The organism is Methylobacterium thuringiense (assembly GCF_022179645.1).
In the GTDB taxonomy this organism is placed as follows: domain Bacteria; phylum Pseudomonadota; class Alphaproteobacteria; order Rhizobiales; family Beijerinckiaceae; genus Methylobacterium; species Methylobacterium thuringiense.
Genome location: NZ_BPRA01000017.1, coordinates 57,298 through 111,918, shown reverse-complemented (window position 1 = coordinate 111,918; position 54,621 = coordinate 57,298). Strand labels below are relative to the sequence as shown.

Here is a 54,621-nt window from a genome sequence, read left to right as displayed (position 1 = left end):
ACCGTGACGTCGTTGTCGACGCCGCGCAGGTCGGCGGGATCGATCAGGACCTGGATGCCCGACATGTAGGACGGCGTGAGCATCCCGAGCACGGCGATGGCCACCGCGACCATGAACAGGCCGGACAGGACGATGAAGCCCGTGCCGCGCCACAGCCGCCGCCCGAGCGCGGACAGGCTCAAGCCGGGCGAGGTCGCCTCGGGCATCACCATCCGCACCGGTTCGCCGCGCAATGGACTGGCGAAATCGAACATCTCACTCATGCCTCGGTTCGACCCGCACCGCCTCGGTCAGGGACGGTCGGCGTGTCGGCGCTTGTTTCGTCTCGTAGCGGGATGTCCCGTGACGGAACATCCGCTCAACGAATGGGAAACCATCCGCAATGCGGGTGCCAAGACGATCTTCTCACTGAGCTGCAACATATCCCCGTGAATATGGCTCGCAGGTTGACGTGGCGAGCTGCGAAAGCCTCAATCGCGAGTAACGTTAATAATCCCCCTCGACGAAGATTCACGTCTTGGTCCGGCCGAGCTTTACAGGCCGGACGGAGACTGCCGGCGGATATCGTTTATGCCGGTTTTTCAGCGATCGCGCCGGTCATGCGCCGGTAAGATTTCGACAGTCCGGCGCGTTCCGGATCTGCGTCCAGGCGTCGCTACGGGCGGTTCAGGCCGGCGGAACGATTGCTGCCGGGTCGCCGCCATAGGCCGACGCGCCCTCTCCGAGGAACCTGTGGAAGCGGATGGCATCCGCCGCCGCGAGCGCGTTCCAGCGGGCGACGTTCCCGCGCGAGGCGGCGGCCGCAGACGCGAGGCTCCCGTCGCGGGCGAATCCGATGAGCGCACGCGCCGACCCCTCGGGGTCCTCCGGGCGGATGAACAGGCCGGAGCGGCCGAGCACCTCGGCGAAGACCGGACCCGTCGGCGCTACCACGGGCAGGCCGCCATGCTGGATTTCGAGCAGCGGCAGCCCCAGCCCTTCGGCCTTGGCGGTCGAGAGCAGGAGGTGGCAGCGGCCGGCGAGGCTGCGCAACCCGGAATCGTCGAGATAGCCGTGCAGCGTCAGGAAGGCGGGCGGCGCATCGAGGAAGGTCTGCCGGCCCCAGCCGACGCGGCCGACGATGTGCAGTTCGGCCGGAATGCCGGCGGCGACGAGCGCCGCGGTCAGCGCGACGGCGGCCCCATAATCCTTGCGCGGCTCGATCGTGCCGATCGCCAGCAGGCGCAGGGGTTCGCCCGCCACGTAGGCGGCCGGCCCGGCGAGGCCGGCGAGGCCGAAGACGTCGCGCACCGCCGGCCGCAGCAACGCCACCAGGGCATCGCGGCGGCAGAGCCTGCGCAGATCCTCCCCGGTGGTCTGCGAATTCACCAGGAAGGTCCGGCCGAGGCGCATGGCGAGGGCGAAGCTCGGCGCCATGTAGGCGCGGGCGCGCCAGTTCAGGTCCTGCGGCCGGGTCAGCAGGAAGGTGTCGTGAATGTAGGTGACGCAGCGGCGTCCGAGCGCCAACGCCAGCGGCCCCGGCGGGAAGCCAGGAAACACGAACAGGGCCGAGCGGTCGGCGAGCCCGCGCGCCGGCACGGCGATGTGCTGGTCGAGCATCATCCGCAGGAGGCTCGGGCTGCGCAGGGCCCGGACCTCGTGCGGCGCCAGCCGTTCGGGTGCGAACAGGTCGAGAGCGACCCGCTCGATGCCGGTGACATGCCCGCGCATGTTGGTCTGATCGATGTAGACGCGGCGGCGCAGGGCGGGACGCTCCGTCATCGCGAAACCGTTCGGCGGGAGGCGCTGCGGCGCAGGAGCGTGGCGGCGTAGAGGGCGCGGCGCATCCAGAGCGGCATGCCGCGGCCGAACACGGCCTGTTTGGCCCGCCGCAGGGTGCGGACGATCGGGCGCGAAGGCGCGGCCACCAGTCCGGTCGCACCGGCATGGCGGTCCTTCGCGAAGGCGAAGCGATCGAGCATGGCCGGCCGGAACGTCAGCCGGGCGCGCGGCGCGACCGAGGGTATGCCGGCCCATCCGGCGAAGGCCTCGTGCAGCGAGATGGCCGCGGCGGCGTGACTGAACCGGCTCTCCAGCACGATCCGCGCGAAGGCGCCGAGCCGGCGGCGGCGGGGTGCGTCGGCGATCAACGCCTCAAGGCCCTCGGCGAGCGTGCCCGTGCGCGGGTCGACGAGGAGGCCCGTGACGCCGTCGATCACCGCCGAGGTGAGGCCGGTGGCCCGGTAGGCCACCGTCGGCGTCCCGCACAGGCCCGCTTCGATCGGCGTCTGCCCGAGGGTCTCGAGCCGGCTCGCCGTCAGGTAGACGTCGCAGGCGGCGTACCATTGCGCGAGGATCTCCTCGTCGCCGATCGGGCCGGGCGCGTGGAGGTTGGCGAGGCCGAACACGCTCGGGTCGTCGAGGCGCCCGACCGCGACGAAGCCGATGCCGGGCCGGGCGACCCGCGCCATGGTGGCGACGAGGTCGTCGAAACCCTTGTCGGGCGCATCCGCGATCACGGCGGCGAACAGTACGAGGATGTCGGTCTCGGGCAGGCCGAGCTGCCGCCGCAGGGCTGCGCGGTCGCGGGGGCGAAACACGCCGGTCGGGAAGGCCAGTTGAACGGGTGCGATCGTGGTTCGGTCCGGCGCAAGCGCGCGGGCACGAGCCTCCGTCCAGTCCGAATTGGCCAGCAGCAGCGGGGCGGCGGACCCGGTGAGGAGCCGGCGCTTCCCGGCATGGGCGGCGGCGATGCGGGCCGGGTCGAGCTGCGGATATTCGGTCGGCGTCGGGCAGCGCGCGTTGCAGCCGGTGGCGATCACCGCGCAATCCTTGGGATGCGCGCAGCGTCCGGTCAGCGCGAAGAGGTCGTGCAGCGCGAGCGCCGTCGGCACTTCCGCCGCGAGGCGTTCGATCACGCCGCCGACGCGGGTCGCGCCGTGGAGGTTGCCCGCGAGCACGAGGTCGTGCCGTCCCGCCAGGATCGCGGACTCGGTCCGCGGGAAGGCGTCGGTCCATTCCGCCGCCGCGGGCGGGGATTCGTCGGCGAGCCGGACATGGGTGATGCGGTGGCCTGCCAGATCGAGCGCTTCGGCGAGCCGGCGATGGGCGATGCCGGCACCGCCGCCGTAGCCGAGATCGGTCAGCGAAACGACGGACAGGCCTGCGACCGCGGTCTCGCCCGCCGGGTCGCGCCGGAGCAGGACCGGCCGCCCGATCCGCGACAGCCGGATGTCGGCAGCCGCGAGGCTCTGCCAGAGTACGGCCGAGGAAGGCGGAGGGTTCGTCTCGGTAAGCGCGAGGCGCAGCATCGCCTTGCGGGAGACCAGGATGTCGCCGCAGCCGGACCGGCCGCCTGCCTCCGACAGCGGTGCCGCCGGGTTGCCGAGCACGTCGAGGCCGTGGACGCCGCGGTCGAACAGCACGCGGAGCCCCGCGACGGCGCCCGCGCCCGTCAGCACCGCTTCGAGGCAGAGGGCGGCCAGCGCGCTGGGCGCGAGCAGGTCGCCGGCCGCGATCCAGAGCAGGAAATCCGTGTTCGAATCGGTACAGGCGATGCCGAGCGCTTTGCCGGCTTGCGATGCGTCCCGGCAGAGGACGTGGCGCAGGCGCGGATAGGCTTGGGCCGCCACCGAGGCGAGCGTCGCAGCGTCGTCGGATTCTCCCGCCCCCGGCAGGATGACGACGACGATCTGCGGCCAGGGCCGTCCGTCCGGAAGCGTGTCGGGCAAGGGTGGACGCGGGCCGAGGGCGCCGGGCCAGTCGGCGATGCCGTGATCGTCCTGAGACTGGATTGGCCCGTGGCTCATGCCGGCTCGGTTCTCGGACGCGGTCATCGGGAACCGCGCGGCAGGCCTCCGCCGCCATGACGTCTGGCTGGGACCATGCCGGGAGAACCGTAAAGAAAAGCCGTCATATCAATGGTTGCAGGCTTCGACTCTTCGGGTCCTTCGCCGTTGGCAAGCAGGAATGCGCGTCCGGGCGCGCCGCAGAGCGCTCGGGCTTCTCGTCTTCATGCATTCCCGTTCCGACCATGCCCTCGGTGCGTCCCTCTTCGACGGCGGCACGGTCTCGGCCGGCAAGACGCTGACCGCCGACCTCGATCGCTTCGGCATCGCAGTGGCAAAGTCATCGTCGTGGCGAGATACGAGTACGCACACGCTGTGATGCATCCGATGCCTGGCCTGAGGTCGTGCGGCTGCTACGGGCCGACCGCTCCTGACAAAAATCTTTTGTCGCCCGACGGGTCCGTTTGATTGAATTATATCGCCTTTCCTGTTCAATTGGCTTTTAGAACAAGACCAATTTGGGTAGGAAAACATGTCGAGTCCCGAGCCTTGGAGCGCTTCGCGCGCGGCTGGGATCGTCGCCGAGCATAAGCACCTCGAAGGCGCGACGCTCCCGATCCTGCATGCCTTGCAGGAGGAATTTGGCTACGTCGACGAGGCCGCGGTGCCGATCATCGCCGACGCGCTGAACCTCTCGCGCGCCGAAGTGCATGGCTGCATCACATTCTACCACGACTTCCGCAAGGCGCCGGCCGGACGCCAGCAGGTGAAGCTCTGCCGCGCCGAGGCCTGTCAGGCCATGGGCTCGGAGCGGCTACATGGCGAGATCCTGCAGCGTCTCGGCATCGACTGGCACGGCACCACCGCCGACGGCGAGGTCACGGTCGAGCCGGTTTACTGCCTCGGTCTCTGCTCCAACGGCCCTGCCGCGATGATCGGCGAGGAGCCCCTCGTGCGCCTCAGCGCCGACAGCCTGGACGCCGCTTTGAAGGAGTCCCGGGCATGAGCATCAAGATCTTCGTCCCCAAGGACGCCGTCGCCCTCGGCCTCGGCGCCAACCGCGTCGCCCGCGCGATCTTTTCCGGCGCCGAACAGCGCGGTCTCGACGTCGAGATCGTCCGCACCGGCACCCGCGGCCTGCTCTGGCTCGAGCCGATGGTCGAGGTCGCGACGGCCGAGGGCCGCATCGCCTACGGCCCGGTGACCTATGCCGACGTCGAAGGCCTGCTCGATGCCGGCCTGCATGAGGGCGGCGCGCATGCGCTGCGCCTCGGCAACCCGGAAGAGATCCCCTTCCTCAAGCGCCAGCACCGCCTGACCTTCCACCGCTGCGGCGTGGTCGATCCGGTCTCCGTCGAGGATTACCGGGCGCATGGCGGCTATCGCGGCCTCGAAGCCGCGCTGAAGCTCGGACCGGCGAAAGTCGTCGAGCAGGTCAAGGATTCGGGGCTCCGCGGACGCGGCGGCGCCGGTTTCCCGGCCGGCATCAAGTGGAACACGGTGATGCTCGCCGAGAACGAGCGCAAATACGTGGTCTGCAACGCGGACGAAGGCGATTCCGGTACCTTCGCCGACCGCATCATGATGGAGGGCGACCCCTTCAACCTGATCGAGGGCATGACCATCGCCGCCGTCGCCGTCGGCGCGACCCGCGGCTACATCTATTGCCGTTCGGAATACCCGCAGGCGTTCCGCACCATGCGCGACGCCATCGCCAACGGCGTCAAGGCGGGCACCCTCGGCGAGAACATCCTGGGCTCCGGCAAGACCTTCCACCTGGAGGTTCGCCTCGGAGCCGGCGCTTACATTTGCGGCGAGGAGACCTCGCTGCTGGAGAGCCTGGAGGGCCGCCGCGGGCTCGTGCGCGCCAAGCCGCCGATCCCGGCCCTCAAGGGCTTCATGGGCAAGCCGACGCTGGTCAACAACGTCATGACCTTCACGGCGGTGCCGTGGATCCTGGAGCACGGCGCCAAGGCCTATGCCGAGTACGGCATGGGCCGCTCGCTCGGCACGCTGCCGATCCAGCTCGCCGGCAACATCAAGCAGGGTGGCCTGATCGAGTACGCCTTCGGCATCACGATCCGCGAGATCATCGAGGATTTCGGTGGCGGTACCTTCTCCGGCCGGCCGGTGCGGGCGGTGCAGGTCGGCGGCCCCCTCGGCGCCTACTTCCCCGACAACCTGCTCGATACGCCGCTGGACTACGAGAAGATGGCGGCGGCCAAGGGCCTCGTCGGGCATGGCGGCATCGTCGTGTTTGACGACACCGTCGACATGGCCAAACAAGCGCGCTTCGCCTTCGAGTTCTGCGCCACCGAATCCTGTGGCAAGTGCACGCCCTGCCGCATCGGTGCGACGCGCGGCGTCGAGACCATGGACAAGGTCATCGCGGGCAACCGCCCGGAGGCCAACATCGAGCTGGTCAAGGATCTCTGCGAGATCATGACCGACGGATCGCTCTGCGCCATGGGCGGGTTGACCCCCATGCCGGTGATGAGCGCGATCACGCATTTCCCCGAAGATTTTACGCGCGGCAGCCAGCTGCCCGTCGCGGCCGAGTGAGGAAGCAGCCATGAGCCTCATCAAGGAAATCGACTACGGCACGCCGATCCGCGTCAGCGAGAAGACGGTGAGCCTGACCATCGACGGCGAGACCGTCACCGTGCCCGCGGGCACCTCGGTGATGTCGGCTGCGATGCACATGGGCACCAAGATCCCGAAGCTCTGCGCGACGGATTCGCTGGAGCCGTTCGGCTCCTGCCGGATGTGCCTCGTCGAGATCGAGGGCCGCCGCGGAACCCCCGCCTCCTGCACCACGCCGGCCGAGGACGGCATGGTCGTGAAGACGCAGACGGACAAGCTGCACCGCCTGCGCAAGGGCGTAATGGAGCTCTACATCTCCGACCACCCGCTCGACTGCCTGTCCTGCGCGGCCAACGGCGATTGCGAGTTGCAGGACACGGCGGGCCAAGTCGGCCTGCGCGGCGTCCGCTACGGCTACGACGGCGAGAACCACGTCAAGCCGACCTCGGAAAAGTACCTGCCGAAGGACGAGTCGAACCCGTACTTCACCTACGATCCCTCGAAGTGCATCGTCTGCAACCGCTGCGTCCGCGCCTGCGAGGAGACGCAGGGCACCTTCGCGCTGACCATCTCCGGCCGCGGCTTCGACAGCCGCGTGGCGGCGGGTCCGACGAACTTCATGCAGTCCGAATGCGTGTCCTGCGGCGCCTGCGTCCAGGCCTGCCCGACCGCGACCCTGCAGGAGAAGTCGGTCCACGAGTTCGGCCAGCCCGACCACTCAGCCGTGACCACCTGCGCCTATTGCGGCGTCGGCTGCTCGTTCAAGGCCGAGATGCAGGGCGACAAGGTCATCCGCATGGTGCCGTTCAAGGACGGCAAGGCCAACGAGGGCCATAGCTGCGTCAAGGGCCGCTTCGCCTACGGCTACTCGACCCACAAGGACCGCATCACCAAGCCGATGATCCGCGACAAGATCACGGATCCCTGGCAGGAAGTCTCGTGGGAGGTCGCGATCGACCGCGCCGCCTCCGAGTTCAAGCGCATCCAGGCGAAGTACGGCAAGGACTCGGTCGGCGGCATCACCTCGTCGCGCTGCACCAACGAGGAGGCCTACCTCGTCCAGAAGCTCGTGCGCGCCGCCTTCGGCAACAACAACGTCGACACCTGCGCCCGCGTCTGCCATTCGCCGACCGGCTACGGCCTGATGTCGACGCTCGGCACCTCGGCTGGCACGCAGGACTTCAAGTCCGTCGAGAAGTCCGACGTGATCCTCGTCATCGGCGCGAACCCGACCGACGGCCACCCGGTTTTCGCCTCGCGCATGAAGAAGCGCATCCGCGAGGGCGCCCGGCTCATCGTCGCAGATCCGCGCAAGATCGACCTCGTGAAGTCGCCGCACATCAAGGCCGACTACCACCTGCCGCTGAAGCCCGGCTCCAACGTCGCCTTCATCAACGCCTTCGCCCACGTCATCGTCACCGAGGGCCTGATCGACGAGGCTTACGTCCGCGAGCGCTGCGACCTCGCCGAGTTCGAATCCTGGGCCCGCTTCATCGCCGAGGAGCGCAACTCGCCGGAATCGGCCGAGGCGTTCACTGGCGTCAACCCGGCGGATCTGCGCGCCGCGGCGCGCCTCTACGCCACCGGCGGCAACGGTGCGATCTATTACGGTCTCGGCGTCACCGAGCACAGCCAGGGCTCGACCATGGTCATGGGCATGGCCAACATCGCCATGGCCACCGGCAACATCGGCATGGTCGGCGCCGGCGTGAACCCGCTGCGCGGGCAGAACAACGTTCAGGGCTCCTGCGACATGGGCTCCTTCCCGCACGAGTTGCCCGGCTACCGCCACGTCTCGGACGATTCCACCCGCGAGAGCTTCGAGGCCCTGTGGGGCGCAAAGCTCGACAACGCGCCGGGCCTGCGCATCACCAACATGCTCGACGAGGCCGTCGATGGCGCCTTCAAGGGCATGTACATCCAGGGCGAGGACATCGCGCAGTCGGACCCCGACACGCATCACGTCACCTCCGGCCTCATGGCCATGGAGTGCATCGTGATCCAGGATCTGTTCCTGAACGAGACCGCGAAATACGCCCACGTCTTCCTGCCGGGCGCCTCGTTCCTCGAGAAGGACGGCACCTTCACCAACGCCGAGCGCCGGATCTCCCGCGTGCGCAAGGTCATGGCGCCCAAGGGCGGCTACGGCGACTGGGAGGGCACGGTGCTGCTCTCCAACGCGCTGGGCTACAAGATGGAGTACAACCACCCCTCCGAGATCATGGACGAGATCGCGGCGCTGACCCCGAGCTTCGCCGGCGTCAGCTTCGCCAAGCTCGACGAACTCGGCTCCATCCAGTGGCCGTGCAACGACAAGGCGCCCCAGGGCACCCCGATGATGCACGTCGACAGGTTCGTGCGCGGCAAGGGCCGCTTCATGATCACGGAATACGTCGCCACCGAGGAGCGCACGGGGGCGAAGTTCCCGCTGATCCTGACCACCGGCCGTATCCTGTCGCAGTATAATGTCGGCGCGCAGACCCGCCGCACGGAGAACTCGCGCTGGCACGAGGAGGACGTGCTGGAGATCCATCCGTTCGACGCGGAGGTGCGCGGCATCGTCAACGACGATCTCGTCGCCCTGGAGAGCCGCTCAGGCGACATCGCGCTCAGGGCCAAGATCACCGAGCGCATGCAGCCGGGCGTGGTCTACACGACCTTCCACCACGCCAAGACCGGCGCCAACGTGATCACCACCGACTTCTCGGACTGGGCCACCAATTGCCCCGAGTACAAGGTGACCGCGGTCCAGGTCCGCCGCACCAACCGCCCGTCCGATTGGCAGGCGCGGTTCTACGAGGAGGATTTCTCGTTGACGCGCATCGCCGAAGCCCAGCAGGCGGCGGAGTAAGCCCCGGCGATGAGTGCGCTCACCAACGACGAAAAGCTCGTCCGCATGGCGAACCAGATCGCCACGTTCTTCCGGACCTATCCGGAGGACGAGGCGGTCGCGGGCATCCACAAGCACCTCGTCGCCTTCTGGGCGCCGAAGATGATCCGCGCGCTCACGGCGTATTTGCCGGCGGGGGGCGACAAGGTCGATCCGCTGGTGGTCAAGGCACTTTCGGAGGAGCCGAAATCCGAGAGCCCGGTGCGGCCCGCCACGCGCGATCCGCAGCTCGTCGGCGAGGGCGCCAGCGACGCGGGCTGAACCCCGACGCTCAACAGCCCGCGCCGAGCGGCCTGTTGAGCGCACCACGGCATCGCTCTACCACCGTCGGGTCCGCGCCTGCGGGCGGGCCGGCGCGGTGGATGGGGTGATCGAAAAGCTGGACTACCTGCTCGCCCTCTCCCGCGAAGAGCATTTCGGGCGGGCTGCGGAAGCCTGCAACGTCACGCAGCAGACCCTGTCCGCCGGCGTGAAGCAGCTGGAGAACCGCTTCGGCGTGCAGCTCGTGCTGCGCGGCTCGCGCTTCCAGGGCTTTACGCCGGAGGGTGAGCGGGTGCTGGCCTGGGCCCGCCGCATCGTCGCCGACGCCCGCGCCATGCACGAGGACGTCTCGTCCCTGAAGCGCGGACTGACCGGCAACCTGCGCATCGCCGCGGTTCCGACCGCGCTGCCGATGGTCGCCGCGCTGACGACGCCCTACCGCAAGCGCCATCCCGGCGTGCGCTTCACCATCGAATCGACGACCTCGGCCGACATCTTCCAACTGCTCGACGATCTCGAGGCCGATGCCGGCCTGACCTATCTCGACAACGAGCCGACAGGCCGGGTGATCTCGGTCCCGCTCTATACCGAGCATTATCGTCTGCTCACGGCGGCCGGCGGCCCCTACGACGACCGCGACTCGATCACCTGGGCGGAGGCCGGGCGCATGCCGCTCTGCCTGCTGACGCCGAACATGCAGAACCGGCGCATCATCGACCAGCAGCTCCGTGCCGCGGGGGGCGAGCCGGCCCCGACCCTCGAGTCGAACTCGATGATCGTGCTGATGACCCATGTGCGCACCCTGCAATGGGCGAGCATCATGCCGGCGATCCTCGCCGACGCCCTGGGGCCGACGGAGGGTGTGCGCTCGATCCCGATCGTCGAGCCGGATCTGACGCATGTGATCGGCCTCGTCGCGCCGCGCCGGGATCCGGCGACGCCGATGGTGACGGCCCTCGTCGCCGTAGCGCGAGCCATCGCGGGCACCCTCGACGGCACCGGATCCAGCGGCGTGCGCCGGGCCGGAATCAAGCGGAGCTGACATCCGCAAATCCGGCTCGGACCGGGATTGTGTCGGCCGCGAACCGTTTGCCGGCCGGGGTGGCGTCGATCGGTGGTCTGCCGGATAAGCCCGTGCAGACGCGCGTGTCGCGCCCGACCCTCCAAGAAGGACTCGATTGCCGCCTATGAAGGCTTCCACGCTGTTTCTCGGGTTCACCCTCGTGGCGCTGGCCGCGGCCCTCGCCGGTTTGTGGCAGGCCTTCGGTCCCCGCTCCGCGACGACGCAGGCCGCCTTGCCGCCTCCCGCCGTCGAGACACCGGCCCGCCGGCCGAAGCCGATGGAGCCGACGCTCGCCGAGCCGACGGAGGCCGGCGTGCGCTCGGTCTATCCGGGCGGCCGGCCGACGGCGGCGGCTCGGCCCCAATCGCCCGAGAGTGCGCCCCCGCCCGCGATGAGCGGGCCGGCACCCGTGGACACCGCACCCGCGCCGGCCGCGCCGGCACTGGAGCGTTCCGCCGCGCTTCCGCCGCCCAGTCCCGACACGCCCGCCGAGGCGCCGCTCGAGACACCGGGAGCCGGCGAAGGTGTCGACTTGAACACCGCGCCGGTGGAGGCGCTCAACGCGCTCGGCGCTGGGATGATCGGAAAGACGATCATCGCCAACCGGCCCTATGCCGCCCCCGAGGACCTGCTCACGCGGCGCGTGCTCAAGCGCCAGGACTACGAGACCATCAAGCCGAACGTCGTCGTGCGATAGGGAGGCTGCCGGGCGCTTGCCCCGGCGGCACGGGTCGCTCAGTGCAGGGCGACCGAGGGACGAGGCGCTTCGGCTCCCGGCACCGACGGATCGGCGGCGGCCGACAGCCCCAGCGCATCGGCCGCCCGATGAATGCGCAGCTCCGCTTCCGTGGCGCGGGCTTCGAGCATCTCGGCCAGCCGTTCGCCGGCCTCGACCTGCTCGCGCAGGGAGCGGATCGTCTCGGCTGATGCCTGCGCGGTCTCCTCGGCCTCGTCCAGCTCGGTCTGCAGGGCTGCGTTCTCGTCGGACAGCGCGTCGAGCATCAGGCTCATCCGCTCCGCCCGGCTCTCGGCCTGCGCCGTGCGCGCGTTGGCGGCGCCGACGCGCTCGACGACCATCGTCAGCAGCCCGAGCAGCTCCTGCATCCTGGCCTTCATCGAGGAATCTCCCGCAGCCGTTGCACCCCGCCGCACGCGACACCCTCCATGGCATGCGCGATCGTGCTCGGCCAAGCTTCTGCCTTCGAAATCCCGTATTGCCGTCGATGCGGGTTGCGCTGCGGTCACGAATGGCTAAGCTTCTTTTGCGCTCCGGCGCTTTCGACCACCGATTCGACGGGGAGAGCCCCATGCTCGACGGGACGTGTCCGAAGCAGGACCGCGCCGACCCGGCGCTTCGCGACCCTGGGGGCTGATGCCTCAGCCAGGTTCGCAACCGGCCTTCTGGCTGAATCGTGTTCTCGAAACGCCGGATGAAACCCGGCGCTCGGAAACGCATTGACGCTCACACCCTGAATCCGTCCGCGGGTTCTCGTCGGGTCGCGCATGCGCCCCGGCCTTCATGAGCGAGGTGTTCGCGTTTCCGGCATGCCGGGCCGCGAGCGCAGAAGACTGTGTGCAACGATCCGTCCGGCTGCCGTCGACGTCATCAGGACGTCGCTGGCGGCAGGTGTGTGTCGGGTCCGGGCACGATCTGCCGGCGCCGGCCGGGTTACGACCCGCTGCGCAACCGTATCCGCGTCCCACCCCCTTGAGACTTCCCGAACGAAGGAGCCAGCATGCCCCTGCATTCCCGACGTCTTCTGAACAAGGCTGCCGTCGCCATCGAAGGCCGCATCTCGATCAAGCAAAATCCGGACCGCGATTGGCCGCGCGACCATGCCCGCCTCCGCGTTCTCGAACGGAACGGCAACCTGCGCTGGGTCGGCACCCAGGCCGGGCCGCATCTCGGCGGCACCTTCGCAACCTGGCAGATCACCGACGAGGGCCGCCATCGCGTCGCCGCCTGGGAGCCGCCGGTCCTCGAGATCGGATGATCGGGACCTGACGGAGCGGACGATCGCGGATTACCCCACGACCGTCCTCTTCGCCGGCCCTGAGACATCGCCTCGAAATGAGCGAATTCACCCGGCACCGTCGGCGCGAGTCGGTGGAGATGTCTTCATGCGGATGACGATCGGTGTGGCGGTGCTGCTCGCGGGCTGCGCCGGCGTCTCGGCGCAGGACGTGGATACGAGCCCCCGCCCGTCGGGCGGCCTGTCGCCGCTGCGGGCCGCGCCCTCGGCCCTGCCGCGGGCGAACGAAGACGCGCTCAACCGGCAGGTCGCCATGGACAGGCGCATGGATGCACGCACCAAGCGCGTGATCGGATCGGTCTGCCTGGGCTGCGGCGGCGCCGAGCGCCGGACGCACGGCAGGTCCGGCAACGGGGCGACAGACCCGGCGGCGGGCGAGGCCCCGGTCGCCGATCCGGCGGAGGCTCCGCTGGATTAGGCCGCACTCGCCGTGTCGGGGGCTTTCATTCCGGCCGGTGACGAGCGGAATAGTGCCGTGCAGGCCGTGTCGCGGTGCATGCTCAGGATCGAGGCGCGGTCGATGTCGGGATTGGCGGCGAGCACGCGGCGCACATCCTCGACGACCTTCTGGTAACGCACCGGATCGTAGTCCTTCTCCAGCGGGCTGACGGCAATATAGGCCTCGACGACGAGGATGCGTTCGCAGCGGTCGTGATCGAGTTCGACTGCGATCCAGGCGGATTTGATGAGACGGTTGGCGGCGAGCATGGGCGTTCCTCCATGGCTGGAGCGCTTTCCGGCGACGGAGCTGCCGGTTCGTCGGCAGAAAGCGCGGCTCCCGTGGCCGCTTCTGTGGCGGCGTGTCGGGCAAGCATGAACCCTGCCGGATCAGGTGCCAAGGGTCATGCCCGGACCGATCACTGATTTCAGGGCCGTTCTGTTCTTGAGGCTGCCGGGCCTGGCCGGTCGAGACAGTGCGGAACCGTTCGAGGACAAGTCCGTTGCAGATCGCGAGCGTTGCCGGAGCGGGTCCGCCGGATGGTCGAGCTGGGTCTTGTCTGGGTCGTGCTCGCGGGCGTCTATCTCGTCCTCGCCGGTAGCCTGAATGTGAACGAGGTCGGCGCGGCCGTCCTCTGCGGGGGCCTCGGGGCGATCTGGGTCTGGCAGATCGGCCGTTGCGGCGATCATCACCTCGCGATCCGCGCCGCTTCCATGCCCCCGCTCTCGGTGGTGCTGGCCGTCGCGCTGGCCGGCTACGACCTCTCGCGCGGCCATCTGCCGAGGGCCTTGCTGAAGCTCGGCGGCGCTACGGCCAGTCCGTTCCGCCTGCTCACGTGGCCCATAGCGGGCTCATCGGCGACTACGTCACCTGGATCGTCGTCGGCCTCGCCCTGCTCGCCGGCCGGCTCGCCCTGGCCTGAGCCTGCTCACGAGAGCGGCCCGGCTCCGAGGCGACGGAGCGGGCCGAGTGGATGCGGGGACGAGCCCTGACGACGTCAGTGCACCTGGTCAGTGCGCCTGGGCGGTCCGCATCGGCGCGAAGGTGACCACGTTGTCGTTGCTCGAAGGCTCGGGGGCCGGCTTGCCGGGCTCGTCCTTCGCGGCCTGATTGTGGCCGATCCAGCGCACGACCTTCTCGTCGCTGTGCCGGACGAGGCGGCGGCTGCGCTGCCGTGCCGCCCACGCGGGCAATGTCTCCAGATATCGCATCGGTCCCAACCCCATCACCGTCGATGATCCGTCAAAGCATGCGAAATTGCGTGTTTCATCACCCAGATGGGGGATGCGGCGACGTCCCGGACGTGCGTCGACGCGCGATGCGCGAGAATGGGGTGTGGTGTGACCACGATGCCGACGCCGTGTGCCACCGCCGGGCGCGCGCCCGCGATTCCCGATCCGAGCCGGTCGGCTGCGACGCGGCGGCGCAATTCGTCGGCTTCGGCGCCGGGCGCAGGGCCGCCGGAAACATTCGGGAATCATTCGCGGCGTAGCTTGACCATTACGAAGCGCCCCGAGATCCCCCCAGTCGGGTCGCGGAGTGGTCGGCGGACCTGACGGGGCTTTTCAGCTCCGCCGGTCCGTCGGCTCCGCCTTCCGCGACGTGCCTGCAGTCCGATCCGGCCACGCACACGTGTGCTGCTCCCCGTCGCCGCGTCCGAGGGAGCCGTTCGCCCCGGCCGCAGACCGATCCCGGCGCAAAGCCTTAGAATCGTTCCATGAAATTCCTGTTGCGGGGTGCCCGAGCGGGCTGGTACCGCACGATCCACGCTGGCGTGGATGCCGACGGATCGCCCGAGCCGGAGACCTGCCGTCGATCCGCAGGAGCTTCGCCGGCGGTGCCGGTCGGCCTGTGGTGGAGCCGATGGGCACAGGACGGAGAACGGGGCGGGGATACCGTGCGGGCGTCGCAGGCCGCGTGCTGCTCGCCATCGTCGGCGGCTATGCGCTCGCGGCGCTCGCCACCGCCGTCCTCTCGCTGACACTGCCGCTCGAACCGGCCGAGGCCGTGACCGCGGCGACGCTGCTCAGCTTCACCGTGATGGCCGTCGTCGTGCTGTTCGTCTTCGCCGCCCGGTCGCTGCGGGTCGCGACCCTGTGGCTCGCGCTGCCGGTCGGCGCGTTGAGCCTGGGGCTCTGGGTCCTCATGCGGGCGGGAGCCTCGGTATGAGGAACGGCCTGCGCCAATCGATGGCGTGGCTGCACAGCTGGGCCGGACTCGTGGCCGGCTGGGTGCTGTTCTGCATCTTCATGACCGGCACGGCCACTTACTATCGGGCCGACGTCTCGCGCTGGATGCGGCCCGAACTGCCGGTCGTCCAGCAGGTCCCGACGCCGGACGACCTCGCCCGCGCGGCCGAGACGGCGGTCGCCCATCTCAAGGGTGCGGCCCCGAACGCCATCGCCTGGTACGTCACCCTGCCGAGCGCCGCCGACCCGGCCGTGGCACTGATGTGGTTCACGGATTTCGCGCTGCCGCCGGGGACGGCCCGGCTCGACCCCGCGACGGGCGGCCCTCCCGCCGTTCGGGAAACCTTCGGCGGCGACTTCTTCTACCGCTTCCACTTCGAGCTGAACCTGCCCTCGACGATTGGGCGCTGGATCGCCGGCATCTGCGCCATGATCGGGCTCGTGACGCTCCTGTCCGGCATCATCACGCACCGACGGATCTTCGCGGATTTCTTCACCTTCCGGCGGCACGCGAAATCGGCGCAGCGCAGCTGGCTCGATGCGCACAACGTCGCCGGTGTAGTCGCGATCCCGTTCCACCTGATGATCACCTACACCGGCATCGCGACGCTGGCGCTGATGTACATGCCCTGGGGCGTCCTCACCGCCTACAAGGGCGACGCGATGCGCTTCTATGGGGAGACGGGCCAGATCACCGCTCCCCTGGCCCCGGCCGGCAAGCCCGGCACGCTCGCCCCCGTCGGCCCGATGGTCCGCCAGGCGCTCGAGCGCGTCTCCGAGCCCCTCGAAATGGTCATCGTCGAGATGCCGGGGGATGCCAAGTCCAAGGTCGTCGCGGTGTTCGAGGAGCCGCACGGGCTCTCCCACCAGCATCCGCAGGTGGCGTTCGCGGGCGCGACCGGCACGCTGCTGCAGGTGCTGAACCCGAACCTCAAGCCGGCGTCCAAGACCTTCACCACCATGGTCGGCCTGCACGAGGCGCATTTCGCCGGGCCGGCCCTGCGCGTGCTGTTCTTCCTCTGCGGCCTGACAGGCGCGGCGATGGTGGGCACCGGGCTGGTGCTGTGGAGCGTCGCGCGGCTGCCGACGCCCGGCGCGGCGCCGTTCTTCGGCCTGCGGCTGGTGCGGGTGCTCAATCTCGGCACCGTCGCCGGCCTGCCCGCCGCGGTCGCCGCCTACTTTCTCGCCAACCGCCTGCTGCCGGTGGGGCTCGGCGCGCGGGCCGATTGGGAAGTCGGCGTGTTCTTCGCGGTCTGGATCCTGGCGGCCGTCTATGCGGCCTTGCGTCCGCAGGCCTCTGTCTGGCGGGAGATGCTGGCCGCCTGTGCCGCCCTGTTCCTTGCGGTGCCGGTGGTGAACGGCCTCGCGACCGGACGCCATCCGCTGGCGAGCGTAGCCGCGGGCGATGCCCTCTATCTCTGGTTCGACGCGGCGATGCTCGCCCTCGCCGGCCTGTTCGCCATCGCGGCCTACAAGGCCCACGGCGTCGAAGCCCCGGGACGGCGGCGCCCTCAGGCCGTCGCTCCCCTCCGAAGAAACGCCCTGGAACAGGCCTGAGACCAGCATGACGCCGATCGTCCTCCTCGCGAATCTCGCGCTGAGCTTCGCCGCGCTCGCCGCGCTCTGCCTGAGCATGAACCGCCACCACGCCGCGGCGTTCACGGCCAAACCCTCACGGCGCACGATGCTCGGGCTAAGGGCAGCGGGCTGGGCCGGCATCGCCCTGTGCTTCGCCGTCGCGGTCATGGCGGAGGGCTGGAATTTCGGTCCGGTGCAGTGGCTCGGCTCGCTCTCCGGCGGGGCGCTCCTCGTTGTGGCGCTCGCATCGTACCGCCCATCCTGGATCCGCCCGGCCGCGCTGCTCGCCCTGCCGCTGGCGCTCGTGGCTGCTTTCACTCTGTGAGACCGGGCGGCGAAGAGCGTCGCTCATCGCCGTCTGCCCGCACGACGGCGCGGCGGCGGCCGTCCGCCGGACGCATCGGTCGGGATCGATGCACATTGGTAGGACACGATCGTTGCTGCACCGCACTTGACCCGACCCGGTCGTACGGGTCACCAGAGACGATGCTCAAGCTCGCGCGCCTGATGTGCTGGACGCTCGTCGCTGCGCTCGTCTTCGTGACGCTGGCGCCGATCGGCCTGCGCCCCGTCGTCACCCAGGATGCGGACATCGAGCGGGCTCTGGCCTATGCGCTGCTCGGTTTTCTGCTGGCCCTGGCCTATCCGCGGCACTGGCTGCTCGCCTTCTGCGCCGGAATCGGCATCGCGGCCGGGCTGGAATTCGGCCAGGTCTTCACCGCGAGCCGCCACGGTCGCCTCGCCGACTTTGTCGTGAAGGCCGCGGCGGCCGGCATCGGCGTGGTCGCCGCGCAGGGGCTGCTCGCGCTGCGGTCCCGCTGGACGCGCCGGCGGGTCTGCCCAGGCGAGTAGACTCGCCCGGCCATCGTCCTCAGACTCCGTAGAAATCCCGGTACCAACGCACGAAGGCCGGCAGGCCGACCTCGATCGGGGTTTCCGGCACCGTGCCGACCAGGGCCTGCAGCAGCTCGGTGCTCGCCCGCGTGGCGGAGACGTCGCCCGGCGGCAGGGGTAGGGAGATTCGCTGCGCCGTCCGGCCGAGGGCCGCTTCGAGGGTATCGATCATCCGGTCGAGCCGCACCGGCCGGCCGCCGCCGACGTTGACGAGGCGATAAGGGGCCACCGGGCTCAGCGTATCCGCCGCACAGACCGGAGCGCCCGCGCCGGGCTGTGCCGGGATGCGGTCCATCACCCGGATCAGCGCTTCGACGAGGTCGTCGATATAGGTGAAGTCCCGCGTCGCCGAGCCGCCGGAGAACACTTCGATCGGCTCTCCCGCCAGGATTTTTTTCGTGAACAGGAACAGGGCCATGTCCGGCCGGCCCCACGGCCCGTAGACCGTGAAGAATCGCAAAGCCGTCGTCGGAACTCCGAAAAGGTGGGCGTAGGAATGCGCCATCGCCTCGGTGGCGAGCTTGGTGGCGGCGTAGAACGAGACCGGCGTGACGGCCCGGTCGGTCTCCCGAGACGGCGACTGCGCGTCGCCGCCGTAGGCGGAACTCGTCGAGGCCAGCAGCAGGTGGCGCACCGGATGCGCCCGCACGGCCTCCAGCAGGTTCGCGGTGCCGACCAGGTTGGATTCAACGTAGGAGCGCGGGTTCTCGATGCTGTAGCGGACGCCGGCCTGCGCCGCGAGATGGACGACGATCTCGGGGCGGGTGCGTGCCACCGTGTCGAGCAGCGCGCCCGGGGTTTCGAGCCGCGCCTCCACGGCTTCGAAGCTGGGGGAGGCGGCGAGTTCGGCGTGGCGCGCGCGCTTCAGGCCGACGTCGTAATAGTCCGAAAACGCGTCGAAGCCTGTCACGGCATGGCCGTCGCCCAGAAGGCGGCGGCTCAGGGCGTGGCCGATGAATCCGGCCGAGCCGGTGACGAGGACGCGTGTCATGCCGTTCCGCCGGTGAGAAGGAGCGCTCTCTTCCCTCACGCGGCGGCGAAACGCAAAGTCCCGGGCGTCAGAACACGTGGCGCAGGATGAAGAACAAGCCGCCGGCCAGCGTGATCGCGGCGGGCAACGTCAGCACCCAGGCGAGCGCCATGTTGCGCACCGTCGAGGCCTGCAGGCCGGAGCCGTTGGCCGCCATGGTGCCGGCCACGCCGCTCGACAGGATGTGCGTCGTGGAGACCGGCAGGCCGTAGACCTCGGCGAGCCCGATGGTGCCGGCGGCGACGAGCTCGGCCGAGGCGCCCTGGGCGTAGGTGAGGTGGGTCTTGCCGATCTTTTCGCCGACGGTGACCACGATGCGCTTCCAGCCGACCATGGTGCCGAGGCCGAGCGCCAGCGCCACGCAGACCTTCACCCAGGACGGGATGAAGCGGGTGCCCTCGTTGAGCAGGTTCGCGTAGGTCTTGAGGGTGCCCTTGTCCGCGTCCGACAGGGTGGCGCCGGAGGCCGGGAGCAGGCGCACCGCGTCCGACGCGAGGTACATGTCGTTGCGCACGTTCGAGGTCGCCGCCGCCGGGACCTGGCGGATCGAGCCGTAATTCTTCACCGAGGCCGCGATGTCGTTGGAGAGTGTCGCGAGGGCGGCGAAGACGTCCGGCGTGTTCAGGTGCTTGGTCTTCAACGCGTCGCCTACGACCTTGCGCGCCGCGGCGGCGTCGGTGGAGGCGGACAGGCCATCGGCGTGGCTCGCGAACACCGCGCTCGCGCCCTGCGACTTCTCGATGAAGGCCGGGGTGGTCTCGTCCGACATGGTGCGGTTGAGGGCGTAGGCGGTGGGCGCCGCGCCGATCAGGATCAGCATGATCAGGCCCATGCCCTTCTGGCCGTCGTTGCCGCCGTGGAAGAACGAGACCAACGTGCAGGTCAGGATCAGCAGGCCGCGGATCAGGAGCGGCGGCGGCGCTTCGCCCTTCGGCGCCTCGTAGAGCGTCTTGTTCCGCACGGTGTATTTCAGGGCGAGAAGCAGCAGGGCGGCGGCCACGAAGCCGATCAGCGGCGAGAACAGCAGCGCCTGGAACACCTTGAAGGCCTGGGCCCAGTCGACGCCCGAGGTGCCGTCGCCGCCGCCCATCAGCTGGTTGGCGAGGCCGACGCCGAGCACCGAACCGATCAGGGCGTGCGAGGACGAGTTCGGCAGGCCGAGCGCCCAGGTGCCGAGGTTCCACAGGATCGCGGCGATGAGCAGCGAGAAGATCATCGCATATCCCGCCCCCGAGCCAACCTGGAGGATCAGCTCCACCGGCAGCAGCGTGACGATGGCGTAGGCCACAGCGCCGCTCGACAGCATCACGCCGAGGAAGTTGAAGGTGCCGGACCAAACCACCGCGACGAGCGGCGGCATCGAGTGTGTGTAGATCACGGTCGCGACCGCGTTGGCGGTATCGTGAAACCCGTTCACGAACTCGAAGCCGAGCGCGATCAGCAGGGCGAGGCCGAGGAGCGCGAAGGCCCCGACGGCAAGCGGCGATTCGCCGACCGCGTTCATGTCGGCGATGAGGCTGACGACGGCGTAACCGAGCCCGGCGATCAGAATCAGCAGGAAGACGATGACGCCGCCGGGATGGATGCCATGATCCAGGCGCGGCCCGCCTTTGCTCTGAGCGGGTTGGCGCGCGTGGGATGACCCGGCGGCGATGGCGTCCGACATGATGGGCAGTGTCCGTCCGAAGTGATGCCGGTGGCCTACAGCCGCCGCATATCAGTTCGGTGACGAAAGCCGCCTGTGCTGCACTTCGGCGGGGATGAAAAGCGCGTGTGATTCGCATTCGCAGAACAGTTGACGGTTAAGCATCGGCACGGGCCGATCCGCCCGTCAGCCATGCGCCTGCTGCGGAGCATGATCGCCAAGTCTTTGTGTGCACCGCACGCTTAAGCAGTCGGGACTTGTTTCCCGGAGCAAGAACCCCAGCTATAACAGCATCATGACACCTGTGCGCCCGGTTTGGCGCGGTTTCGGTTTTTCGGCGTTCCCCTGGAGCGTCGAAGAATCCCGTAACCGGCTTGGGGCAGGACAGGCGAATCTCTACGCGCCACCGGGACGGGTCCCGGGGCATTCCGATCATCTCCGCGAGTCCAAACTTCATGAACCAGCTTGTGCGCATGTCGCAGATCAGCGAGGCCGATCCGATCGCAGAGCCGTCCGCCAAGCTCCGTGTGCCGTTCGCGCAGTCGGGTGCGTTCGTCTGCAAGTTCATCATCGGCGAGCCGAACGATCAGGCGCTCTGCTGCGGCGCTCCCGTCGCCGACGGCAAGAGCTGGTGCGCGTTCCACCGGCGTATCGTGTTCGAGCCCGCCCGGCCCGGCCGGCTTCGCTGAACCGGATCAACGACCGCCCGGCCCGGATCTCTCAGTCGAGGTCTCCGAACCCTCCGCCGCCGAACGGTGTCAGGCGCTGAACACGGGTCCCGTCCGGGTATTCGTAGGTTCGCATGCGCATCACCGTGTAGCCGGCCTCGCGGGCTCGGGCGGTTCGGCCTGCACGGTCTTCGTCGATCAGCCCGCCCCAGCCCGCCAGACGCCGGTTCGAGGCCGTGGCGGCGTAGGCCCGATACGGGCTGTAGGGTGACTGGGGTTCCGCTGCGAAGGCGCGGCTGCTGCCGACGGGGCCCGACCTGTATTGCTGTGCCAACCGGCGCGCGGGGCGTTCGACGATCCGCGCTGGCCGCCGGGAGATGACCATCGGTTTCTCGACCATGCGCGGCCGCACGACGGGGCGACGCGACCGGTTCGACGCTTCGGATCGCCGGCTTGCCGCGACCGGCTTGACGCCGAGGCTGGCCGCCGCCCGCTCTGCGGGAGTCGTGGCCGGCGCCGAGGCCGTCTCCTGCGTCGGCTTTGCGGCGTCGGTTGGCGCCGTCGTCCCGGCCTTGCCCTCCACCGGCGTGACCGGGCCAGGTATCTCCTTGGCCGTGGAAGGTGTCTCGGGCCCGGCCGAGCCACGTACCGGCGGGTCGGTCCACGACGAGCCGGACGTCTCACTCGCCTTCGTCTGCGCGAGGACCGGGGCTGCACCGAGAAGGAGGCCCAGCATGAGGCTGACGGCCCCGCACCGCGTTACGACCGACATGGCCACTCTCCCGAAACGTCGCGCGAGTCCCAAGCCGCCAAAAGGTGCCGTCCCGTGGCGGAACGGCGTCGGGCTCGGGTGGCGAACGATCGCGGGATCTTAACCAAAACCGGACCAGAGGTCCATCGAATCGGGTGGATGCGGACATGGAATTCGGCTGCCCGCGAGCCGTCCCGGCGTGAATGGCTGTGGCCGCGCCGGCCCGAGCCGTCCGGGCGGTCTCGCCGAACGGCCCCTGCCGCGCTAGACGGACAAGGACACCGTCGGCGAACGCGTCCACCGCAGCGGCAACCCTGCCGCCGGGGGCGTGCCGACGGCGAGCGGAGAACGGGCCACGGCATGCAGACGCCGCGTGAGATCGAACTGAAACTGGAATGCGACGGCCCTGACCTCACCGCGCTGGCCGGCCACCCCCTGCTTCAGGCCGGGGAGGCCACGACCGGCATCCTCGACACCACCTATCTCGACACGCCGGAGCGCGACCTCCACGCGGCCGGCCTGTCGCTGCGCCTGCGCCGGGAGGGCGAGCGTACCATTCAGACCCTGAAATCGGCCGCACCCGCGGCGATCGGCCTGTTCGACCGGGCCGAATGGGAATGGGACGTCGCCGGCCCGGAGCCGGATCTCGCTCTGCTCGCCGACACGCCCGCCGCCGCGATCCTGGCCGAGGCGAAGTCGCCGGACCTGACGCCGTTGTTCCGCACCATGGTCGAGCGCAGCCGCCGGCCGATCCGCCATGGCGAGTCCCGCATCGTCGCGACGCTCGACGTCGGCCGGGTCGAGACCGCCAACGGCGACGTGCCGCTCTGCGAGGTCGAACTGGAGCTCGACGACGGCAGCCCCGCCGACCTCTTCGCGTTGGCCAGGACGCTCAGCGAGAGCGCGCCGCTGCGCCTCGGCGTGCTGAGCAAGGGCGAGCGCGGCTACGCGCTGATCGCCGATCGCCTGCGCAAGCCGAGCAAGGCCGAGCCCCCCGCCCTCGCTGAAGACATCCTCGCGGGCGAGGCCTTTGCGGCGATCGCGAAGGCCTGCCTGCGGCACCTGCGCCTCAACGAAGACGTGTTTCGGCACGGCCGCGCGCCGGAGGCTCTGCACCAGATGCGCGTGGCGCTCCGCCGCCTGCGCTCGGCTTTCACCCTGTTCAAGCCGCTGCTCCAGCACGACGAGACGGCGCAGGGGCTTCGCGAGACGATCAAGCGGGTCACCGAGCCGTTCGGCACCGCGCGCAACCTCGACGTCTTCCTCGGCGAGACCCTGCCCGCCGAGATCGAGCGCCGCCCGGACGAACCCGGCCTGCACGACCTGAAGGAGCGCCTCGGCGCCGAGCGCGAGGAGGCCTACGCGGCCGTGTTCGCGATCCTCGACGGCGCGCCCTGGCGCGGCCTCCTCATCGACCTCGTGATCTGGATCGAGGCCGGCCCCTGGCGCGCGGGTAAGGGTGTCGCCGGCCGCGATCGTGCGGCCCGCGATTTCGCCGCCACCGTGCTGGAAAGGCTGCGCCGCCGCGTGAAGAAGCACGGCCGCCATCTCGCCCGGCTCGAGCCCGAGGCGCGCCACCGCGTGCGCATCGAGGCGAAGAAGCTGCGCTACGGCGCCGAGTTCTTCGGCCCGCTCTTCCCGGAGAAGAAGGCCGCCAAGCGCCACAAGACCTTCGTCGGTGCGCTGTCGGACCTGCAGGACCATCTCGGCGCCCTGAACGACCTCTCGACTGCGCATGAGATCGCCCACCGCCTCGTGGCGGCCAGGGACGGCAAGGGAGAGGACAAGGTGGGCGGAGGTGCCGAGCCGCCGACGGGCGCCGCTCTGTTCGCCGCGGGCCTCACCGCCGCGGACGCCGAGGCCGACGTCCACGCCGGCGCGCTCCTCCGGAAGGCGGATGCCGCGCACGAGGCCCTCGTCGACGTCCGGCCGTTCTGGCGCTGACCTAGATCACGCTGCGTTTTGATCGAATCGATCAAATCGCAGAAAACGTGATCGATTCAAAAGTTGAGAGCAGGCTTCGCGCCAAAAACTGTTGCCACTTTTTCGCAGCCTGCTCTTAGAGCGCTTTCCGACCAAGTGGTTGCCGGTTGGTCGAAAGAAAGCGCTTCACAATAGAGGCTTAGAGACGCCGGCCCGATGCAATCGGGTCGGGTACGGCTCTAGACGCGACGCGTCGATGCGTTCGGCGTCCGCGCGTCGCCGATGATCCCGCGGTGTCAGCCGTTCCGGCCGCGGGTCAGGGCGTAGAGGCTGATCGCGGCGGCGTTCGAGACGTTCACGCTGCGGATCGCGCCGGTGAAGTCGATCCGGGCGAGCACGTCGCAGCACTCGCGGGTGCGCTGGCGCAGGCCCTTGCCCTCGGCACCGAGCACCACGACCATGCCGGCCCGCTTCTCGACGGCGTCGAGCGGCGTCTCGGCCTCCGAGTCGAGCCCGATGCGGGCGAAACCGCGCTCGCCCAGGGCGATCAGCGCCTCGGCGAGGTTGCGCACCACGATCATCGGCACGTGCTCCAGCCCGCCCGAGGCGGATTTCGCCATGACGCCGGTTGCGTTCGGTGCGTGGCGCGCCGTGGTGACGATAGCGGTCACGCCGAAGGCCGCGGCCGTGCGCACGATCGCGCCGACATTGTGCGGGTCGGTGATCTGGTCGAGAGCGACGAGCAGCGCGTCCTCGGGCACGGAGTCGATCGCCGGGGCCGGCAGGTGCTCGGCCTCGAGATAGAGCCCCTGGTGGACCGCGTCGGCTCCGAGCAGCGCGTTGATCGCGCTCGGCTTGACGAGCTCGGGCTCGATGCGCAGCGTACCGAGCTCCTCCTTCAGCCGGGCGATGCCGTTCTCGGTCGCGAGCAGCCGGTGCAGTCCGCGCGCCGTGTTCGCCAGCGCCTCGGAGACCGGGTGCCAGCCGTAGAGCACGACGTGGTCGAGCCCCTCGCGGGCCGCCGGCCCGCCCGGCCTGTGGCCCTGTGGCCGGTGCCGGTACTTGGCTGCGCCCTGGAACCGGGGCGGGCCGTCGCGTCGGGAAGTCATGAACCGCTCGTGAAAAATGATGCCGTGCGGCGACAGACCGGCATCCGCCGCCCGCGTCAAGCCGCCCTCTCGTGCAAGAACCCGCCACGAGGCCGTTGCCGTAGCCGCCCGGGCCGACTATAGACCGATCCGCCTAGAGCAAGCGCCCTTCGTCTATCGGTTAGGACGTCAGCCTTTCACGCTGAAAAGGCGGGTTCGATTCCCGCAGGGCGCGCCACTCTCCCCCACTTCGCTCCGGCCTTCACCGCTCGATAAGTCCTGGCGGCTATCCTGGCCGGATGATCCGGTCGTTCCTCATCCTCGGCGTCCATGCGGTTCTCGCCGGGGGTGCGGCGGCCGCGCCGAAGGGCGCGGAGGTGCCGACCCTGGCGACGGTGAGCGGGACCTGCGAGCGCCTCGTGATCGGCGGCCGGGACGTCACCGGCCAGTGCAAGGGGACGCTGCTCAACACCAGCTACGCGACCGGCCGGGTCGGGTTCTACTTCGTCACCGGCGACGGCGCGGCCCTGACCTTCACCGGCATGGGCAGCAGCCAGATCAAACCCGATCCGGATACGGCCGTGCAGCCGGTCGACGGGGTGATTTTCGGGTTCAAGGGGCAGTTCGACCGCACCAGGGCGGTGGGAACCTGCCGGTTCACCAATCCCTATGCGCGGCCGGGCTCAGTGAGCTGCAAGGCCGACACCCAGGGCGGCACCTTCGCGGCCGAGTTCGTCACCGACGGCAATCCGCCCTCGGTGATGAAGCCGTGAAGGCGTTCCGGTTCATCGGCTCGGTCGAGGAAGGCTCCTCTTCGCTCTGAGAGGGCGAGGGGAGGCGCCGTCCGCCCGCTTGATCGAACGAAAAACTTCCGAAGTCCGGCAGGATTCCGCGATCCTGCGGTTCAGCGCACGACGCCCTTGGCGAAAAAGCCCTTGATCGCCGCCGCGTCGTAGCCGGCCTCGCTCAGGATGGTGCGGCTGTGCTCGCCGAAGAGCGGGGCCGGGCCGTGCACCCGGCCGGGCGTCTGCGAAAATTTCACGGGGAGGCCGAGGGTCGTCATGCGACCGGCCTTCGGGTGGTCGACCTCCACCACCATCGCGCGGGCGCGCGTCTGCGGGTCGCGATGCATGGCGGCGACGTCGAGGACCGGGCCGGCCGGTACGCCGCCGGCCTCCAGCCGCACCAGCCAGCTTTCGGAGGTCGCCTGTCGGAAATGGGGGGCGAGCGCTGCGGCGAGAATCTCGCGGTGGGCCATGCGGTCGCGGTTCGTCGCGAAGCGTGGGTCGCCGGACAGATCCTCCGCCCCGAGCACGGCGAGCAGGCGCAGCCAGTTGGTCTGGTTGGCCGCGCCGATGGTAATCCAGCCGTCGGCCGTCTCGAAGGCCTCGTAGGGGGCGTTGAGCGGATGGGCCGAGCCCATCGGCCCGGGCGCGGCGCCCGTCGCCATGGCGATGGCAGATTGCCAGTAGGTCAGGGTGATCCCGGCCTCGAACAGCGAGGTGTCGACGGCCTGGCCTTCGCCGGTCCTGAGCTTGTGCGTGTAGGCGGCGAGCACGCCCATGGCCGCGAGGATGCCGGCGGTGATGTCGGTGACCGGCGGGCCGCATTTCATCGGCGGCCGGCCCGGTCCCTCGCCGGTGATGCTCATCAGCCCGCTCATACCCTGCGCGACGAGGTCGAACCCGGCCCGGTCGGCATAGGGGCCGGTGCGGCCGAAGCCCGAGAGCGCGCAGTAGATCAGCCCCGGAAACTCCACGCGCAGGGTCTCGTAGCCGAGGCCGAGCTTTTCCATGGTGCCGCCGCGGTAGTTCTCGATCAGCACGTCGGCGCCGCTGAGGAGCCGGCGAAAGATCGCCTTGCCCTCGGCGCTCTTGAGGTCGAGGGCGAGCCCGCGCTTGCCGCGGTTCATCATCATGTAGGCGGCGCTCTCGCCTGCGATGGCGGGCGGGACCGAGCGGCGGGTGTCGTCGCCGCCGTCGACCTTCTCGACCTTGATCACCTCGGCGCCCATGTCGCCGAGCATCAGCCCGCAGACCGGGCCGGCCATGATGTGGGCGAGCTCGATCACCCTGAGGCCGGCGAGGGGACCGTTCGTCCCGGGAGCGTTCTCCGTCATGCGCGCCTGTCTTTTTCGCGGGCAGGGGGCGTCAGCGTGCAGCGCGGGTCCGGGCTCGCCGCAGGCGAGAATCCGGACCCAGGAGCCTTAGACCGGTCGTCGCGGGCCGGCCGCCACCCTTGCGATCAGGGACGCCCCGTGCCGGCGACGAAAAAGTCCTTCACCTTGGAAAAGAACCCGGCGCTCTCGGGGTGGTTCTCGGCGGAGGCCGACTGGTCGAATTCCTGCAGCAGCTCGCGCTGGCGCTTGGTCAGGTTCTGCGGAGTCTCGACGGAGACCTGGATGTAGAGGTCGCCGACCTCGCGCGTGCGCAGCACCGGCATGCCCTTGCCCTTGATGCGGAACTGCTTCCCGGCCTGCGTGCCGGCGGGGATGCGCACCTGTGTCTGGGTGCCGTCGATCACCGGCACGGTGATCTCACCGGCCAGCGCCGCAGTGACCATCGAGATCGGCACGCGACAGAACAGGTCAGCGCCGTCGCGCTGGAAGAAGGTGTGCGGCGCGATCGAGAGAAACACGTAGAGGTCGCCCGAAGGCCCGCCGCGCAGGCCGCTCTCGCCCTCGCCGGCGAGCCGGATACGCAGGCCGTCGTCGACCCCGGCCGGCACGTTGATCGAGAGGTTCCGCTCGCGGGTGACGCGGCCGGCCCCGGAGCAGGACGGGCAGGGATCGTCGATCACCTCGCCGCGGCCGTGGCAGTTCGGGCAGGTCCGCTCGATGGCGAAGAAGCCCTGTGCCGCGCGCACGCGGCCGTAGCCGCCGCAGGTCGAGCAGGGGCGAGCCTTCGAGCCGGGCTTGGCGCCGGTGCCGGAGCAGGGCTCGCAGGCGATCGAGGTCGGGATCTTGATCGCCTCGGTCTTGCCGGAGAAGGCCTCTTCCAACGAGATTTCGAGGTTGAAGCGCAGGTCGGCGCCGCGCTCGCGGCCCGGCGCACCACCGCGGCCGCGACCGGCCCCGGCGCCACCGCCCGGCTGCCCACGTCCGTCCCCGAAGAAGTTCTCGAAGATGTCCGACATGAAGTCGCCGAACTCGTTGCCGAATCCGGGGCCGCCCTGGCCGCCCTGCTGGAACGCGGCATGGCCGAAGCGGTCGTAGGCGGCGCGCTTCTGGCCGTCGGAGAGGCACTGATAGGCCTCGTTCACCTCCTTGAAGGCGATCTCCGATTCCTTGTTGCCGGGGTTCCGGTCGGGATGGTGGACCATCGCCAGCTTGCGAAAGGCCACCTTCAACTCGACTTCCGTCACCGTCTTGGTGACGCCGAGGACCTCGTAATAGTCCCGCTTCGACATACCGGCCCTCGAAACCCCTCGACATGCTTGATCCCCGAGAGGGGCCCGGGGATCAAGTCTTCGTCGTCATCACATGAAAAAACGATGCCTGGAAGCATCGTCCCGGCATCGGGTCGTCTGAAAGCCGGCAACCGCCTTTCGGCCCGATGCCCTGGAAACGAACGGGGGCCGGATCGCTCCGGCCCCCGCGTCCTGCGCCGGATTCAGGCGCGCTTCTTTTCGTTCTTCTCGTCGACCTCGGAGAAGTCGGCGTCGATGACGTCCTCGTCCTTCTTCTCGGCTCCGGGAGCGGCGGCGCCTTCCGGCGCGCCGTCCTGGCTGGCGGCGTACATCGCCTCGCCGAGCTTCATCGAGGCCTGCATCAGGTCGTTGGTCCGCGCCTTGATGGTCTCGACGTCGGTGCCGTCCAGCGCGGTGCGGAGCGCCGCGATTCCGGTCTCGATCGCGCCCTTCTCGGCCGCGCCGACCTTGTCGCCATGCTCGGCCACCGACTTCTCGGTGGAGTGGAGCAGGCTCTCGCCCTGGTTCTTCACCTCGACGAGCTCACGGCGCTTCTTGTCCTCGGCCGCGTTGGCTTCGGCGTCCTTGACCATCTTGTCGATATCCGCGTCCGAAAGGCCGCCGGAGGCCTGGATGCGGATCTGGTGCTCCTTGTTCGTCGCCTTGTCCTTCGCCGTCACGTTGACGATGCCGTTGGCGTCGATGTCGAAGGTCACCTCGATCTGCGGCATGCCGCGGGGTGCCGGCGGGATGCCCATCAGGTCGAACTGACCGAGCATCTTGTTGTCCGCCGCCATCTCGCGTTCACCCTGGAAGACCCGGATGGTGACCGCGTTCTGGTTGTCCTCGGCCGTCGAGAAGGTCTGCGACTTCTTGGTCGGGATCGTGGTGTTGCGGTCGATCAGGCGCGTGAACACGCCGCCCAGCGTCTCGATGCCGAGCGAGAGCGGGGTCACGTCGAGGAGCAGCACGTCCTTGACGTCGCCCTGGAGCACGCCGGCCTGGACCGCCGCGCCGATGGCCACGACCTCGTCGGGGTTGACGCCCTTGTTCGGCTCCTTGCCGAAGAACGCCTTCACCACCTCGGTGACCTTCGGCATGCGGGTCATGCCGCCGACCATCACGACCTCGTCGATCTCGGCCGCCGTCACGCCGGCATCCTTGAGCGCCTTGCGGCAGGGCTCGACGGTACGCTGCACGAGATCGTCGACGAGCGACTCGAACTTGGCGCGCGAGAGCTTGATCGCGAGATGCTTCGGGCCGGTGTTGTCGGCGGTGATGTAGGGCAGGTTGATCTCGGTCTGGGTGGCCGAGGACAGCTCGATCTTCGCCTTCTCGGCGGCCTCCTTGAGGCGCTGAAGGGCGAGCTTGTCCTTGGTCAGGTCGATGCCCTGCTCCTTCTTGAACTCGGCGATCAGGTACTCGACCACGCGGTTGTCGAAGTCCTCGCCGCCGAGGAAGGTGTCGCCGTTGGTCGACTTCACCTCGAACACGCCGTCGCCGATCTCGAGAATCGACACGTCGAAGGTGCCGCCGCCGAGGTCGTAGACCGCGATCGTGCCGGTCTTCTTCTTGTCGAGGCCGTAGGCCAGCGCAGCCGCCGTCGGCTCGTTGATGATGCGCAGCACTTCGAGGCCGGCGATCTTGCCGGCATCCTTGGTGGCCTGACGCTGGGCGTCGTTGAAGTAGGCGGGCACCGTGATCACGGCCTGCGTGACGGGCTGGCCGAGATAGGTCTCGGCCGTCTCCTTCATCTTCTGAAGGGTGAAGGCGGAAATCTGCGAGGGCGAATAGCGCTTGCCGTCGGCGCCGACCCAGGCGTCGCCGTTGTCGCCGCGCACGATGTCGTAGGGCACCAAGCCCTTGTCCTTCTGCGTCATCGGGTCGTCGTAGGTACGGCCGACGAGACGCTTGATGGCGAAGAAGGTGCGGTCGGGATTGGTGACGGCCTGGCGCTTGGCCGGCTGGCCGACGAGGCGCTCGCCCTCGTCGGTAAAGGCGACGATCGACGGGGTGGTGCGCGCGCCTTCCGCGTTCTCGATGACCTTGGCCTGCGACCCTTCCATCACGGCGACGCAGGAATTGGTGGTGCCGAGGTCGATACCGATGACTTTACCCATGGTGGGATCCCTCTGTTGGACTGTTCAAGCAGACCGCCGAGCCCCGAAGCAGCTCGGCCCATGGCTCTAGGCTTAACGGGCGATGCAAATCTGAAAGCGGTGGGAACGGGAGGAGGAGGCGATCGCACCGCGTGCCGGTCGGATCGGCCCCTCTCCGTGCCTCGCCGGATATATGAATGTGGTCGCGGGGCCGCAAGACGGTCGGGCGCGACGGGCGCAAGCCGGCGGTTTTCGCCGGTTTTCCGGTTCGATTGGTGACCGTGCCCTCGAAATGTTACGGCCCCGCCACGCCGTCGCCACGGGTCGCGTGCTAGAGCGCGGGCCGACCCCGCCGTCTCGACGCCCTCGCGCCTCCCGCGAAACCGGCGTCGCGGCGGCCGCCTTTCCGCTCCTCGGGCGAGACTTCCGATGCGCCTCCCCCGCACCCTGCTCGTGCTCGCGGCCCTCGTGCTGCCCGTCGCCATGACCGGCCCGGCGGCCGCCCAGAACTTCTTCGAGGAGCTGTTCGGGATCGGGCGTGCGGCCAGGCCCCCGGTTCCGCGCCAGCCGATCCCCGGGACGCCGATCGCGCCTCCGCCCGCTCAGCCGGGGGGCGTCGACCCGAATGTCGAGGCCGCCAAGCCGGCGGCGCCCGCGCCGCCGCGCCAGCCGGTGGTGCTGAAGGTGCCGGCCGACGACAACGTCTACGGCCAGGATCTCATGCTCAACGGCCTGACCGGCGGCCTGAGGCTGGAGAAGGCCGGGGCCGGCGTCACGGCCAAGGTGACGCTGCCGGGCACGAAGATCTCGCAGCCGACCGAGAGCTGCACGGTGAAGCTCAACGCGGGCGGCGGCGTCACCCTGACCTCCGAGGGCAAGCCCGAGGGCGTCGCGCGGCTCGAGGCGGCCGCGGCGGAATGTCCGCTGCGCTTCGAGGTGGTCGACGGCGGCGTCATCGCCACGCCGCTCGGCGGCAGCCCGGTCTGCACCTTCTCCGCCGCCGACTGCGCCACGACGCCGAAGGGCCTGTGGGGACCGGCCGCCGCCGGGCTGATCCCGCGCGCCGGCGAGTTCGACGGCGCCCGCGGCGTCGCCGACAAGGCGGTGCGCGACAACTACAAGATCATGACCCAGCGCCTGCGCGGGCAGGACGTCCGCCCCGTGGTGCAGGAGCAGGCCGCCTTCTCCTCCGAGCGCGAGGACCTCTGCCGGACCTATGCCCGCGAGGGCGCGCACGGCTTCTGCCACCTGCGCTTCACCGAGGTCCGCGCCATCGCGCTCGCCGTCCGCCTCGGCGCCAACACCAGCGCGCCGACCGCCAGCGTCGCCCCGCGCCCCGTGCGCAAGCGGCCCGCGCCAGTGGACGGGATGAACCCCGAGGGCGCGGCGTCGGCCATCACCGACTGAGTCCAACAACAGTTGGCAACCGCGACTGCGCGCCGCCGCGCGCAGTCCAATGTTTGCAGACTGCGTACACTTATCTGCATGCGGCGAACGGCCTTTGAGGCGCAAGCCGAAAGGGCCACCAGGAACAAGCCCCTCCGTTTCGCCGCGACCGGATCTGGGATAAAGCGCTCGCCGATAAGGGAGCCGCGCCACTCGCATTCGCGCCCGCGCGCTCCGATATCCGTGGTCTCCCACAAGGACGTTCGCATGGTCGAGGCGATGAACTGGATCTCGGAGGTCATGCGCCCCAAGATCAAGACGCTGTTCAAGCGCGAGACGCCGGAAAACCTCTGGATCAAGTGCCCCGACAGCGGGCAGATGGTCTTCCACAAGGAGGTCGAGCAGAACCTCTGGGTGATCCCCGGCTCCGAGCATCACCTCAAGATGAGCGCGCATGCGCGCCTCAAGACGATGTTCGACGAGGGCACCTGGATCGACGTGCCGCTGCCGGAGGTCGCCACCGACCCGCTCAAGTTCCGCGACGAGAAGAAGTACGTCGACCGCCTGAAGGAGGCCCGCGCCAAGACCGGCATGCCGGACGCCTTCAAGATCGGCTTCGGCCGCGTCGGCGGCCTGCCGACCACGATCGCGGTGCAGGAATTCGCCTTCATGGCCGGCTCCCTCGGCATGGCGGCCGGCGAGGCCTTCGTCCGCGGCGCCGAGACCGCTCTGGAGAAGCGCACGCCCTATGTGCTGTTCTCGGCCTCCGGCGGCGCGCGCATGCAGGAGGGCATCCTGTCGCTGATGCAGATGCCCCGCACCACGGTGGCGGTGCGCCGGCTCAACGCGGCGAAGCTCCCCTACATCGTCGTGCTGACGAACCCGACCACCGGCGGCGTCACCGCCTCCTACGCCATGCTCGGCGACGTGCATCTGGCCGAGCCCGGCGCGCTGATCTGCTTCGCCGGCCCGCGGGTGATCGAGCAGACCATCCGCGAAAAGCTGCCCGACGGCTTCCAGCGGGCGGAATACCTGCGCGAGCACGGCATGGTCGACCAGGTCGTGCACCGCCGCGACATGAAGGAGACGGTGGCGCGGATCTGCGGCCTCCTGCTCGACGTCCGCCCGACCCCGCCCAAGGACCGGCAGCCGGCGCCGCAGGCCGCCTGACCCGTCACCGGCGTTCCGATCCTCGACAACGCGACCAGCGAGACATGGATTCCTCAGACGCGCTCATGGCGCGATTCCTCGCCCTGCATCCGCGCACGATCGACCTGTCGCTCGGGCGGATCGAAAGCCTGCTCGCGCGGCTGAATCACCCCGAGCGGCGCCTGCCGCCGGTGATCCACGTCGCCGGCACCAACGGCAAGGGTTCGACCATCGCCTTCATGCGGGCGATCCTCGAGGCCGGGGGGCTGGCCGCCCACGTCTACACCTCGCCCCATCTCGTGCGCTTCCACGAGCGCATCCGCATGGGCGGCATCGGCGGCGGCACCTTCGTTCCGGAGGAGCGCCTCGCCGAGGCTTTCGCCCGCTGCGAGGCGGCCAATGCCGGCGATCCGATCACGGTGTTCGAGATCACCACCGCCGCGGCCCTGCTGCTGTTTTCGGAGTCTCCCGCTGACGTGCTGCTGCTGGAGGTGGGCCTCGGTGGCCGGGTCGACGCCACCAACGTCATCGCCGAGCCGGCCTGCGCCGTGGTCACGCCGATCGGCCGCGACCACGCCGAATATCTCGGCGACACCCTGGAATCGGTGGCCACCGAGAAGGCCGGCATCTTCAAGCGCGGCTGCCCGGCCGTGATCGCCGCGCAGGACTACGCCGAGGCCGACGCGGTGCTGTGCCGCCACGCCGAGCGCGTCGGCGCCGTGCCGATCATCGTCGGCAAGCAGGATTTTTCGGTGCACGAGGAGAGCGGCCGCTTCGTCTACCAAGACGAGACCGAGCTGTTCGACCTGCCGCGCCCGAAGCTCGCGGGCCGCCACCAGCTCGTCAACGCCGGCACCGCCATCGCGGCGCTCCGCGCGGCGGGCTTCGGCGATCTCGGCACGCCGGCCTACGAGGCCGGCCTGCGCAACGTCGACTGGCCCGGCCGCCTGCAGCGGCTGACCCGCGGCCGCCTCGCCGACCTGATGCCCAAGAATTCCGAGCTCTGGCTCGACGGCGGCCACAATGCCGACGGCGGCCGCATCCTCGCCGCCGCCATGGCCGACCTGTCCGAGCGCAGCAACGTGCCGCTGGTGCTCGTCGTCGGACTGCTCGGCACCAAGGACGCCGAGGGGTTCCTCAAGAACTTCGTCGGGCTCGCCCGCGTGCTGGTGGCGGTGCCGATTCCCGGCCAGCTCGCCGCCCGCCCGGCCGACGAGGTCGCGCAGATCGCCGAATCGGTGGGAATCGCCACGCGCGTGGCCGGCGGCACCGAGGCCGCGCTGATGAGCCTGTCGGACATCGCCTTCGAGCATCCGCCGCGCGTGCTGATCTGCGGTTCGCTCTACCTGGCGGGCGCGGTCCTCGAAGCCAACGGCACGCTGCCAGCCTGACGCGCGATTCCGGGCCGGTGGCATGACGCCGCCTCCGGCCGGTCGCCCCGGAGCCGGTGAAGCCCTGCGCCGGATGGGTGCAAAGCGCCGGCCGGCGGTGTCGCAGGCATCGCCGCAGACGCGGTTTTCCCGTCACCGGATCGCCTTCAGCCTTCCGGCCGGCCTGCGCGAAAGCGCGGCGTCGTCTTCCCGATGATTGCTTGGCCCGTCTCGCTGCGTCCGGTCCCGAGGGACACGGCTTCGGCGCGGGCCGGCTGCCGTGCGATCGGTCGCCGACAGTGATCCCGTCCTCGCGCCGCAAGACGAACGTTGCCGCGAGGCCGGCGACATCTCCCTGGCCCGAAGGCGCCCGCATCCGGAATTGTACTTCTCCGATTTGGGGTCTTTGCGGATCCCGCGAGGGCCTGCTGCACTGCAATAGAATTCGAGGAGATCAGTGTACGGGTATTGTGCGGCGCGGGTGTGTCCTCGACGCTACATCCCGATAGTGGGGAATCGCCTAGCTTGATCGTCGATCGGGCACAAAGCTGGGGATCAAACAAATGAAAAGACTTCTGACGACATTCGCTGCCTTCACGGCACTCACCGCCGCCGCCACCGCGGCGGATCTGCCGCGCCGCGCGGCGCCTCCTATCTTCACGCCGATTCCGGTGTTCACCTGGACGGGCTTCTACGCCGGTTTCAACGCCGGCTACGGCTTCGGCGTCTCTGACCCCGCCTCGCCCTTCAGCCTCGTCGGCACCAACGACCCCCGCGTCGTCACGGGTCCCGGCGCTCCGGGCACGAATATAGGGCTCCTCGCCTTCAACAACCGCACCAACATGGACGGTTTCACGGGCGGCGGTCAGATCGGCTATAACTACCAGTTCACGCCGGGCTCCGGCATCGTGATCGGTGTCGAGGCCGACGCCCAGTATTCGGACCTCGGCGGACGCAACAACGCCTTCCTGTTCGCGCCCGTCACGGCCGGTGCGGCCCTGAACCCCGGCGCGTCGGTGTTCAACCCGACCGGCCTCGGCGGCCTCGACTTCTTCGGCACCGTGCGCGGCCGGATCGGTTACGCCTTCGACCGTGTCCTGTTCTACGGCACCGGCGGCTTCGCCTACGGCAGCTTCGGTGGCGGCAAGGCCCTCAACACCGACGATTTCTCCACCGGCTACGCCGCGGGTGGCGGTGTCGAATACGCGCTCCCGACCGACTCGTTCCTGAACTTCTTCCGCTCCTCGGCGGTGACGTTCAAGGTCGAAGGCCTGTACGTGAACCTCGACCAGAACAACCGGGGCTTCACCTACGCCAACGCCGGCGGCGCCGCGATCGCCGCCACGCCGATCGCCCAGTTCGTTCCGGGCACCACCACCTCGGTCCTGTTCAGCAGCGCCGCCAAGCGCGAGACCGACTTCGCGGTGATCCGTGCCGGCATCAACTACAAGTTTGGCTCGTACTAAAGCTCACTTCGATCGAGCGGCTGCCGGTCGATCGCGAGAAGGCGCGTCACGACAAAACCTTGGAGCCGCCGGCCCGACGATGTCGGGTCGGATACGGCACCAAGCCGACACGGTCTCGAAACCTTCCGAAAGCCCGGCCTTCCCGGCCGGGCTTTCACCCCCACCCCACCGGCACGACCGCACCGAGGCCAAGACTTCGGAGCGCCGTGTGTGTCTTCGCCGCTACATCCCCAATCCCGGGAATGGTCTAGCTTCAATGGCGATCGGGCACCTCGCTGGGGATCATAAAAAATGAAAAAGCTTCTTACCACGTTCGCCGCCTTCACGGCGCTCACCGCCGCCGCCACCGCGGCGGATCTGCCGCGCCGCGCGGCTCCTCCCATTTTCACGCCGGTTCCGGTGTTCACCTGGACGGGCTTCTACGCCGGTTTCAACGCCGGTTACGGCTTCGGCGTCTCGGACAACAACGCCCCGACCATCGTCGGCGTTGGCCCCACCACGGCAATCTTCGCCAACGGCGCCGGCACGGCTCTGCAGTCCGGCGTCCTCGCCTTCCGTAACGGCAACCAGGGCGACGGTTTCACCGGCGGTGGCCAGATCGGCTACAACTATCAGTTCACGCCGGGCTCGGGCGTCGTCGTCGGCGTCGAGGCCGACGCTCAGTACGTCGATTTCGGTCGCAGCCGTAACCAGTTCGCCTTCGCGACGGCCGGCACCGGCGGTATCATCCCCGGCACCCTCGTCTACAACCCGTCGGGTCTCTCGAGCCTCGACTACTTCGGCACCGTGCGCGGCCGCATCGGTTACGCCTTCGACCGCGTCCTGTTCTACGGCACCGGCGGTTTCGCTTACGGCGCCGGCGGCGGCCGTCAGTTCGGCTCGGGCACGTCCTCCGACGACTTCAAGACCGGCTACGCTGCTGGTGGTGGCGTCGAGTACGCTCTCCCGACCGACTCCTTCCTGAACTTCTTCCGCTCCTCGGCGGTGACGTTCAAGGTCGAAGCTCTGTACGTGAACCTCGACGAAGGCAACGGCAACACCGGCGCTTTCGCGACCAACCGCCTCGGCCGCACCGTCGCCGTCGGCAACCCGGACGTGGCGCTCGTCTCCGGCGCTCCGCGCCGCCAGGGCACCGAGTTCGCCGTCGTCCGCGCCGGCATCAACTACAAGTTCGGCTCGTACTAGGCCGAACCCAACGGGTCTTCGGACTTGCGGAAAAGCCCGGCCATCTGGCCGGGCTTTTTCGTTTTGGGCGATCGGGTCCCGTTCCTCTCAGCCGGCACGCCGCTCCGAAATGCCCGCATCGGCGGGCCTCGAAAGAGGCTTCCGGGAATCGCGGTAGGATCTGTAGGCCCCTTCGAGGCCTCCGCCGATGCGCTCCTGCGCCTCGGGGTGAGGTTCCGGGTGGGATGATCAGTTCTCGGCCGGGCTTCAGAGCGGGGAGGGCGTCCGCTCCATCGTCGCCGTATGTCGAGACAGTCGGATCCCTGGCTGCTCAGTCTCGGGAAGGGCCGTCGCCGGACCGGATGGGCCTTCGACCCGTTCCAGGCCCCCGGAACGTAACGCCTCGTTCACCACGGCAGCAAAAAGCCCGGCCTCGCGGCCGGGCTTTGCTTCGTCGGGATCAGCCCCTGACGGCGTTCAGGCGCTCGCCTGGATCCAGCGCGAGAGGTCGCCCTTGGGCGCCGCGCCGACCTTCTGGCTGGCGAGCTTGCCGTCCTTGAAGATCATCAGCGTGGGGATCGAGCGGATGCCGTAGGTCGAGGCGATGCCGGGGTTCTCGTCGACGTTGACCTTGGCGATCTTGACCTTGCCCTGCAGGTCCGTCGCGATCTCCTCGAGCGCCGGGCCGATCTGGCGGCAGGGGCCGCACCACTCCGCCCAGAAATCCACGACCACGGGCTCGGCGGACTGGAGCACGTCCTGTTCGAAGCTCGCGTCCGTTACTTTCACCGTCGCCATCATATACCCTTTCACGATACCGCTCCCCCGAGGCATCCGCGCCGCGTATGGCGCCGGCCCTTGCGGGGGCCGCTGCCGGGGAATTCCCGAGAATTGGAGACACCGCGCCCCACGGTCAAGGCGCTCGTCTCCAGGCACAGTCCTGACGCGCGATCGGATCATGCCGCTCCTCGGCCGGGACGCCGCCAGCACCCGCGGCCGGCGAAGCGATTCGGCGGCAAGCGGCACAGAAGCCGCCGCCGGCCCTCGCCGAGCGGCCCCTGCCGCCCCATCTGCGGGTGTGGCCCGCGCGAAACCTCGCAGGTCGGACCCGTCCCGCTCCCTCCCGGCGCTCCTGCGCCGTCGGCAGGTGGCCGGAGAGGCGCATGCCTGCGAACCCCTTTCGCGGCTGTGCCCGATTTCAAGGAATTGACCGACGTGAAGCGCACTCTCCCCCTTCTGCTCGCCACCGTCGCCGCCATCGGCCTGGGACAGCAGGGCGCAATCGCCCAAGGCGACGACAACGCGGCCCGCACCCCGCGCGTCGGCGGCGAATCGTTCCAGGCGCCGGCCGCCCCGAGCGCCGGGGACACGCCCGCCGAGACGCAGGCCCCGAACACCGACTACAAGCCGCTCCTGCCGAACCAGACCCGCGCGCCGCAGCCGTCGCAGAAGACCGAGGTCGAGGTCGCCTCCGTCGCGAAGGGCCTCGCCTCGCCCTGGGCGCTGGAATTCCTTCCGGACGGCCGCATGATCGTCACCGAGAAGGCCGGCAAGATCCGGATCGTCGCGAAGGACGGCAAGGTCGGCGAGCCGGTGGCCGGCGTGCCCAAGGTCGATTCGCGCGGCCAGGGCGGCCTGCTCGACATCGCGCTGAGCCCGAGCTTCGCCGCCGACCGCCTCGTCTACATCAGCTACGCCGAGCCCCGCGAAAAGGGCAACGGCACCAGCGTGGCCAAGGCCAAGCTGATCGAGAGCGGCGGCACCGCCAAGCTCGACGAGTTCAAGGTGATCTTCCGCCAGACCCCGACCTATGATGGCGACAAGCATTTCGGCTCGCGCCTCGTCTTCGCGCCGGACGGCAAGCTGTTCGTCACGGTCGGCGAGCGCTCCGACAAGGCCACCCGCGGGCAGGCCCAGGACCTGACCAGCGGCCTCGGCAAGGTCTTCCGCATCGACACCGACGGCAACGCCGCCAAGGACAACCCCTTCACCGGCGGCGAGAAGGCCCGGCCGGAGATCTGGTCCTACGGCCACCGCAACGTGCAGGGCGCAGCGCTCGACGGCCAGGGCCGCCTCTGGACCGTGGAGCACGGCCCGCGCGGCGGCGACGAACTCAACCGTCCCCGCCCCGGCGTGAATTACGGCTGGCCGCTGGCCAGCTACGGTCTCGAATATTCCGGCGAGAAGATCGGCGACGGCGTCACCATGGCGGCCGGCACCTCGCAGCCGGTTTATTACTGGGACCCGGTGATCGGCCCGTCCGCACTTGCCTTCTACGACAAGGACGTGTTTCCGGCCTGGAAGGGCGACTTCATCGTCGGCGGCCTCGTCAGCACCGGCCTCGTCATCCTCAAGGTCGACAGCGATAAGGTCGTCACCGAGGAGCGCGTGCCCCTCGATCACCGCATCCGCGACGTGAAGGTCGGCCCGGACGGCGCGGTCTACGCCGTCACCGAGGGCGAGGACGGCGAGATCCTCAAGCTGACGCCGAAGAAGAGCAGCTGATACCCATATGTGTCGCTCCCGACCGGTGGTCGGAAGCGACACGTCCGGCGGACGGACACCGCCGCGCTAGTGAAAGACGATGGGTCGAGGCCCATCGTCTCTCGATGTGACGTCGCCTACCAGACCAGACGCTCGATCACGGCGTCCGGCCGGACCGGCTGGCTCGACAGCCACTCCGCGATGTCGCCCAGGCTGTGGTGCTCGGCCGTGAGGCCGAGTTCCGCCGCATGGATTCCGCGGGCAACGAGGATCGAGGGGATGCCGGCCGCTTGAGCCCCGGCGATATCGGTACGGATCGCATCTCCGATGGCCACGATGCGCATCCGATCCAGCGCTGGCCAATCGTCGAGATGATGGGCCTTAGCCAGGGCAGCATCGTAGATCGGCCTGTAGGGCTTCCCGGCATACACCACCTCACCGCCGATCTCTTCATAGGCGTTGGCCAGGATTCCGGCGCAGGGGATCAGCCGATGATTGCGCTCGACCACGAGATCCGGGTTCGCGCAGATCATCGTGATTTCTCTCGACCGGAAATCGGCGAGAACCTCGCGATAATCATCGGCCGTCTCGGTGTCGTCGTCGAACAGACCCGTGCAGACGACGCGCTCCGCCTCCGCCGCCGATACCAGCGTCAGGTCCAGCCCCTCGTAGATCGGCAGGTCGCGCTCGGGCCCGAGATGATGCACCCGCGCACCCGGATGCTTTGCCAGCAGATCATGCGTGAGATCGCCCGACGTCAGGATCGCGTCATAGGCCTCCCGCGGCACCCCGTAGCCGTCGAGGATCGCCTGCACCCCGCGCCAGGGCCGCGGCGCGTTCGACACCAGGACCACGCGGCGGGGGCGCTCTCCGGGAAGATTTCGGAATGCGATCAAGGCCTTGCCCGCCGCATCGTGCGCGCGCCGGCCGTCGTGGAGCACGCCCCAGACGTCGCAGAGGATCAGGTCGTAGGCCTCCGCCACCTCCGCGAAATGGCGAAGCGTGGGGACTGGAGCCGCGGCGGCGCGGTCGGGCATGGGGGTCTCGGGGCGATCGGATGTCGACCGCCCGGTTAGGGACGCCGGCCCCGGAAATCAATCGCCCCGATCACACGGCCCGGCGCAGGAAATCCCGGAACGCCCGGCGCTGCTGGGGCGGCTCGCCGGCCGGCTGCGCCTCGGCCTCCGCTCCGGCCGGGGCTCGCGCAAGTGCCTGCTGCGTCTCGGCAAAAACCTCCGCCCGCACCGCCTTCGGCCCGGCGAAAACCGTCCCCTGCGCAAGCGGCACGTCGAGGTCGATCAGGTCCGGCACCTCGCTCTCGCGCTCGACCTGCGTCGCCACGAGGCGGATGCCGGCCCGGCCCAGCGACGCGACCAGATCCTCGATCGCGATGTCGGACACCGCGTCGCGCGAAGGCGGACGCAGCAGGAGGGAGGTCGGAACCTTGATCTGCGAGACGCCGCGCTCGGCGAGCAGCCCCACATCGAAGCGCAGGTCGGTCGGCCGGTCGAGCCCGAAGCCGATCCGGCCCCGCAACGCGCCGAGCACCGCGACCTGCTCGGGATCGAGACTGCGCCAGCTCGCCTGCGGCAGCGCCACCGCGACACGGCCGGCCAGATCCGCATCGCCCGAGACGAGACCGACCAAGGAACGCAGGAAATCCGGCTCGAACAGCGACAGCGGCGAGAGGCCGTAGGCCACCGTGGCATTGCTGCCGCGGCCCTGCAGATGCCGGGCGATCACGGCGCTGCTGCGGATCATGCGGCGGTCGAGGGCGGTGGTGCGGCCGTGCCGTTCCAGCACGGGGAGGAAGGCGTCGGGCGAGAGGATTTCGGAGCCGAGCTTCAGCCGCGCCAGAGCCTCGTAGGACACGACCTTGCGCTGGGGCAGCGTCACGACCGGCTGCAGCCAGACCTCCAGTCCGTCGGCGTCGAACGCCTCGACGAGGGCGGCCTCCTGCGCCGGATCGCGGTTCGCGGTCGCAAAGGCCGGCGGTTTGAACGCGATGACGGGTTCCGGCGTCGGCTGCCGCGCCGGAACGGAACGCGGCCCGGCCGTCAGCTCGGGCGGCACGGCGGCTGCCGGCTTCGGCGGCGGTGCCGACGGTGGCGCTGCCTCGCGCTCGGTCTTGAGACGGCCGATCTCGGCCTCCTGCGTGGCGACGACCGCGGCGAGCTCGCGCACGATGCCACTCAGCAAGCCGATCTCGCGCGTCACCTCTTCGACCCCCGCCGCGAGCGCCTCGTTGTCGGGGCCCGGCGTCTGGGGGAGCGTAGCCGGCGCATCGGTTCGCGTAAGCACCGCACGAGCGGCCACGGTGATCGCCGCCTCCGCCTTGAGCAGACGTTGCGACAGCACGCCGATTTCGCTCGACAGTTTTTCCTGGGAAACCGTAAGACGGGCAGCACGGCGCTGCTGGACGATCGCCGTAAGAATGGCCGCCATGAGACCAAGGCTGCCGAGTCCAAGGGCGCCGGCGAGCGGTGCGACGATCGAGAGCGGCAGGACGACCAGCAGCCCCGTCAGGCCGATGGTCCACAGGCCGCCGCGCAGGCCGATTGTCCTGGCCATCGGGGTCTTCATCTCTGGAACGCTACAAACGGAAGCAGATCAACGTTGTTGCCGAGGGGCGAGTCGGCTGCAAGGCACCATCGTCCTCCGCACCGGCCCACCGACCGATATTGCCCGGGTGTTGCTTTCCGTGCAGGAGCACAGGCTCAGCCGCGGTTCATCCGTGGCGATTAGAACGGTGCTCGGCCAAGACCGATGTCACGCAACCACGCGATACCGCAATCGGTTGACGGATTTTGGACCAGTTGCCGAGATTAGAGGAGACGAAACGGGATGACGACGAAGCGGGTGATGCTGGTGGCGATGGCCGCGACGGCGCTCGGGATCGTGGCTGGTGCCGTGCCGGCGAGTGCCCAGTATGGCGGCGGCCGCTACTACAACAACGATGGCGACGATTATCGCCCGCGCCGCTACGAGCGCCGCTACGAGGACGAAGACGATCGTCCGCGCTCGCGGCGTTTCGGCCGCGGCGGCGGTGGCGGCAGCATCTGCGTGACCGCACGCGGCAATTGCCAGTACCCGCCGGCACCGCGCAATTCGTCCTGCTCCTGCGACATCCCCGGTTTCGGCGAGAAGCGCGGCGCGATCGGCGGCGGTTACTGACGTTTTCGCAATAGCGCGAACGGACGGAGTTGCAGGGCCGCGATCCGATCATCCCGGATCGCGGCCCTGCGTTTGTCGGAGGTCAGGAGCGGACGCGCCGGATGTCGGCCCCGCAGCGTGCTAGCTTGGCTTCGAGGGATTCGAAGCCGCGATCGAGGTGGTAGACGCGGCTGATCTGGGTTTCGCCTTCGGCGGCGAGACCGGCGATCACCAGCGACACCGAGGCGCGCAGGTCGGTCGCCATGACCGGCGCACCTTTCAGCCGATCGACGCCCTCGACGATGGCGAGATCGCCGTCGAGACGGATCTTCGCGCCGAGACGCGCGAGTTCCTGCACGTGCATGAAGCGATTCTCGAAGATGGTCTCGCGGATGTTCGACTGGCCCTTGGCCAGCGTCATCAGCGCCATGAACTGCGCTTGCAGGTCGGTCGGGAAGCCAGGGAACGGATCGGTGGTGATGTCGGCCGGGTGGATGCCGCCGCCGTTGCGGCGCACCCGGATGCCGCCCTTGACCTGTGTGATTTCGGCGCCCGTGGTCGCCAGCACGTCGAGGGCCGAGGAGAGCAGGTCCGCCCGGGTGTTTTCGAGCACGATGTCGCCGCCGGTCATGGCCACGGCCATGGCGTAGGTGCCGGTCTCGATCCGATCCGGCAGGACCTCGTGCCGGGCGCCGTGGAGCCGGGCGACGCCCTCGATGACGATGCGGGACGTGCCGGCGCCCTCGATCCGCGCGCCCATCCGGATCAGGCATTCCGCCAGATCGACGACCTCGGGCTCGCGGGCGGCGTTGTCGATCACTGTGGTGCCGTGGGCCAGCGAGGCCGCCATCAGCGCCACGTGGGTGCCCCCGACCGTGACCTTCGGGAAATCGATTTCGGCGCCGCGCAGGCCGTTCTTCGTCTTCGCGACGACGTAGCCGGCATCGATCTCGATCTCGGCGCCGAGCTTTTCCAGCGCCATGATCAGCAGGTCGACGGGCCGCGTGCCGATGGCGCAGCCGCCCGGCAGGGAGACCTTGGCCTCGCCGAAGCGCGCCAGCAACGGCGCCACCACCCAGAAGCCGGCCCGCATGGTCGAGACCAGCTCGTAGGGCGCCGTGGTGTCGATGACGTTCGAGGCGGTCAGCCGGATGGTCTGGCCGGCCTCGGTGCTCTGGCCGGGGCGCTTGCCGACGACCATCTGGTCGACGCCGTGATTGCCGAGGATGCGCAGCAGCGAGGTGATGTCGGCGAGACGCGGCACGTTGATGAGCTCGAGCGTCTCGCCCGTCATCAGGCTGGCGATCATCAGGGGCAGCGCGGCGTTCTTGGCGCCGGAGATCGGGATCGTGCCGTTCAGCGGCGCGCCGCCGGTGATGTGGATGCGGTCCATGCTCGTTCCCTGGGCGCCGGGCCCGCGTCTGCGGTGTCGGTCGCGCGCCATTCCGGGGGCAGGCCGCCCCTTCAAACCGCCAAGTATATCCGGTATCCGGCAGAAAAAGGATCGCGCCCCGCGGCAGAAGTCGTGACCTGTGGCTGCCGTGCATCGCAGGCCGCTACGACCGATCGCGCTCCGGGTCCGACGGCGGGTCCGGATCGAGTTTCACCTCCCGCTCCGGTTCGATGTCGTCATGAGGCAGCTCGGCCCGGCCGCGCGCCTGCAGCTTCCGGCGCTTGAGGTTGTCGCGCAGAGCCGCCTTCAACCGATCCTCGCGTGACATCCGGGGCGTCCCGTCCCACTCGCGCGGTGCCACATCGCCCGCGAAACCCCAGGACGGCTACAGCCTTCGCGGGGCCGTCTCAACAGGTGCAAGGCAGCAATGACCCGAGATCACCTTGAACCGATTCCAAATTCCCTTCTATTCTGCACACCGGTGAGCCGGCGTCCGGTGGACTGACCGGAGGCAAGACGTCACCGCAGCGAGATCGGGCTCGTCGCCGATCGACAGGCATGACTGCGCAGATGTGTGCGGATCGCCGCGTCGATCATTTTCCCGGCCGCTGGATCCGACTTCGGGATGAACCCGAAGCTCGCAGCCGAGGAAACGCGTCGAGGACGGATGCCCGTGAACCTGATGCCTGCGCAGACCGACACCGCCGACGGATCCGAAACGGGCCTCGCCGAGCGAAGCAACCACCGGGACAGCCAGACGCCGCGGATCGACTACGAGCAGCATTTCCGGAGCGCCGTCGACCGCCTGCACGCCGAGCGCCGCTATCGCGTCTTCGCCGATATCGAGCGGATCGCGGGCCGCTTCCCGCAGGCGAACTGGCGCAAGCCCGACGGCGGCACGCGTGAGATCACCGTCTGGTGCTCCAACGACTACCTCGGCATGGGCCAGCATCCCGATGTCGTCGATGCCATGACCGAGACGGTGAAGCGCTGCGGCGTCGGCGCGGGCGGCACCCGCAACATCGCCGGCAACAACTCGCCGCTGGTCGACCTGGAGCGCGAGCTCGCCGACCTGCACGGCAAGGAGGCCGGCCTCGTCTTCACTTCGGGCTACGTCTCGAACCAGGCCGGCATCTCGACGATCGCCAAGCTGCTGCCGAACTGCCTGATCCTGTCCGACGCCTTCAACCACAACTCGATGATCGAGGGCGTGCGCCATTCGGCCTGCGAGAAGCGTGTTTTTCGCCACAACGACCTCGCGCATCTGGAGCAACTGCTCCGCGAGGCCGGCGACCGCCCGAAACTCGTCGCCTTCGAGTCGGTCTATTCGATGGATGGCGATGTCGCGCCGATCGAGGCGATCTGCGACCTCGCCGACGCCTACGGCGCCATGACCTATATCGACGAGGTCCACGCAGTCGGCCTCTACGGTGCCCGGGGCGCGGGCATCAGTGAGCGCGATGGCGTCATGGATCGCATCGACGTCATCGAGGGCACGTTGGCCAAGGGCTATGGCTGCGTCGGCGGCTACATCACCGGCTCGGCGGTGCTCTGCGACGCGGTGCGGAGTCACGCTGCGGGGTTCATTTTCACCACCGCCCTGCCGCCGGCCATCGCCGCCGCGGCACGCGCCTCTGTTCGGTATCTCAAGCACTCGCAGACCGAGCGTGCGGCGCACCAGCGCCAAGCCGCCAACACCAAGGCCGCCCTCGACGCCGCCGGCCTGCCGGTACTCGCCACCGAGACGCACATCGTGCCGCTGATGGTGGGCGACGCCGAGCTCTGCAAGGCGGCCGCCGACCATCTGCTCGAACGCCACGGCATCTACATCCAGCCGATCAACTACCCGACCGTGCCGCGCGGCACCGAGCGGTTGCGGATCACCCCGACGCCGTTCCACGACGACGCCCGCATCGCCACGCTGACGGCCGCCCTCGTCGAGACCTGGGACACCCTCGATCTGCCCCGCGCCGGGACGATCTTCGCCTCAGCCGCGGAATAGGCTTTTCGCTGGCCGGTCATCGGGTGCGACGACCCGATGGCGACGCTGCTCGATCAGGACCGTTTGATCGAGGCCCTCTAACGGCTCGACGCCGACTTGGTCGATCTCGGGACTTTCGTCGAAATCGCCGTCTATGGTGAGGCTAGCTATCCCGACGACGATCGCGAGCGGCAGGCGGCCTTCATCCACGATGACCCGGGATTTCGTGGTGAGCCCCGACCCGATGCCTTCCTTGGCGGAGCCGGCGAGCACTTGGCCCGGCGTTGGGGACTGCCGATCTTTCCCTGAGTTCGTCACGAGGGCCGCTATCTCGACATCGCGATGTGCGTGCCGTCCGACGCCGCGTTGCGCAGCTATCTGATCTGCGTCAGCCCCTTGGCCTTCCGTGCCCCGCTGATCTTCACCGGGCCGGACCCGCTGCAGCGGGCAAGATTTCCGTATCACTGCGGTGTGGCCACCATGCCGGCTGAGCATCCGGCGCGGTGTGATCGCAAGGGCGGGTAGTCCCTGAATCGACCCGAACCGAAGTCTTCCGATCCCGGGATCGATCCACGATGCGGTTTCGCGTTGCGCATCGCCCGATGATGGGCTGTGACTGCCGCGCTCGCGAATCATCGAAGAGGAAACACGGATGTCGGGTGGCGGTCACGGGGCGATCGAGGGATCGAACAAGCGCGTCGCGCTGATGATCTCGGTGCTGGCGCTGTTTCTCGCGGGCGCCGAGACGCTGGCCAAGAGCGCCCAGACCGAGGCGCTCGGGGCCAATGTCGAGGCCTCGAACCAGTGGGCCTATTTCCAGGCCCGCACGATCCGGGCGACGGTGCTCAAGACCGCCGACGAGGCGCTTGCGCTGGCGCCGCCCGCCGGGGGCGACGACGCTGCCGTGAAGGCCAAGCGCGACGAGTGGGCCAAGACCTTGGCCCGCTGGGAATCCGAGCCCGCGACCGGCGAAGGCCGCAAGGAACTCGCCGCCAAGGCCAAGGCCTCCGAGTTGCGGCGCGATCTCGCGCTCGAGCGCTACCACCATTTCGAACTCGCCTCGGCCGCCTTCCAGGTCGGCATCGTTCTGGCCTCGGCGGAGGTGATCACCGGCATCGTGGCGCTCGCCTTCGCCGGCGGCTTCCTCGGCGTCGCCGGCCTGGCGCTGGCCGCGTTCGGGCAATTCGCCCCCCATACGCTGCCGTTCCTGCACTGATGCGAACTGTCAGGCGGACCATGCGTGCCCCGCGACAAGGAGCAGTGTGGACGCGGCGTTATGGCTCCTGTCAGAGTTGCGGTCGGCGGCTCCATCCCGAGCCGGAGCGGATGGGTCGAGCATGGCACAGGCTTCCGACGACGAATCCGAAAACCGGCTGACCAAGCTGTCGGCCGTCTTGTTCCTGCACACCGAGCATCTGGTCTACGCACTGCTCGGCGGCCTGCTCGCGGCGACGGCAGCCCTGGCGCTGCTCGACGCGGCCGGCGTGCTCTACGAGGCGTTGAAGGTACTCGGCGGCGCCAAGCAGATGCTCGACGTCATCGATCGGCTGCTCTTCCTGCTGATGATCGTCGAGATCCTGCACACGGTGCGGGTCTCGATGCGCTCGGGACGGCTGACCTGCGAGCCGTTCCTAATCGTCGGCCTGATCGCCTCGATCCGGCGCGTGCTGGTGATCACGCTGCAATCGTCCGAGGTGATGCACCCGCCGATGACCGGCGAGAAACAGGCGATGTTCAACGCCTCGATGATCGAACTCGGGGTGCTCGGCGGCCTGATCCTGGTAATGGTGGTCTCGATCTTCCTGCTGCACCACGCCAGTCCGAGCGGGGCGAGGCCGGCCGGCGAGGAGTGATCCCGGGAGCGGCGAAACCGTCCCGGCAAGGCCTCGGCAGGCAATGCTGCACTGCAGGAACGGCGATTCGGACCACTGGTTGATCAGCCGATTGCGTCGGGGCGACCGGCGCGGGTCAAGTGTCACGAAGAGTCAATTGCCATGAAGAAGACCGTCACCCTCGCCGTTCTCGGCCTATCTACGATCCTCGGCGGATCCGCCTTCGCGCAGGAGCCGCTGCCGCTGCGCGTCCAGTCGCAGGATCTGGCGCTCCCCGCCGGTGCGACGACGAGCACGCCGACCTTCCGGACTGAGGCCCTGCGCTCGGATGCGGTGAGCATCGAATCGAGCCGCATCGCCCTCGAGCGTTCGCGCAATCGTGAGATTCGCAGCTACGCCCGCCGCGTCATCGAGACCCGCAAGGCCACGACCGAGGCGCTGCTGCCCCCCGGTACGTCACTGAGCGCTGGCGGCAGCATCGTCTCGGACCGGCAGGGCATCGAGACGCGCCTCGACAACCCGGTCGGCATCGTGCTGGCGCCGGTTACGGTCGCGGCCAATGTCGCGACGGGGATCGTCGGCGGTGTGCTCGGTGGTGTCGGCCTCGTCGACAACAGCCCGACCGAGCCGGGGCGCCGTGTCGCGATCGGCCCCCAGGGTCAGGCCAAGATCGACCGTCTCCGTTCGGCACCGAACGCGCGCAGCTTCGACCGCACCTATGTCGCTCAGCAGGCGCGCTCGGACGCGCGTACGCTCGCACTTTACGACGGCTATTCGCGCGGCGGTGACAGTGCTCAGGGGCGCCAGTTCGCCAACGAAGCGCTTCCGTATATCGCTGCCGAACACGACCGTTCGGCCAACATCGACCTGAGTTTCGGTGGCTGATCACCTCTGCCAATCATACGAGACCGGAGGGCCGCCTGCAGGGCGGCCCTTTTTGCATCCGGGTGCCGATTCCAATGGCAATCTGCTTCTTCGCCAGATCCCGGCTCGCATCGCTTATGGCCGTCGCGATCAGGCTCGGCGCGGGCGGCTCAAAAGCTTCTTTTCGGACGGCTTGTGTTTTGTGCGCCGCACTGTATCTTGTGCACTGCGATATCGCGATGGCGTCGCGATTTTGCAGCCCTTCTTGGGCGTTTCCTCCCTAGACTTCGGGTCGTTCCTTTGGAGCGGCCTTTTTTTTCGTTTTGAGCGGCGTGGCTAAAATCTATCGCCGCTATTCTGCGGCGATCCGTCGAGAGCTCCAATCCGACCAGTCGGCGGCCACTGCCACGACCACCCGCGTCAGGCACTCCACCAGATCCTCGAAGCCGCCGGTGAGAGCAAGGGTGCGCTCGTTCATGTAGAGGGCACGGTTGATCTCGATCTGCAGCGCATGACGGGACGAGTTCGGCTCGCCGTAATGCTCGGTGATGAAGCCGCCGGCATAGGGTTTGTTGCGCACCACCCGGAGACCATGTTCGCGAAACCGATGCTCGATGCCGTCGATGAGAGCCGGAGCGCAGGCGGTGCCGAACCGGTCGCCGAGCACGATCTCGGTCTTGGCGTCCTCGTCTCGGCCGAGGCTCGACGAAGGCATCGAATGGCAGTCGATCAGGACGACGTTGCCGAAGCTCTTAACGGTGCGCTGGATCAGGCTGCGCAGCATCCGGTGATAGGGCTTGTACAGGTGTTCGATCCGGGCAAGCGCATCTTCGACGGGCAGTCGCTCCCGATAGATTTCCTGTCCGTCCGCGACGATGCGTGGCACGGTACCGAGGCCGCCGGCCACGCGCATCGAGCGTGTGTTGGAGAAGGACGGCAGCCGCCCGACGAACATGCGCGGGTCGAGTTCATAGGGCTCCCGGTTTACGTCGAGATAGGCGCGTGGAAAGTTCGCCCGCATCAACGGTGCGCCGAGCCCGACCACGGGCGCGAAGAGCCGGTCGACATAGGCGTCTTCCGAGCGCCGCAGGGTCAGCGCGTCGAGGCGCGAGGCCGCAAGGAAGTGGTCCGGATAGATTGCGCCGGAATGGGGCGTATTGAACACGAAAGGAACCGCATGGGAGGCCGGCTCGTCGACGGCAAAGGGCGGTTCGAAATCGGAGGGCGGATGCGCCGGGCGCTCGATCATCGCCGCACTTTGATGCGAGTGGGTGATCCTGTCCACCAAACCGTGATGCCCAGCGCGCGGATGGGGTCTTAACGTCGTGTTTACCAAGTCGCCGCTTTATGAAATGAACATACCAGTCGTACCGGGCCTCAAAGAGCCCCAGGAAGCCGTTCGATGAAGATCCTTCTGGCGGAAGACGACAACGACATGCGCCGGTTTCTGGCCAAGGCGTTGCAGAACGCCGGCTATGAGGTGCTGTCGTTCGACAACGGGCTCTCGGCCTACAACAGGCTGCGTGAAGAGCCATTCGAGCTGTTGCTCACCGATATCGTGATGCCGGAAATGGACGGTATCGAGCTCGCGCGCCGGGCCACCGAACTGGATCCCGACATCAAAGTGATGTTCATCACGGGCTTCGCTGCGGTCGCGCTGAACCCGGATTCGAAGGCTCCGAAGGATGCGAAGGTGCTCTCCAAGCCCTTCCATCTGCGGGAACTCGTCAGCGAGGTCGAGAAACTGCTCGCTGCGGCCTGACGGACTCCCAGGTGGCGCCGAAGCCTATGGCGCCGGCCGCTGAGCCAAAAAGCTGGACGAGGCGAGCGCTTTCAAGCGATTGCCTTAGGCCTGTGTGGCGCCTGCAATAGGAACTGCACATCACGGTGCTATATCATCATGCGTTCCTTCGCATGATCGATCCGAGACGATGCAGCCGGTTACCCTCTACACCACGGCTTGGTGCCCCTATTGTTCGGCGGCCAAGAGCCTGCTGAAGGAAAAGGGCGTGGCCTTCACCGAGATCGACGTCGAAAAGACCGCGGGCTCGCGCGCGACGATGTCGCAGCGTGCAGGCGGTCGTACCAGCGTGCCGCAGGTCTTCGTCGGCGATACACATGTCGGCGGCTGCGACGACCTCTATGCCCTCGAAAGGGCCGGTGGTCTCGATCCGCTCCTGACCGCCTGATGGCGGAACACGCGCATTCCCGGTTCATTGCCGCCTGCGTGCAGATGCGTTCAGGACGTGACCCGCTCGCAAATCGCGATGCGGCCGTGGCGGCAATCCGCGAGGCGGCCGGTCGGGGTGCCGACTACATCCAGACTCCGGAGATGACCTCGCTGGTCGAACGAGACCGCACGCGGCTGTTCGACACGGTGGGGCCGCAGGAGAGCGACCCGACGCTGGCCGGCCTGCGCGAGGCTGCGCGCGACAACCACGTCTTCGTTCATGTCGGCTCGCTGGCGATACGGACCGGCGACAAGATCGCCAACCGTGCCTTCCTGATCGATGCCGGCGGCGAGATTTGCGCAGCCTACGACAAAGTCCATCTCTACGACGTCGACTTGCCCGACGGCGAAAGTTGGCGGGAATCGGCGACCTATACCGGCGGCGACTGCGCCGTGGTGGCAAGTTTGCCCTGGGCCGAGATCGGCATCGCCATCTGCTACGACATTCGTTTTCCCGCGCTCTATCGAGCCCTTGCGGAGGCCGGCGCCACCGTGCTGACGGCGCCTGCCTGCTTCACACGCCAGACCGGCGAGGCGCACTGGCATCTGCTGCAGCGCGCCCGTGCCGTCGAGACGGGATCGTTCATGGTCTCGGCTGCCCAAGGTGGCCGGCATGAAGATGGTCGCGAGACCTACGGTCATTCGCTGATCGTCGACCCGTGGGGACGCGTGCTGGCCGAGGCCGAGAATGATGCGCCCGGTGTCATTCTCGCCGAGATCGACCTTGCTCAGGTCGCCGACGTGCGTGCGCGCATCCCGGCTCTGCGCAATGCGCGGCCTTTCACCGTGCGGCACGCCTGAGGCGTCCCCATCTTGACCCTATGATCCGTTACACCCTCGCCTGCGAGTCCGGCCACAGCTTCGAAAGCTGGTTCCCGTCCGGCGATGCCTATGACGAGCAGGCCGCGCGCGGTCTCGTCTCCTGCCCGATCTGTGATTCCCGCAAGGTCGCCAAGGCATTGATGGCCCCTGCCGTCGCGCGGACCGACAAGGGCCGTACTGGAGGGCCCGCTGCGGTATCCCGGGAAGAGGGAGCGGTGGAAGCCCCGGCTCCTGCACCGGTGGAAGCTCCGGTTCCGATGATCGCTGAGCCGGAGCGTCGCCTGCGCGCGCTTCTGCGGGCGGTACGTGACCAGGTGACGCGCACGGCGGACGATGTCGGAGCGCGGTTCCCGGAAGCAGCGCGTGCCATGCATTACGGTGAGGCGCCGTCCCGCGCGATCTATGGTGAGGCCACTTTGCAGGAGGCGCATGCGCTCGTCGAGGAAGGCATCGCCGTCGCTCCTCTGCCGCCGGCCCCCGACGACCGGCATTAGCAACGGCCGACCGCGTCTCGGCCGGGCGGGACGAGACGCGATCCGTCAGGCGGCCGTCTCGAGCTTCGCTCCGAGATGGCGCCGTACACCGTAGGCCGACAGTACGATCCCCGTCGAGAGCAGGCTCAGCAGCAGTTGCGAGCGGGTCTCCGCCTGCAATCCCATCGCCACGAGGATCCCCGTCATCGCGGCGATCGTCAGCAGGGTGAGGTAGGGGTAGAGCCACATCCGGACCACCGGCCGGTCCGCCGGAATCCGCGGCCTCAGGATCAGCTGCGACACCGCAATCGCCAGATAAACCAACAGGATGACCGCGCCCGACGAATTCAGCAGGAACAGGAAGACCGTGTCCGGCGAGAGGTAGGCGGCGACCACCGCGAGGTAGCCCATCGCCGTCGAGACGAGGATGGCGGGGGCCGGAACCCCGGAGCGGTCGAGCCGCATTAGCGCCTTCGGCGCCTCCCCCCGTTCGCCGAGCAGGAACAGCATCCGCGAGGCGGTGTAGAGGCCGGAATTGAGGCAGGACAGGACGGCGGCGAGGACCACGGCGTTCATGGCGTCGCCGGCCCGGTTGAAGCCCATGCGCTCGAAGGCGGCGACGAAGGGGGAGCCGCCGGGCGGCAGGCCGTCCCAGGGCAGGATGACGGTGAGCAGGAGGATCGCGGCCACGTAGAAGACGGCGATCCGGATGGCGACGGTGCGGGTCGCCCTGGCTATGGCCTTGGCGGGATTGGGCGTTTCGGCTGCGGCGATAGTGGCGATCTCGGCGCCGACCATGGAGAAGATCACCACGACGATGCCTGAGACGATCGCCCCGACGCCGTTCGGAAACAGGCTGCCGCCGCGTCGGAGGTTGGAGAAATCCATCGGGTGGCCGGGCCAGAGGCCGAGGGCGTAGCTGCCGCCGAGGACGAGAAAGGCGAGGATCGCCAACACCTTGATGCCGGCGAACCAATACTCGAACTCGCCGAAGGCGCCGACGGAGGTGAGGTTCGTCGCCGTCATCAGCAGCATCAGGCCGAGCGACAGGCTCCAGAGCGGTAGGCCGGGTAGCCAAGCCTGCAACAGGCCGGCCCCGGCCACCGCCTCGAAACCGACCACGATCACCCAGAAATACCAATAGAGCCAAGCCGTTGTGAACCCGGCCCAGTCGCCCAGCGCCTCTCGGGCATAGGTGACGAAGGAGCCGGTCGCGGGCGCGGCGGTGGCCATCTCGCCGAGCATCCGCATCACCAGGATGACCAGGATTCCGGCGGCGGCGTAGGAGAGGAAGGCGCCGGGGCCGACCTGCCGGATGACGGAGCCGGAGCCGACGAACAGGCCGGCGCCGATCATGCCGCCCAGGGCGATCATGCCGAGATGGCGCTGTCTGAGGCCCTGGCGCAGGCTGTCCGGTGGACCGTCGGGCATCGCGATTTCGCTCGGGGTCGGTCGAGGATGATCATGATCCCGGTCGGGCACGATCACGAGAGGTGCGCCGGGCATCGTGCGATCCGTTGCCCACGTGCTGCCATGGCCAAAGCCGGGGCAAACCACGTCGTGCACCGGCTTAGCCCGCTGGCTAACGCGCGTGCAGCACGGACCGGCAGGCGTCGGGCAACCCGGCCATCGTCATGGGTGGTCGTGGCCGCGGCGGCGTCTTGGGCTTGGGCGGATTGAGCACGGCCGCGCTGAACCAGTAGTCGAGCTCGGACCCGCAGCCGTCGCCGGGCGGGGGAGGGGCCTGGTCGCCGCAGGATTCGGCGCCGCGCGGGCAGGCGAGGCGGATATGGTAGTGGTAGTTGTGCCCGTACATCGGGCGCACCTTGGTGAGCCAGCCGCGGTCGCCGCCGGCCTCGCGGCAGAGGGCCTTCTTGATCGCGGCGTTGACGAAAATTCGCGCCACCTCCGGCTGCTTGGCCGTGAGGCGGATGAGCGCAGTATGCGCCGGCGTCCAGACGTCCTCGTCGATGTCGCGGCGGTCGGCGCGGACCATGTCGGTGGCGGAGGTCTGCTCGCGCTCGGCGCGGGTCATCCGGTGGTCGGGCATCGGCGTCAGCCAGAGGTCGGCGTCGAGGCCGAGCTGGTGCGAAGCGTGGCCGGTGAGCATCGGGCCGCCGCGCGGCTGCGACATGTCGCCGACGAGAAGCCCCGGCCAGGCTGCCTGCGGCGCCTTGCTCGCGAGCCGTTCCAGGAAGCTGACGAGGTAGGGCATGCCCCAGCGCCGGTTGCGCGAAGGCCGCATCACCTGCCAGGTCGGCCCGTCGAAGGCGAGGCCTTCGCCGCCGGCGAAACAGCCCTTGGCATAGGAGCCGTAGGCCTCGGCCGATCCGCTCGAGGGCGCGGTGACGCGGCCGAACAGAGCCTTGGCCGGCGTCGCGGGATCGTTCGGGTTGGCGAGCGGCGGCAGGGGTTTGGGGTCCATCGTGCCCTTGTCCTGCGCCATCGCGGAACCGGCGATCAGGGCGAGGAATGCGAGGGCAACGGACAGGTGAACGGTCTGCGGCATCGGCGCTGAGGTCCCTCGGCGAACAACCCGAGCGGC

General features: G+C 68.8%; 54 protein-coding genes and 1 tRNA gene (1 of these 55 only partly in view). 33 read left to right on the top strand and 22 right to left on the bottom strand.

Translation table 11 applies throughout. The features are described 5' to 3' along the window. The 3 genes from MFF07_RS18445 to MFF07_RS18435 all read right to left on the bottom strand — a co-directional run. Positions 1-263 carry the 5' end (the start) of a GumC family protein gene (locus MFF07_RS18445; protein ID WP_238232570.1) on the bottom strand. Its footprint begins 1,228 nt before the window's first position, so the window shows 263 of its 1,491 coding nt (coding positions 1-263); the start codon lies at positions 261-263; its stop codon lies off the left edge, out of view. Between the two features lie 403 nt (positions 264-666). Further along, positions 667-1,761 carry a glycosyltransferase gene (locus MFF07_RS18440; protein ID WP_238232569.1) on the bottom strand — a complete coding sequence of 365 codons (1,095 nt, stop codon included), beginning with the start codon at positions 1,759-1,761 and terminating at the stop codon, positions 667-669. Continuing rightward, positions 1,758-3,788, bottom strand: coding sequence for a glycosyltransferase (locus tag MFF07_RS18435; protein WP_238232568.1), 2,031 nt, complete (start codon positions 3,786-3,788; stop codon positions 1,758-1,760). The genes MFF07_RS18440 and MFF07_RS18435 overlap by 4 nt, the downstream gene beginning before the upstream one ends. 205 nt (positions 3,789-3,993) lie before the next feature. Here MFF07_RS18435 and MFF07_RS18430 point away from each other — a divergent pair, with 205 nt between their 5' ends. The 7 genes from MFF07_RS18430 (at position 3,994) to MFF07_RS18400 (ending at position 11,261) form a co-directional block, all read left to right on the top strand. Then, on the top strand, positions 3,994-4,146 hold the full coding sequence (locus tag MFF07_RS18430) for a hypothetical protein (protein WP_238232567.1): 153 nt from the start codon (positions 3,994-3,996) through the stop codon (positions 4,144-4,146). A 153-nt stretch (positions 4,147-4,299) separates the two neighbouring features. Beyond that, entirely contained in the window at positions 4,300-4,773 is a 474-nt protein-coding gene (locus MFF07_RS18425; RefSeq protein ID WP_238232566.1) for a formate dehydrogenase subunit gamma, read from the top strand. Beyond that, positions 4,770-6,329 carry a formate dehydrogenase beta subunit gene (locus MFF07_RS18420; protein WP_238232565.1) on the top strand — a complete coding sequence of 520 codons (1,560 nt, stop codon included), beginning with the start codon at positions 4,770-4,772 and terminating at the stop codon, positions 6,327-6,329. Before MFF07_RS18425 ends, MFF07_RS18420 begins: the two co-directional genes overlap by 4 nt. Positions 6,330-6,339: 10 nt before the next feature. Continuing rightward, the gene (gene fdhF / locus MFF07_RS18415) at positions 6,340-9,201 is read left to right on the top strand and encodes a formate dehydrogenase subunit alpha (protein WP_238232564.1); all 2,862 of its coding nucleotides are present in this window, start codon (positions 6,340-6,342) and stop codon (positions 9,199-9,201) included. 9 nt (positions 9,202-9,210) lie between these two features. Continuing rightward, on the top strand, positions 9,211-9,501 hold the full coding sequence (locus MFF07_RS18410) for a formate dehydrogenase subunit delta (RefSeq protein WP_147816658.1): 291 nt from the start codon (positions 9,211-9,213) through the stop codon (positions 9,499-9,501). A gap of 106 nt (positions 9,502-9,607) precedes the next feature. After that, positions 9,608-10,543, top strand: a complete 936-nt coding sequence (locus tag MFF07_RS18405; protein ID WP_238232563.1) for a LysR family transcriptional regulator — start codon at positions 9,608-9,610, stop codon at positions 10,541-10,543. 145 nt (positions 10,544-10,688) lie between these two features. After that, on the top strand, positions 10,689-11,261 hold the full coding sequence (locus MFF07_RS18400) for a helix-hairpin-helix domain-containing protein (protein WP_238232562.1): 573 nt from the start codon (positions 10,689-10,691) through the stop codon (positions 11,259-11,261). 38 nt (positions 11,262-11,299) lie between these two features. On the opposite strand, the gene MFF07_RS18395 is transcribed toward MFF07_RS18400, so the two are convergent. Continuing rightward, positions 11,300-11,680 carry a hypothetical protein gene (locus MFF07_RS18395; RefSeq protein ID WP_238232561.1) on the bottom strand — a complete coding sequence of 127 codons (381 nt, stop codon included), beginning with the start codon at positions 11,678-11,680 and terminating at the stop codon, positions 11,300-11,302. 620 nt (positions 11,681-12,300) lie between these two features. On the opposite strand from MFF07_RS18395, the gene MFF07_RS18390 reads away from it, so the two are divergent. Next, positions 12,301-12,558 carry a hypothetical protein gene (locus MFF07_RS18390; RefSeq protein WP_147816654.1) on the top strand — a complete coding sequence of 86 codons (258 nt, stop codon included), beginning with the start codon at positions 12,301-12,303 and terminating at the stop codon, positions 12,556-12,558. 127 nt (positions 12,559-12,685) lie between these two features. Further along, positions 12,686-13,015 (top strand): hypothetical protein, encoded by a 330-nt coding sequence (locus MFF07_RS18385; RefSeq protein WP_238232560.1) that lies wholly within the window; start codon positions 12,686-12,688, stop codon positions 13,013-13,015. Here the strand turns inward: MFF07_RS18385 and MFF07_RS18380 are convergent. Further along, positions 13,012-13,305 carry a hypothetical protein gene (locus MFF07_RS18380; RefSeq protein ID WP_147816652.1) on the bottom strand — a complete coding sequence of 98 codons (294 nt, stop codon included), beginning with the start codon at positions 13,303-13,305 and terminating at the stop codon, positions 13,012-13,014. The genes MFF07_RS18385 and MFF07_RS18380 overlap by 4 nt on opposite strands. 270 nt (positions 13,306-13,575) lie before the next feature. On the opposite strand from MFF07_RS18380, the gene MFF07_RS18375 reads away from it, so the two are divergent. Beyond that, positions 13,576-14,028 carry a hypothetical protein gene (locus MFF07_RS18375; protein WP_238232559.1) on the top strand — a complete coding sequence of 151 codons (453 nt, stop codon included), beginning with the start codon at positions 13,576-13,578 and terminating at the stop codon, positions 14,026-14,028. Positions 14,029-14,046: 18 nt separating this feature from the next. Here MFF07_RS18375 and MFF07_RS18370 read toward each other — a convergent pair whose 3' ends face one another. Continuing rightward, positions 14,047-14,229 (bottom strand): hypothetical protein, encoded by a 183-nt coding sequence (locus tag MFF07_RS18370; protein ID WP_147816647.1) that lies wholly within the window; start codon positions 14,227-14,229, stop codon positions 14,047-14,049. Positions 14,230-14,899: 670 nt separating this feature from the next. Between MFF07_RS18370 and MFF07_RS18365 the strand changes: the two genes are divergently transcribed. From MFF07_RS18365 to MFF07_RS18350, 4 genes are all read left to right on the top strand, one after another. Further along, positions 14,900-15,205 carry an iron transporter gene (locus MFF07_RS18365; protein WP_238232558.1) on the top strand — a complete coding sequence of 102 codons (306 nt, stop codon included), beginning with the start codon at positions 14,900-14,902 and terminating at the stop codon, positions 15,203-15,205. After that, a complete protein-coding gene (locus MFF07_RS18360) occupies positions 15,202-16,782 on the top strand; it encodes a PepSY-associated TM helix domain-containing protein (protein ID WP_238232557.1) in 1,581 nt (526 codons plus the stop codon). The genes MFF07_RS18365 and MFF07_RS18360 overlap by 4 nt, the downstream gene beginning before the upstream one ends. A gap of 7 nt (positions 16,783-16,789) precedes the next feature. After that, positions 16,790-17,128 carry a DUF3325 domain-containing protein gene (locus MFF07_RS18355; protein WP_147816644.1) on the top strand — a complete coding sequence of 113 codons (339 nt, stop codon included), beginning with the start codon at positions 16,790-16,792 and terminating at the stop codon, positions 17,126-17,128. 161 nt (positions 17,129-17,289) lie between these two features. Further along, on the top strand, positions 17,290-17,655 hold the full coding sequence (locus MFF07_RS18350; RefSeq protein WP_147816643.1) for a hypothetical protein: 366 nt from the start codon (positions 17,290-17,292) through the stop codon (positions 17,653-17,655). Positions 17,656-17,674: 19 nt separating this feature from the next. Here the strand turns inward: MFF07_RS18350 and MFF07_RS18345 are convergent, their stop codons facing one another. Beyond that, entirely contained in the window at positions 17,675-18,688 is a 1,014-nt protein-coding gene (locus tag MFF07_RS18345) for an NAD-dependent epimerase/dehydratase family protein (RefSeq protein ID WP_238232556.1), read from the bottom strand. A gap of 67 nt (positions 18,689-18,755) precedes the next feature. Further along, entirely contained in the window at positions 18,756-20,393 is a 1,638-nt protein-coding gene (locus MFF07_RS18340) for an inorganic phosphate transporter (RefSeq protein WP_147816641.1), read from the bottom strand. Positions 20,394-20,827: 434 nt separating this feature from the next. Here MFF07_RS18340 and MFF07_RS18335 point away from each other — a divergent pair, with 434 nt between their 5' ends. Further along, positions 20,828-21,061 carry a hypothetical protein gene (locus MFF07_RS18335; protein WP_147816640.1) on the top strand — a complete coding sequence of 78 codons (234 nt, stop codon included), beginning with the start codon at positions 20,828-20,830 and terminating at the stop codon, positions 21,059-21,061. 31 nt (positions 21,062-21,092) lie between these two features. Here MFF07_RS18335 and MFF07_RS18330 read toward each other — a convergent pair whose 3' ends face one another. Beyond that, positions 21,093-21,812: a hypothetical protein gene (locus tag MFF07_RS18330; protein WP_238232555.1), complete on the bottom strand. Its 720-nt coding sequence runs from the start codon at positions 21,810-21,812 to the stop codon at positions 21,093-21,095. A gap of 339 nt (positions 21,813-22,151) precedes the next feature. Here MFF07_RS18330 and MFF07_RS18325 point away from each other — a divergent pair, with 339 nt between their 5' ends. Further along, positions 22,152-23,735 carry a CYTH and CHAD domain-containing protein gene (locus MFF07_RS18325; RefSeq protein WP_238232554.1) on the top strand — a complete coding sequence of 528 codons (1,584 nt, stop codon included), beginning with the start codon at positions 22,152-22,154 and terminating at the stop codon, positions 23,733-23,735. Between the two features lie 275 nt (positions 23,736-24,010). Here the strand turns inward: MFF07_RS18325 and MFF07_RS18320 are convergent, their stop codons facing one another. After that, the gene (locus MFF07_RS18320; protein ID WP_238232553.1) at positions 24,011-24,823 is read right to left on the bottom strand and encodes a TrmH family RNA methyltransferase; all 813 of its coding nucleotides are present in this window, start codon (positions 24,821-24,823) and stop codon (positions 24,011-24,013) included. 142 nt (positions 24,824-24,965) lie between these two features. Between MFF07_RS18320 and MFF07_RS18315 the strand changes: the two genes are divergently transcribed. Both MFF07_RS18315 and MFF07_RS18310 read left to right on the top strand, forming a co-directional pair. After that, a tRNA-Glu gene (locus MFF07_RS18315) sits at positions 24,966-25,040 on the top strand. 61 nt (positions 25,041-25,101) lie between these two features. Beyond that, entirely contained in the window at positions 25,102-25,575 is a 474-nt protein-coding gene (locus MFF07_RS18310) for a hypothetical protein (protein WP_238232552.1), read from the top strand. Between the two features lie 131 nt (positions 25,576-25,706). On the opposite strand, the gene MFF07_RS18305 is transcribed toward MFF07_RS18310, so the two are convergent. The 3 genes from MFF07_RS18305 to dnaK form a co-directional block, all read right to left on the bottom strand. Further along, the gene (locus tag MFF07_RS18305) at positions 25,707-26,921 is read right to left on the bottom strand and encodes a CaiB/BaiF CoA transferase family protein (RefSeq protein ID WP_238232551.1); all 1,215 of its coding nucleotides are present in this window, start codon (positions 26,919-26,921) and stop codon (positions 25,707-25,709) included. A gap of 125 nt (positions 26,922-27,046) precedes the next feature. After that, complete coding sequence (dnaJ, locus tag MFF07_RS18300) at positions 27,047-28,210, bottom strand: molecular chaperone DnaJ (RefSeq protein WP_147817024.1); 1,164 nt, start codon at positions 28,208-28,210, stop codon at positions 27,047-27,049. A gap of 203 nt (positions 28,211-28,413) precedes the next feature. Beyond that, entirely contained in the window at positions 28,414-30,330 is a 1,917-nt protein-coding gene (dnaK, locus tag MFF07_RS18295; protein WP_147817025.1) for a molecular chaperone DnaK, read from the bottom strand. A 408-nt stretch (positions 30,331-30,738) separates the two neighbouring features. Here dnaK and MFF07_RS18290 point away from each other — a divergent pair, with 408 nt between their 5' ends. The 5 genes from MFF07_RS18290 to MFF07_RS18270 all read left to right on the top strand — a co-directional run bounded on the left by MFF07_RS18290 (position 30,739) and on the right by MFF07_RS18270 (position 36,865). After that, on the top strand, positions 30,739-31,716 hold the full coding sequence (locus MFF07_RS18290) for a cupin domain-containing protein (protein ID WP_238232550.1): 978 nt from the start codon (positions 30,739-30,741) through the stop codon (positions 31,714-31,716). Between the two features lie 246 nt (positions 31,717-31,962). After that, positions 31,963-32,865 carry an acetyl-CoA carboxylase, carboxyltransferase subunit beta gene (gene accD, locus MFF07_RS18285; RefSeq protein WP_147817052.1) on the top strand — a complete coding sequence of 301 codons (903 nt, stop codon included), beginning with the start codon at positions 31,963-31,965 and terminating at the stop codon, positions 32,863-32,865. A gap of 44 nt (positions 32,866-32,909) precedes the next feature. Next, positions 32,910-34,235: a bifunctional folylpolyglutamate synthase/dihydrofolate synthase gene (locus MFF07_RS18280; protein ID WP_147817027.1), complete on the top strand. Its 1,326-nt coding sequence runs from the start codon at positions 32,910-32,912 to the stop codon at positions 34,233-34,235. 542 nt (positions 34,236-34,777) lie between these two features. Further along, positions 34,778-35,680, top strand: a complete 903-nt coding sequence (locus MFF07_RS18275; protein WP_147817028.1) for an outer membrane protein — start codon at positions 34,778-34,780, stop codon at positions 35,678-35,680. Between the two features lie 291 nt (positions 35,681-35,971). Further along, positions 35,972-36,865: an outer membrane protein gene (locus tag MFF07_RS18270; protein WP_147817029.1), complete on the top strand. Its 894-nt coding sequence runs from the start codon at positions 35,972-35,974 to the stop codon at positions 36,863-36,865. A gap of 456 nt (positions 36,866-37,321) precedes the next feature. Here MFF07_RS18270 and trxA read toward each other — a convergent pair whose 3' ends face one another. After that, the gene (gene trxA / locus MFF07_RS18265) at positions 37,322-37,642 is read right to left on the bottom strand and encodes a thioredoxin (RefSeq protein WP_147077748.1); all 321 of its coding nucleotides are present in this window, start codon (positions 37,640-37,642) and stop codon (positions 37,322-37,324) included. Between the two features lie 417 nt (positions 37,643-38,059). On the opposite strand from trxA, the gene MFF07_RS18260 reads away from it, so the two are divergent. Further along, the gene (locus MFF07_RS18260) at positions 38,060-39,349 is read left to right on the top strand and encodes a PQQ-dependent sugar dehydrogenase (RefSeq protein ID WP_147817030.1); all 1,290 of its coding nucleotides are present in this window, start codon (positions 38,060-38,062) and stop codon (positions 39,347-39,349) included. A gap of 116 nt (positions 39,350-39,465) precedes the next feature. Here MFF07_RS18260 and MFF07_RS18255 read toward each other — a convergent pair whose 3' ends face one another. Together MFF07_RS18255 and MFF07_RS18250 are read right to left on the bottom strand one after the other, a co-directional pair. Beyond that, positions 39,466-40,365 carry a TIGR01459 family HAD-type hydrolase gene (locus tag MFF07_RS18255; protein ID WP_147817031.1) on the bottom strand — a complete coding sequence of 300 codons (900 nt, stop codon included), beginning with the start codon at positions 40,363-40,365 and terminating at the stop codon, positions 39,466-39,468. A gap of 70 nt (positions 40,366-40,435) precedes the next feature. Further along, positions 40,436-41,899 (bottom strand): EAL domain-containing protein, encoded by a 1,464-nt coding sequence (locus MFF07_RS18250; RefSeq protein ID WP_238232549.1) that lies wholly within the window; start codon positions 41,897-41,899, stop codon positions 40,436-40,438. A 273-nt stretch (positions 41,900-42,172) separates the two neighbouring features. Here MFF07_RS18250 and MFF07_RS18245 point away from each other — a divergent pair, with 273 nt between their 5' ends. Beyond that, positions 42,173-42,502 (top strand): hypothetical protein, encoded by a 330-nt coding sequence (locus MFF07_RS18245; protein WP_147817033.1) that lies wholly within the window; start codon positions 42,173-42,175, stop codon positions 42,500-42,502. Between the two features lie 82 nt (positions 42,503-42,584). Here MFF07_RS18245 and murA read toward each other — a convergent pair whose 3' ends face one another. Both murA and MFF07_RS18235 read right to left on the bottom strand, forming a co-directional pair. Further along, complete coding sequence (murA, locus tag MFF07_RS18240) at positions 42,585-43,874, bottom strand: UDP-N-acetylglucosamine 1-carboxyvinyltransferase (protein ID WP_238232548.1); 1,290 nt, start codon at positions 43,872-43,874, stop codon at positions 42,585-42,587. Positions 43,875-44,037: 163 nt separating this feature from the next. After that, the gene (locus tag MFF07_RS18235) at positions 44,038-44,202 is read right to left on the bottom strand and encodes a hypothetical protein (protein ID WP_187272514.1); all 165 of its coding nucleotides are present in this window, start codon (positions 44,200-44,202) and stop codon (positions 44,038-44,040) included. A gap of 339 nt (positions 44,203-44,541) precedes the next feature. On the opposite strand from MFF07_RS18235, the gene hemA reads away from it, so the two are divergent. Then, positions 44,542-45,876, top strand: coding sequence for a 5-aminolevulinate synthase (gene hemA / locus MFF07_RS18230; protein WP_147817035.1), 1,335 nt, complete (start codon positions 44,542-44,544; stop codon positions 45,874-45,876). Here hemA and MFF07_RS18225 read toward each other — a convergent pair. Beyond that, positions 45,862-46,491, bottom strand: coding sequence for a hypothetical protein (locus tag MFF07_RS18225; protein WP_238232546.1), 630 nt, complete (start codon positions 46,489-46,491; stop codon positions 45,862-45,864). The two genes, hemA and MFF07_RS18225, sit on opposite strands and share 15 nt — an antisense overlap. 16 nt (positions 46,492-46,507) lie before the next feature. On the opposite strand from MFF07_RS18225, the gene MFF07_RS18220 reads away from it, so the two are divergent. From MFF07_RS18220 to MFF07_RS18210, 3 genes are all read left to right on the top strand, one after another. Beyond that, positions 46,508-47,071, top strand: a complete 564-nt coding sequence (locus MFF07_RS18220) for a DUF4337 domain-containing protein (RefSeq protein WP_238232545.1) — start codon at positions 46,508-46,510, stop codon at positions 47,069-47,071. A gap of 121 nt (positions 47,072-47,192) precedes the next feature. Further along, positions 47,193-47,708 (top strand): phosphate-starvation-inducible PsiE family protein, encoded by a 516-nt coding sequence (locus MFF07_RS18215; RefSeq protein ID WP_147817037.1) that lies wholly within the window; start codon positions 47,193-47,195, stop codon positions 47,706-47,708. Positions 47,709-47,849: 141 nt separating this feature from the next. Continuing rightward, the gene (locus MFF07_RS18210) at positions 47,850-48,572 is read left to right on the top strand and encodes a DUF4142 domain-containing protein (RefSeq protein WP_147817038.1); all 723 of its coding nucleotides are present in this window, start codon (positions 47,850-47,852) and stop codon (positions 48,570-48,572) included. 331 nt (positions 48,573-48,903) lie between these two features. Here the strand turns inward: MFF07_RS18210 and MFF07_RS18205 are convergent, their stop codons facing one another. Further along, complete coding sequence (locus MFF07_RS18205; protein WP_147817039.1) at positions 48,904-49,800, bottom strand: N-formylglutamate amidohydrolase; 897 nt, start codon at positions 49,798-49,800, stop codon at positions 48,904-48,906. Between the two features lie 153 nt (positions 49,801-49,953). On the opposite strand from MFF07_RS18205, the gene cpdR reads away from it, so the two are divergent. The 4 genes from cpdR to MFF07_RS18185 all read left to right on the top strand — a co-directional run bounded on the left by cpdR (position 49,954) and on the right by MFF07_RS18185 (position 52,097). Then, on the top strand, positions 49,954-50,313 hold the full coding sequence (cpdR, locus tag MFF07_RS18200) for a cell cycle two-component system response regulator CpdR (RefSeq protein ID WP_147817040.1): 360 nt from the start codon (positions 49,954-49,956) through the stop codon (positions 50,311-50,313). Positions 50,314-50,482: 169 nt separating this feature from the next. Continuing rightward, complete coding sequence (gene grxC, locus MFF07_RS18195) at positions 50,483-50,740, top strand: glutaredoxin 3 (protein WP_147817041.1); 258 nt, start codon at positions 50,483-50,485, stop codon at positions 50,738-50,740. Continuing rightward, on the top strand, positions 50,740-51,582 hold the full coding sequence (locus tag MFF07_RS18190) for a carbon-nitrogen hydrolase family protein (protein WP_238232544.1): 843 nt from the start codon (positions 50,740-50,742) through the stop codon (positions 51,580-51,582). The genes grxC and MFF07_RS18190 overlap by 1 nt, the downstream gene beginning before the upstream one ends. 20 nt (positions 51,583-51,602) lie before the next feature. Further along, on the top strand, positions 51,603-52,097 hold the full coding sequence (locus MFF07_RS18185; RefSeq protein WP_147817042.1) for a DUF1178 family protein: 495 nt from the start codon (positions 51,603-51,605) through the stop codon (positions 52,095-52,097). A 45-nt stretch (positions 52,098-52,142) separates the two neighbouring features. On the opposite strand, the gene MFF07_RS18180 is transcribed toward MFF07_RS18185, so the two are convergent. Then, complete coding sequence (locus tag MFF07_RS18180; protein ID WP_147817043.1) at positions 52,143-53,507, bottom strand: amino acid permease; 1,365 nt, start codon at positions 53,505-53,507, stop codon at positions 52,143-52,145. 151 nt (positions 53,508-53,658) lie between these two features. After that, the gene (mepA, locus tag MFF07_RS18175; protein WP_238232543.1) at positions 53,659-54,585 is read right to left on the bottom strand and encodes a penicillin-insensitive murein endopeptidase; all 927 of its coding nucleotides are present in this window, start codon (positions 54,583-54,585) and stop codon (positions 53,659-53,661) included. Positions 54,586-54,621: the final 36 nt, after the last annotated feature.

What these genes read in the sequence shown, in the direction of transcription:
- MFF07_RS18440 (WP_238232569.1), bottom strand. Translation starts at nt 1,761, where the DNA reads ATGACGGAGCGTCCCGCCCTGCGCCGCCGCGTCTACATCGATCAGACC.
- MFF07_RS18435 (WP_238232568.1), bottom strand. Translation starts at nt 3,788, where the DNA reads ATGAGCCACGGGCCAATCCAGTCTCAGGACGATCACGGCATCGCCGAC.
- MFF07_RS18430 (WP_238232567.1), top strand. Translation starts at nt 3,994, where the DNA reads ATGCATTCCCGTTCCGACCATGCCCTCGGTGCGTCCCTCTTCGACGGC.
- MFF07_RS18425 (WP_238232566.1), top strand. Translation starts at nt 4,300, where the DNA reads ATGTCGAGTCCCGAGCCTTGGAGCGCTTCGCGCGCGGCTGGGATCGTC.
- MFF07_RS18420 (WP_238232565.1), top strand. Translation starts at nt 4,770, where the DNA reads ATGAGCATCAAGATCTTCGTCCCCAAGGACGCCGTCGCCCTCGGCCTC.
- fdhF (WP_238232564.1), top strand. Translation starts at nt 6,340, where the DNA reads ATGAGCCTCATCAAGGAAATCGACTACGGCACGCCGATCCGCGTCAGC.
- MFF07_RS18410 (WP_147816658.1), top strand. Translation starts at nt 9,211, where the DNA reads ATGAGTGCGCTCACCAACGACGAAAAGCTCGTCCGCATGGCGAACCAG.
- MFF07_RS18400 (WP_238232562.1), top strand. Translation starts at nt 10,689, where the DNA reads ATGAAGGCTTCCACGCTGTTTCTCGGGTTCACCCTCGTGGCGCTGGCC.
- MFF07_RS18395 (WP_238232561.1), bottom strand. Translation starts at nt 11,680, where the DNA reads ATGAAGGCCAGGATGCAGGAGCTGCTCGGGCTGCTGACGATGGTCGTC.
- MFF07_RS18390 (WP_147816654.1), top strand. Translation starts at nt 12,301, where the DNA reads ATGCCCCTGCATTCCCGACGTCTTCTGAACAAGGCTGCCGTCGCCATC.
- MFF07_RS18385 (WP_238232560.1), top strand. Translation starts at nt 12,686, where the DNA reads ATGCGGATGACGATCGGTGTGGCGGTGCTGCTCGCGGGCTGCGCCGGC.
- MFF07_RS18380 (WP_147816652.1), bottom strand. Translation starts at nt 13,305, where the DNA reads ATGCTCGCCGCCAACCGTCTCATCAAATCCGCCTGGATCGCAGTCGAA.
- MFF07_RS18375 (WP_238232559.1), top strand. Translation starts at nt 13,576, where the DNA reads ATGGTCGAGCTGGGTCTTGTCTGGGTCGTGCTCGCGGGCGTCTATCTC.
- MFF07_RS18365 (WP_238232558.1), top strand. Translation starts at nt 14,900, where the DNA reads ATGGGCACAGGACGGAGAACGGGGCGGGGATACCGTGCGGGCGTCGCA.
- MFF07_RS18360 (WP_238232557.1), top strand. Translation starts at nt 15,202, where the DNA reads ATGAGGAACGGCCTGCGCCAATCGATGGCGTGGCTGCACAGCTGGGCC.
- MFF07_RS18355 (WP_147816644.1), top strand. Translation starts at nt 16,790, where the DNA reads ATGACGCCGATCGTCCTCCTCGCGAATCTCGCGCTGAGCTTCGCCGCG.
- MFF07_RS18350 (WP_147816643.1), top strand. Translation starts at nt 17,290, where the DNA reads ATGCTCAAGCTCGCGCGCCTGATGTGCTGGACGCTCGTCGCTGCGCTC.
- MFF07_RS18345 (WP_238232556.1), bottom strand. Translation starts at nt 18,688, where the DNA reads ATGACACGCGTCCTCGTCACCGGCTCGGCCGGATTCATCGGCCACGCC.
- MFF07_RS18340 (WP_147816641.1), bottom strand. Translation starts at nt 20,393, where the DNA reads ATGTCGGACGCCATCGCCGCCGGGTCATCCCACGCGCGCCAACCCGCT.
- MFF07_RS18335 (WP_147816640.1), top strand. Translation starts at nt 20,828, where the DNA reads ATGAACCAGCTTGTGCGCATGTCGCAGATCAGCGAGGCCGATCCGATC.
- MFF07_RS18330 (WP_238232555.1), bottom strand. Translation starts at nt 21,812, where the DNA reads ATGTCGGTCGTAACGCGGTGCGGGGCCGTCAGCCTCATGCTGGGCCTC.
- MFF07_RS18325 (WP_238232554.1), top strand. Translation starts at nt 22,152, where the DNA reads ATGCAGACGCCGCGTGAGATCGAACTGAAACTGGAATGCGACGGCCCT.
- MFF07_RS18320 (WP_238232553.1), bottom strand. Translation starts at nt 24,823, where the DNA reads ATGACTTCCCGACGCGACGGCCCGCCCCGGTTCCAGGGCGCAGCCAAG.
- MFF07_RS18310 (WP_238232552.1), top strand. Translation starts at nt 25,102, where the DNA reads ATGATCCGGTCGTTCCTCATCCTCGGCGTCCATGCGGTTCTCGCCGGG.
- MFF07_RS18305 (WP_238232551.1), bottom strand. Translation starts at nt 26,921, where the DNA reads ATGACGGAGAACGCTCCCGGGACGAACGGTCCCCTCGCCGGCCTCAGG.
- dnaJ (WP_147817024.1), bottom strand. Translation starts at nt 28,210, where the DNA reads ATGTCGAAGCGGGACTATTACGAGGTCCTCGGCGTCACCAAGACGGTG.
- dnaK (WP_147817025.1), bottom strand. Translation starts at nt 30,330, where the DNA reads ATGGGTAAAGTCATCGGTATCGACCTCGGCACCACCAATTCCTGCGTC.
- MFF07_RS18290 (WP_238232550.1), top strand. Translation starts at nt 30,739, where the DNA reads ATGCGCCTCCCCCGCACCCTGCTCGTGCTCGCGGCCCTCGTGCTGCCC.
- accD (WP_147817052.1), top strand. Translation starts at nt 31,963, where the DNA reads ATGGTCGAGGCGATGAACTGGATCTCGGAGGTCATGCGCCCCAAGATC.
- MFF07_RS18280 (WP_147817027.1), top strand. Translation starts at nt 32,910, where the DNA reads ATGGATTCCTCAGACGCGCTCATGGCGCGATTCCTCGCCCTGCATCCG.
- MFF07_RS18275 (WP_147817028.1), top strand. Translation starts at nt 34,778, where the DNA reads ATGAAAAGACTTCTGACGACATTCGCTGCCTTCACGGCACTCACCGCC.
- MFF07_RS18270 (WP_147817029.1), top strand. Translation starts at nt 35,972, where the DNA reads ATGAAAAAGCTTCTTACCACGTTCGCCGCCTTCACGGCGCTCACCGCC.
- trxA (WP_147077748.1), bottom strand. Translation starts at nt 37,642, where the DNA reads ATGGCGACGGTGAAAGTAACGGACGCGAGCTTCGAACAGGACGTGCTC.
- MFF07_RS18255 (WP_147817031.1), bottom strand. Translation starts at nt 40,365, where the DNA reads ATGCCCGACCGCGCCGCCGCGGCTCCAGTCCCCACGCTTCGCCATTTC.
- MFF07_RS18250 (WP_238232549.1), bottom strand. Translation starts at nt 41,899, where the DNA reads ATGGCCAGGACAATCGGCCTGCGCGGCGGCCTGTGGACCATCGGCCTG.
- MFF07_RS18245 (WP_147817033.1), top strand. Translation starts at nt 42,173, where the DNA reads ATGACGACGAAGCGGGTGATGCTGGTGGCGATGGCCGCGACGGCGCTC.
- murA (WP_238232548.1), bottom strand. Translation starts at nt 43,874, where the DNA reads ATGGACCGCATCCACATCACCGGCGGCGCGCCGCTGAACGGCACGATC.
- MFF07_RS18235 (WP_187272514.1), bottom strand. Translation starts at nt 44,202, where the DNA reads ATGTCACGCGAGGATCGGTTGAAGGCGGCTCTGCGCGACAACCTCAAG.
- hemA (WP_147817035.1), top strand. Translation starts at nt 44,542, where the DNA reads ATGCCCGTGAACCTGATGCCTGCGCAGACCGACACCGCCGACGGATCC.
- MFF07_RS18225 (WP_238232546.1), bottom strand. Translation starts at nt 46,491, where the DNA reads ATGATTCGCGAGCGCGGCAGTCACAGCCCATCATCGGGCGATGCGCAA.
- MFF07_RS18220 (WP_238232545.1), top strand. Translation starts at nt 46,508, where the DNA reads ATGTCGGGTGGCGGTCACGGGGCGATCGAGGGATCGAACAAGCGCGTC.
- MFF07_RS18215 (WP_147817037.1), top strand. Translation starts at nt 47,193, where the DNA reads ATGGCACAGGCTTCCGACGACGAATCCGAAAACCGGCTGACCAAGCTG.
- MFF07_RS18210 (WP_147817038.1), top strand. Translation starts at nt 47,850, where the DNA reads ATGAAGAAGACCGTCACCCTCGCCGTTCTCGGCCTATCTACGATCCTC.
- MFF07_RS18205 (WP_147817039.1), bottom strand. Translation starts at nt 49,800, where the DNA reads ATGATCGAGCGCCCGGCGCATCCGCCCTCCGATTTCGAACCGCCCTTT.
- cpdR (WP_147817040.1), top strand. Translation starts at nt 49,954, where the DNA reads ATGAAGATCCTTCTGGCGGAAGACGACAACGACATGCGCCGGTTTCTG.
- grxC (WP_147817041.1), top strand. Translation starts at nt 50,483, where the DNA reads ATGCAGCCGGTTACCCTCTACACCACGGCTTGGTGCCCCTATTGTTCG.
- MFF07_RS18190 (WP_238232544.1), top strand. Translation starts at nt 50,740, where the DNA reads ATGGCGGAACACGCGCATTCCCGGTTCATTGCCGCCTGCGTGCAGATG.
- MFF07_RS18185 (WP_147817042.1), top strand. Translation starts at nt 51,603, where the DNA reads ATGATCCGTTACACCCTCGCCTGCGAGTCCGGCCACAGCTTCGAAAGC.
- MFF07_RS18180 (WP_147817043.1), bottom strand. Translation starts at nt 53,507, where the DNA reads ATGCCCGACGGTCCACCGGACAGCCTGCGCCAGGGCCTCAGACAGCGC.
- mepA (WP_238232543.1), bottom strand. Translation starts at nt 54,585, where the DNA reads ATGCCGCAGACCGTTCACCTGTCCGTTGCCCTCGCATTCCTCGCCCTG.